Source organism: Bradyrhizobium sp. IC3195, assembly GCF_020193585.1.
Taxonomy (GTDB): Bacteria; Pseudomonadota; Alphaproteobacteria; order Rhizobiales; family Xanthobacteraceae; genus Bradyrhizobium; species Bradyrhizobium yuanmingense.
Genome location: NZ_JADYVG010000019.1, coordinates 1 through 53,835, shown reverse-complemented (window position 1 = coordinate 53,835; position 53,835 = coordinate 1). Strand labels below are relative to the sequence as shown.

The following is a 53,835-nucleotide window of genomic DNA, read 5'->3' as shown; positions in this document are numbered from 1 at the left end:
AACGGATCATGCGCCCAGTTGCTCGCGGCGGACGCCACCAGCTCGCGCGCGATGTGATCGCGCGGCAGGCCGAAGATTGCGGCGAGCGAGCCGAGCCCGGCATCGATCAATGCTTGCGGGTCGAGGCTTTCCAGCTCCGCCGTGCGCGGGCCGCCGAACCAGCCCGTCAGCACGGGATGCTGGTCCGGATAGCGCGTCCACCAGACCGGGATCGCCTCGTCCGAGAGCAGGAATGTCATGTCCGCAAGGTCTTCCTTGCGCTCGCGCCACCATGGCCGCGCGAAGCGCAGCAGGATCTTGATGACGTTGCCAAAGCCGATGTCGTCGACAGCAGCCAGCTTGGCACGCGCGCCTGCCGGTAGCGCGATCTCGCGCAGCAGCGGCAGCGGCACGGTGAGGATCATGCGGTCGCAGGCGTGCACGTCGCCGCCGGCGCAGCGAACGATCACCGCGCCGCCCTCCTCCGCAATCGCCGACACGACGCTGCCGAGGCGGATGGTGACGCCGTGCCTGCGGCAGTCGGCCGTCATCACGTCGATCATCGCGCCGTAGCCGCCTTCGATGCGCGCCTGCGGAGCGTGCCCGCCGTCCATCCATTCCGCGCGCAGCGCCAGCGTGGAGGCGCGTTCGGGATCGGCCGCGTCATAGCCTTCGACCATCCGCTCGATCGAATGGCGCAGCGGCGCGTAATTGTCGCCTGCAAAATGCCGGCGCAGGAAGTCGGCGACCGTGAGGTCGTCCTTCAAGTCCGCCAGCTTGGCCTGAAGCTCCGCTTCATGGGGATCGTCGCGCTCGCGCGTGAGCTTCGTCCCGTCAAAGCGCCACTGCTCGCCTTCCATCTCCTGAAGCGACAGGCCGGCTTCGCGCAGCAATGCGCGTGTGACCGGCGCCTCGCCATGGACGAACTCGGCGCCGCCGTCGGCGGCATAGCCGAACTCCGAGGCCGGCAGCGGATGAATGCGGCCGCCGCAGCGCTGGCGCGCCTCCAGGATCGTCACCTTGCTGCCGGCACGCGCCAGCTCGCGCGCCGCCATCAGGCCGGCCGCGCCGGCGCCGACGATGACGATGTGCTCGGACGGATCGGACATGGCCGCGCCTTACCGGCTCACGGCTTGCGGGTCGTTCTGGATCAGATAGCGCAGCAGCAGGACGCCGCCGCCGAGCTCGCGCGTGCTCTCCAGCGTCATCGCGGCGATCGGCGCGCGCCGGTCGCTGTCCGCCTCGGTGGAATCGAACACGAACGGGGCGCCCTTTGCGCCGTCGATCGCAGGGCTGAGGATCAGGTTGAATTCGTCGATGAGGCCGGCGCGCAGGAACGCGCCGTTGGCAACGCCGCCGCCCTCGACCAGCAGGCGCTTCACGCCGAGCTCGCGGCTGAGAATGTCCAGCGTCAGTGCGAGGTCGATCTCGGATTTGCCGGCAAAGATGTAGGACACGCCCTCGCTGCGGAGGCCAGCGAGATGCGAATCCGGGACGTTCTCGGTCAGCACGACGACGATCGGATCGCCGCCGATCTCCGCGCGCCCCCAGCCGATCTTGCCCTCGGCATCGAGCACGACGCCATAGGTCTTCGCGTCGCGCCGGGCGAACCAGTTTTCGCGCGGAAATTTCGCGTCTGTCGAGGGATAGGGCCTGCCCTTGGCGAACTCCGAACCCGTGACGCGGCCGATCACCCAAGCATCGCCGCGAGCTCATCGTGGATCTTCTCGAACCAGTCCGTGCCCGCGCCCTTCGGACGCCAGCGGCTGGGATGCGTGCGCCCGTCGAGGCTGGAGTGCATCAGGCAGATGACATACGGTTTCATGCAATCCTCAGGGCAGCGCTCAGGCCGCGGGTCCACCGCGCGCGGCACGATCGTTCACGATCGCCGCCAGCGGGTTGAGCCTGGGTGGCGCTATGAGCTGGAGCGTGTTGGTGTCGTGGTGATTGAACGGCGCGCCGCGCACGAACAACTCGGTCTGAAGCAGATAGGTCCAGCTGCCGTCGTCGTTGAAGGTGATGTCGCAGCGATAAGCATCGGTGCGAAAGGCCTGCTCCAGAAAATCGGTCGAGCAGATCCCGTAGGCGGTGTCGCCGCGCTTGGCGGTGACCGAGATCGTCTTGTCGTCGGGCCCGGCCTTGCCCGAGGCCAGCAGCACCTGCCCGCGCGGGATCGCCAGGGTCTGCATGATCAGCCCGGTCGCCGGCTCCCACAGCCAGTAGCCGACCTGGTCGTGGAAGGTAATGTCTTCCTCGGGCGTGTTGATGTGGATGTGGTACCGCAGCCCGTACAGCAGCTGCGGCCCGTTGGCCTGCGGATCGATCGGATCCATGCGGATGTGCTCGATGAAGGTCCGCCGCTCCGGCCCTTCGGCCTTCGGATTGATGTCGATGCCCTTGTCCGCCTGCCAGGTGCCGGCAAGACGCCGAAGCGGGCCGAGATTGGTCAGGCCGTCGGGCGAGACGTCCTCGGGTTCGGTGAAGATATCGGCGGGAATGGGGAGCATGGCGGCCTCGCGGGGGTGCAGAGACCAGCCATAACACGGGCAGGCGGCGGCCTGAATTCAACTGTTAGCGGCACAGCGCCGAAGGCATTCGAGCCATGCGAGGATGCGCATTGCATCCCGCCCGCCTCTGGCGCTGCAGTCGGCCGGTTGAGGAAGTCGTCGAGGCTGGCGCGCCCCGCGACCGCTTCAGGCCGCTTCCGACACCGATCTCGCACGCTGCTCGAGCACGCCGATTGTCGCGACCAGATTGTCGCGTCGGGCGCGAAGGTTGGCCGCGAGAAGCGGATAGGTCGGCTGAGCCGGGTCGAACACCCCGGCGCGCGCCTCTTCCTCGAGAAGGTCGGTATTAATCAGCCGAACGCGCCACCATAAATCGGCGATCAACGCGTCGAGCCGGAGTTCGTCAACAGCACCAGAACGGGACACTTCCTGCATCACTTGCCTCAACCTGAAACGGCCTCTCCACCGAGGCCCGGGCTTGGGTCAGGACTGAGCAAGGGGAGTGCCAGGACGGGCGGGCGCAGGCTTCCGAACCGGCAATTAAGGAACGCTCTTCGGCCCAAGGGGCTGCAGTGGCGGGCATGATGAAAACGCCTGAGGCATTGACCTCACGCCACCCGCCGTTTCCGGCGCGCCGTGGGGGCTTGCCAGGAGAGGCTTGCAAGCGGCACGGGCTTGCTGAAGTGAAATCCCTGGCCGAGCGGGATGCCGAGTGATTGGAGCCGTCTGACCTGTTCGGAGGACTCGACCCCCTCGGCGACGATCGACAGCTTCAGCGTCTTTGCGAGCTGCACGATGGATTTCAGCACGGCGACGGTCTCGCAGCGATCGATCCTGTCGATGAAGGATTTGTCGATCTTGACCTTGTCGAAAGGAAAGGCCGTCAAATAGGACAACGACGAGTATCCGACACCGAAATCGTCGAGGGCAATGGAGACGCCGAGCGCCTTGAGGCGCTGGAGCGTCCTGAGGTTCTCCTCGGTGTCGGCGAGAAATACGCTTTCGGTGATCTCGAGCTCGAGCCGGGTCTGCGGAAGCCCGCTCTGCGTCAACGCAAAGGTCACGGTGTCGACGAGATTGGCGCTGGCAAATTGCAGGGCGGAGAGATTGACAGCGACCTTGATGTCGCCCGGCATGCTCATCGCGTCGCGGCAGGCCCTGGCGAGCACCTGGTGGCCGAGCTCGACGATCAGTCCCCCCGCCTCGGCAACCGCAATGAACTCCGCCGGAGGGACGTAGCCCCTGGTGCCGTGATGCCAGCGCGCCAGGGCCTCGACCGATTTTACCCGACCAGTGCCGAGCTCGATCACAGGCTGATAAAACAGCTCTATCTCCTCGCGCCAGATCGCTTCACGCAGCTCGATCTCGAGCACGTTGCGTTGATCCGCTTCCGCCTTGAGCTCCGGTGAATAGACGTGGAAGCAGTTTCTGCCGGCATTCTTCGACCTGTAGAGCGCAAGATCGGCGTTGCGAAGGATCTCGTCGACCCGCGTGCCGTGCTCGGGCACGAGCGCAAGGCCAATGCTACAGCCGCTCACGACGGGGTGGCCATCGATGTGAAAGGGTTCGGCAATGGCCTCGACCAGCCGCGCGGCCAGGCTTTCAGCGCCGTCGCGCATCGCGGCCCCGCCGGGTGCGACGATGACGGCAAATTCGTCGCCGCCGATTCGCGCCGCCGTATCGGCATCACGGATCTGCGCCTTGATCCGGTCGGCAACCTGCTTCAGCAACGCGTCGCCGCATTGATGGCCGAGCGCATCATTGACCGACTTGAACTTGTCGAGATCGAGCAGGAGTACGGCGAACGCGGGCTCCGGCCGGCGCGGGCGGGCCAGCGCCTCGTCGATGCGCTCCTTGAACAGATTGCGATTGGCAAGGCCGGTCAGGCTGTCGTAATGCGCGAGCCGCTCGATGCGGTCCGCCGACGCCTTGCGCTCGGTGATGTCCTCATGCGTGGCAACCCAGCCGCCGTCCTCGCGCCGGCCGTAGGAGATGTAGACGACCCGGCCGTCCGGAAACTGCACGGTGTTCGAGATCTGCTCCGACTGGGCGAGCCGGTTCTTCAAATCGACGAGGTACGCCTCGACGTCGAGCACGGCGGTCTGCTTCGCGAACACCTCCCGGAAGTCCATGCCGATCCGGATGTCTTCCGGCACGAGGTCGTAAAGTTCGAGCCATTGCCGGTTGAACGCGATCAGACGGTCGCGGCCATCGAACATGCTCAAGCCCTGGGGGAGGTTCCTGAGCGCATCCTCGAACTTGCTGGCGAAATCGCGCCGCTCGCGGTGGGCGCGATCCAGCGCCTGCTGCCGTCGCCAATGAAATGTCGTCGCGGCGAGGATGATGAACGTGAGCAGCACCGCGCCGCCGAGATAGACCTTCTGCCTGAAGGCGGAGCGGGAATAGATCTCCTGCTCCGAAATTCCGACGGTGAAGATGAGCGGAAACGCGCGCGACCTGCGCGCCGTGATCAGTCGGTCGCTGCGGTCCGGTCGGTTCTCGTTCCAATATTGCGCATAGAAGCCGTCGCCCAGTTCGCCCGCGACGCGGCTCGGCGCGCTTTGTCCCAGCACTGACCCCTGGTCCACGCCCCGGGCGGCGAGCACCACGTGGCTCGCATTCCTGAGCACCAGCGTTCCCCCGACGCCGAGCTTTGCGGTGTCGTAGAACCTGCCGACGACGTCGACGCTGATCGAGCCGACAACCACGCCGACCCGATTGCCGGCGAGATCGAACAGCTTTCTCGCGAGCTGTATCGTCCACTTTTTGGACGCGCGGCCCAGCACCGGCTTCGCCACGTAAAGGCGATCGTCGACCTGCGACATGGTATGAATGAAGTGCTCGCGATCACCGAGATAAAGTGGCGGACCGGAATAGCCCGCCGTCGTCTCGGTCATGTATCCGTCCGATCCGATCAGAGCGAACTGGACCACGTCGCCGGTGGCGAGGCGGGCCTTGTCGGACCAGAACTTCAGGCTGAAGGCCTGCGGATCCTGGGCGTAGAGTGCCTGTACCACCAGCAACGACTGATCCACGCGCTCGAAGATGCGCTCGGTGTTCTCCTCGAACAATTCGGCGACGCTGTTGCCGTGCGACCGCGCTTGCTGGATCGCGTCCATCCGCTCGGAGGCGGTGATTGCGAAATAGCCGATCCAGACCAGGGGGAGAAAGAACAATGCGATCTGCAGCGGAGCATTCCGCAGGATCGCTCTTCCGGCTTTGCGAACTGCCCCTGCGGGAATCACGACGCGCACCCCCGCTTCGGCCGCCAGGGCAGAACTGCGCTCGCCCGCAGTATTGGCATCGCCTTGTCTCCGCCTCGACTGCACAGGGACACCCGCGCGGGTGCCGTTCATAGCGCGAAGGTAGCCGAAACAGCCTTAAGTTTTTGTTTGGAGGAAGCTCAATTCTTCAGCTCAAAGCCTCCGTATCATCACGGAGGTCGGCTGGTATTGGGCAATCAGGCACATCGCCATGTCGCAAGCGGCACATTTTAACCGTCTTTGGACCGTTTTTCACATCGCGCGCGCAAGGACGATCGTGCCGGACAGGATGAGGAGCGCGCCTGCCGCATAACTCAACCGTTGGCCGAACGGCAGCAGCTTCTCGGCGGCGACATAGAGCGCGATGCCGATGATCCAGGCCAGGTTCATCACGCCGCCGACGAACAGCAATACCATCAGAAACCAGCAGCAGCCGACGCAGTAGCTGCCGTGGCGAAGTCCCATCCGGAATGCGCCGCGCGTGCCGGGCCGCCAATATCGACTGAGAAACAACAGCGGACTGTCGCAGTAGCGCAGGCAGGCCTGTTTGAGCGGCGTGAACTGATAGAGCCCTGCTGCAATCAGCACGCCGCCGCCCAGAATCGCGCTGGTGCTTGCCATCGCCATCGACAGCAACCCGAAGCGTTCGAATGCTGCTTGCACCAGGACCGCAGCGAGACTGAACCCGGCCCACGTCACGAGATAACCGGCGAGAAAGATCCAGCTATCGATTGCGGCGCGGGAGGCAGCCTCCTGCCTTCGCTTGACGGTCGCATACAGGAGAACGGTGGGCACCGCGCTCGGCGCCATCATCGCGACCATCATCACCCACCACATCACGAACAGCAGCGCGCCATAGAACGGCGTCCACGGCATCGGCGCCATGTCCGGCATGTCGGCCATCATCTCGGTGTCCATGCCGGCGCCCGCAGCGAGATAGGCCCAGGCGAGCGCGACCACTGCGGCGGTCCCGATCGCGACGATCAGCCGGTCGCGGTGGAGCAAGTGTTCGAGTATCGAGCGCTCCTGCATCGACTTGTCCATAGCGACGAGGAGCTGACACCGAGATCTTGTGTCGGTGTCAGCGCCGCATCATGCCGCAACGCCCTTAGGCGTCTGCACGACATTGGCGAGCGAGCTATGCGTAGCGCGGGTCTCGAACCGGATCGCGCCGGTCGAGCGGATGTCGGCGGATGCGACCTCGGCCGCCCGATGTTCGAACCCTTCGGGCATGACCACCTGGATGCGGTGCGGATCACCGGTCACCGGATTCTTGATCGGCTCGACATCGGTCTCGAGCACGCCCTTGGCGACGAGTCTTGCGACGCGTCCGTCCTTGTCGAAGGAGAACTCGAACGGCACAAACACGGGATCATGGATCTTGGTGACGATCATGCTGACGATCTGGAACAGCGTGCCTTCGGCCGAATGCTTACCGGAGAAGATATCGAACAACGCCTGTCGCTGCTCCGCCGTGGCGCGTTCGTCGATGATGGGCTGGATTGTCCCGTTGCCCTCATGCAGCGGCCCGGGGAAATCGACCGTGATCGCAAAGCAGAGACCATCGAGCCTGGTCCCTTCGAAATGTCCCTTGGCGATCCGCATGGCGACCAATCCCTTGCAATAGCCTTGGGTCGGCCGTGCGTTGAAATCGCAGGGGCAGCCGAACGCACAGGTGCAGTTCTTCATCCATTCGCCTTCGAGACGCCAGTCCGATGCAGTCATGGCACATCTCCTGATGTGAGCGGGGACGCGGCAGCCGTTGACGAATTTGTTCAGCGTTCTTGTCGAAGCAATGCGAAATGGCGCGAGCGGGATCGAGTCCGATCAGAAGGCCGGCATCGCAGAAAAGTATGGTGGCGAGCTGCCGTTTACCGTCGGAGGATCATATCAGCGGCCGCCGGCTACGTATAGCGGACGAGGGTAGTGGCTCGGGGGCAGCTACAGCTCGGGGGATGTCCGACGTCCGGGGCGTGGTGCGCAGGGGCGGGATGCGCTCTCCGACGCTCTTGTAATTGAAATATCGAGAGAATTTCTAGCAAGCAACAAGAACGTATTGGCATGAGTGAGCACGTCCGGCTTTCCCTTCGGATTCCAGAGGATGCCAAATTGGTGAAGCCGCGCCGTGAGGAACGAGAACTGCCGAAACCGATCGAGGCCGCCATGGGCTTCGATCGCCAGTTGCTGAAGATTGGCATCGATCTCTTCCCTCACTCGTCCAGGAACGTTCGGCAATGGGCGACGAACCTCGCTGGATACTGGAACAGCGCGCCGTGGCCGGAGTCCGGATAGAGAACGAGCTGGGCGTTCTTCATAGCCTTGAACATGTTGTAGGCGTTGATGCTCGGAAACATCGTGTCGTCGCTGCCGTGCACGATGAGCGTAGGCTGCGCGATGGCGCGGAGCGTCGCTTCGCCTTCATGCTTCCTGGCGCACCAGCCAATGATTGCCTTCGCCTGCGCGTTGCTGACATCCTCGCCGCTGTCCGGATCACGATCCTCCTTGCGCATGGTTGCGCGGGCGACGAAAGCGCGGCCGGCGCGCTGACTTTCTTCGGAGGGTGTGAAGAACAGGGGCAACCGCACATCCGTCCCGCTTTGAGCGAAGGCTTCGTCGACTACGGCGAGCAGATGTTCCTCGCCCCCGCGCGGTGCAGCGCCGGCGATGATGAGCTTGCGGATCAAGCCGGGGTGCTGCACGGCAAGCACTTGGGTGAGCATGCCGCCGAGGGAGAAGCCGAGGAGGTCAAGCTTTGGCAGATCAAGGCCTCGTATGAATGTCTCGGCATCCGAGGCCATCTGCTCCACCGTGTCGGGCGTCCGGCCGGTGGAGGTGCCTATGCCGAGATTGTTGAACGCAATGACCGGCCGCGTTTCAGCAAGGCTATTCACCACTGCCGGATCCCAGGCATCCATCGTCCCGGTGAAGTGCTGCAGCAGGATGAGCGGCGTCCCGGCCGTCGGGCCGAGCCGCCGGAAGGCGAAGCGCACATCGCCGACGTTCAAAGATTCTGTTCTAGCGGTTTCGAGCGACATGGTTGCTCCTTTGTGAGTTGCATTTGCTTGATGCGGAGTCGATCCTGATGATTGGCAGCGCATCTACATGGTGAGGACGATGCGAAAGCGGGCTTCGCCCGCCATCATCTTGCGATACGCTTCCGGCGCGCGTTCTAGCGGCATCGTCTCGATCATGGCGGCAACGCCAGCGAGCGAGCTGAACCGCAAGGTGGCATCGGCGGTCGCTGGATCGCCGGTCAAGGCGCCTTCGATCGAACGCTCGCCGAACAGGAGGTCGGACGTCGCGATCTCCGCAGGTTCGGGAGATGCGCCGAGCGCGATGATCCGGCCGCGCGGCCGAAGCCCCTTCACCGCGTCTGCCACAGCTCTACCACCTGACGCGGTGATGACGACGAGCTGCGCGCCGCCCAGATCCTGCAGCGCGGAAGCAACCGCGACGCTCGAGCTGTCGACATAATGGTGGGCGCCAAGCTTTCCGGCGAGACCACCTTTGTCCGGTCCGCGCCCAATCGCCACGACCTCGAAGCCCATGCGCCGGGCGAACTGCACGGCGAGGTGCCCGAGGCCGCCAATGCCGATCACGGCGACCAGATCGCCGGCGCGAGCGGGAGAGTTGCGGAGCGCGCTGAAGGTCGTCAGTCCGGCGCAGAGCAGCGGAGCGGCGTCTTCCGAGGCGAGCCCATCGGGAATCGACACGAGGCCACTTGAGCGCGCGAGCATGTACTGCGCGTAGCCCCCGTCATGATGAACGCCGGTGAACTCCTGGTTCCGGCAATTGACGAGATCGCCGCCGCGGCACTCTGCACAGTGTCCGCAACTACCTCCGAGGAAGCCGATGCCGACGCGCTGCCCGAGCGTCCAACCCTCGACGTTGCTGCCGACCGCGTCGATCACGCCTACAGCCTCGTGGCCCGGCACGCGCGGCCATTGGATCGGAAAAGCCCCTTCGACGGTCGCGGCGTCGGAGTGGCAGACACCGCAGGCCTCGACGCGAAGGCGGACCTGCCCGGGGCCGGGATCGACAAGCGGCTTTTGCGTCAGTTCGAGCTGTCCCGGCGCGACGGCCTGAACAGCGCTGTATGTCGTCGGATCGCTCGACATGAAAGCTCCAAGGTCTGAAAAACCTGTCGGAGCGCTACCAGCGGCCTGCCCAAGCCGACAGGACGTAGATGCCATCATTCCGGCCATGCATGGCGAAACATCGCTGGAACGACCATCTAGGCGATTAGCAACCGTCGCGGAGAAAGCATGAAGATCGGCCTCGTCCTTTGCCCGAGTTTCCAACCCGTCTGCTTCGGAGCCGTCGCAGCGTTCGACGTGGCCAACAAGCAGGCCGGCGAGAAGGTCTATGACGTGCGCGTCCTCTCGGAGGAAGGAGGACTGGTCGCCTCGTCATCCGGCATGCAGGTCATGACGGACCCAATCGACGATGCTCGCTATGACACGCTGATCGTCGCCGCGGGCCTGGAGATACCGACCTCGTCGCCGGGATTGGTCCGGCTGCTTCGCGCTGCTGCTCGCGACGCGCGCCGCGTCGCCGCCATCTGCCTGGGCTCGTTCGTCCTGGGAGATGCGGGCTTGCTGAACGGCCGGCGCGCCACCACGCATTGGCGTTACGCGCAGGCGCTGCAGGACCGTTTCCCCAGCTGCGAGGTCGACATGGACAAGATCTTCATCGCGGACGGACCGATATGGACGTCAGCCGGCATGACCGCGGGAACGGACCTGGTCGTGGGGATGATCGAGCGCGACCACGGCTCCGATATTGCCCGTTCGGTCGCGAAGGGCATGGTCATGTACCATCGCCGCTCAGGCGGACAGTCCCAGCATTCCACTTTGCTGGACCTCGGCGCGAATGAAGATCGGGTCCAGCGCGTGCTGAACTACGCTCGTCAGAACCTTGCCGAAAACCTCACCGTTGACGAGCTTGCCGAGGCCGCGTGCCTCAGCCCCCGGCAGTTCACGCGGCTGTTTCGGGCGGAAACCGGCACCACGCCCGCAAAGGCGGTCGAAGCGTTGCGTGTCGAAGCCGCGAAGTTGATGCTGGAACAAAGTCGGTTGCCGATCGAGGTCATCGCTCGCGAGGTGGGGTTCGCGAACCGAGAGCGGATGCGTCTGGCGTTTGCGCGCGTGCTTGGGGAGGTCCCTAGAGCCATCCGCAATGATGCCGGACCGCTGGCCGCACTATGATCGACGCGCGACCGCGGCAATGCGTGTGAGAAGGCGGCCCATGTCGGATCAATCGTCATAAGGCCACCGGCTTCTCACGCCGTCGAGTTTGGATTCCAAAGGCTCATCGCTAGCTGAGCCGGATGTTGGAAAGATCGATCGAAACGACGAGGGGCTCGGTGCTGAAGCTGCCGTCTGGCTGGCGGGAATAGATCCGGCGTTTCGTCGGGAATTTGATGCCCGAGACTTCCGTGTAGTCTTCGATGATATGCGCGCCGGGCGTGTTGCCGGAGATCTCGACGTTGTAGTCGTGGCGCTTCAGCAGCCCCTCACCGTCGAAATAGAGCGTCTGCACGGTGCTGTGCGTCGCGATCTCTGCCGGAAATCGCACCGCAAGGCGGCGCCAGTCTCCGCTGTCGGTCGGCCAGGGCTCCAGTTCCTCGGTCTCAAGTCTCGGCCAGGCAAGCAGGAACGGCATGTTCAGATAGGTCCACATCGCGCAGCCGGCGAAGTAGGCGAGTTGCAGTTCAGTCCACGGCGTTTGCAACTCATGGCCGGCAAAGCTCGCGCGCGGCTCAAGCAGCTCTTCGAGAACCGTTCCGTTGTCTGCTTCCAGAGCCACCCGGCTCGGCTCAAAGCGCGAGCGGCGATGGTCAGCGCCGAACGGAGCGTGTGACGCCCACTGCCTCTTCAGACCCACGGTGACGTTGGTCCGCTCGAGGGTGACTGCCTGTCCCTTCAAGGACCACAGGACGCCGCCCTGCACAAGATCGGCCGACACCTGCTCGAACTGCCGCCACCGATCGAGGCCTCCATGGGCTTCGATGGCTATATCCTTGAGTTGCTTCATGGTTGGGCTCCTGCGGAAGCCGCGCGGGATCGCGCAGCCTTTAGCGGGAGCCTAGGCGGTCGGCCAAGCCTTGCCGAACGACTTAGATGCCTTGATTCCAGACGCCGCCGCGCGCCGGGTTTTCCAGATGCCTCTTGGCAAGCTCCAGGAAGAGAAAAGAAAAACGCGAGCGCGCTTCGCGCCGGTCATCTGGCAAGCGCTATCGTACGAGATCGTGCTTCAGTGTGGAAAAGCGTAGATTGGTGCCCAGGGGCGGAATCGAACCACCGACACTGCGATTTTCAGTCGCATGCTCTACCAACTGAGCTACCTGGGCGTGCTCCAAGAGAGGGGCCAAAGCCCATCGAGCGGGCGGTTTATAGTGGGCTCGAGGCGGCCTGTCCACCCGGCTTCGCCAAGTGGCTGCGCCGGGCGCGGCCCTTCTGTGCACAAGATCGGGCGGGGTTGCTGCGGCTGCTGCTCGGCGCTTCAGCGAGGCAATTAAAGCTTTGATACAGCTCGATTATTCGACGTCGTCGGTTTCGTCGTCGCGGCCGGGGATGACGTAGGAGCCCTTCAGCCAGCGGTTCAGGTCGACGTCGCGACAGCGCGAGGAGCAGAACGGACGGGTGGCCTGCGTCTGCGGCTTGCCGCAGATCGGGCAGGTTTTGAGCGGGCCGGTGGGCTTGGTGACCTGGTCGTCCATGGATGTCGGCAGCTTACACGAGGTAACGGGGTTCAAGCGCCCGCGAGGAAACGGGTTCCCGGTGCAGCCGCGCATGTGCCGCGGCGCGGACCCGGCGGGGCCATTCTACTGTGCATGGGGTTGTTTTCGAGGTTTTTGTCGGCGCGGCCCTTGGGCTCACTTGGGCTCACACCGCGGTGGTATTGAGCCAGCCGAAGCGGATCGGAAAGCCCTCGCCGCCGAGCAGCGTCGTGGTCTCGTACAGCGGCAGGCCGACGACGTTGGTGTAGGACCCCACCATCTTGACCACGAAGGATCCGGCGATGCCCTGCACGGCGTAGCCGCCGGCTTTGCCGCGCCATTCGCCGGAGCCGATATAGGCCTGGATGTCGTCCTCGGACAGGCGCTTGAAGCGCACGCGCGTCTCGACCAGACGCTGGCGGAAAGCCTCGCGCGGCGTGACCAGGCAGATCGCGGTGTAGACGCGGTGGTTGCGGCCGGAGAGGAGACGCAGGCACTGCGCGGCTTCGTCGACCAGATTGGCCTTGGGCAGGATGCGGCGGCCGACCGCCACCACCGTGTCGGCGGCGAGGATGAAGGCGCCGCGCAGTTCGTCGTCGAGCTGCACCGACTTCAGCGCAGCGTCGGCCTTGGCCCTGGCCAGCCGGTTGGCGCAGGCGCGCGGCAGCTCGCCCCGCTTCGGCGTCTCGTCGACGTCGGCCGGCCGGAGCGCATCCGGCTCGATGCCGGCCTGGTTGAGCAGCGACAGCCGACGCGGCGAGCCGGAGGCAAGTACGAATTTGGGGCGGCCAAGCATCAGGTGATTTGGAAGATGAGGCAGGGGTGAATTGCGCGCGGAACCTATCGGAAGGGGGCTGATTTCACAACCCGGGAACCGGAGTTTGGTGATTCGAGGTATCCGCCACGGCTGTGCCTGCTCTCTGTGACGCGGGTGTTACGGCGGGCTGATGCTACCCGTTCGCCGCGCCGACCTTGGCGAAGCGCCGCCGGATGCGCATCAGGAGCTGATCGCAGACCTCGCGATAGGCAGCTAACTTCTGGTCGCGGCTGCCTTCGATGGTGGTGGGATCCTGCGTCGGCCAGTATTCGACCTCGGCCGCGAGCGTTCGCGTCAGCTCCAGCGCCTTGTGATGCGCTTCGGGCGAGAGCGTGATGATGAGGTCGAAGTTCAGTCCCTCCCAATCCTCCAGCTCCTCGAAGGTCTGCGGCTTGTGGCCGGAGATGTCCTGGCCGAGCTCGCCCATCACGGCGACGGCGAAGGGATCGAGCTCGCCCTTCTTGGTGCCGGCCGACTTCACATAGAGCCCTTGCGGAAACATGTGCTGCAACAGGCTCGCGGCCATCGGCGAGCGCACGCTGTTCATCGCACAGGCGAACAGCACCGACTGAGGATCGCGTGCGCGTGGCGGATCCGCCATCGCGCTCAGCCTCTTTTGATAGAGGGCATGGCCTTGTCGGAAAACCGCTGCACACTTTTCCGGGCCATGCCCTAACCCTTCCAGTGCAGGACTGTAATGAGCGTGAACAGCCGGCGCGAGGTCTCGAAGTCGACCCGCACCTTGCCTTTCAGCCGCTCCTGCAGCGTGCGCGATCCTTCGTCATGGATGCCGCGGCGGCCCATGTCGATGGCCTCGATCTTGTCGGGGGTCGCGGTGCGGATCGCCTGGTAATAGCTGTCGCAGATCATGAAATAGTCCTTCACGATCCGCCGGAACGGCGTCAGCGACAACAGATGCGCGACCACGGGCGTGCCGTCCTCGCGGCGAATGTCGAACATCAGCCGGTTGCCGGTGATGCCGATATGCAGCGTGAACGGGCCCTTGCCCTCCGCGCCCTCGGGCGCAAACAGGTTCTGCTCGATCAGATCGTAGATCGCGATCGCCCGCTCGTGCTCGATGTCGGGCCCGGAACGGCCAATCGATTCCTCGTCGAGCGTGACACCGACGATGCGATTGGTCGAGTCGTCCTGTGCGGGCGGCTTTGTCATGACAGATTGAGGCGCAATCCAATCGAGCGGGAATGGGCGTCCAGCCCCTCCGCCTTGCCGAGCGTCATCGCGGCAGGTCCCAGCGCACGCAATTGGTCGGGCCCGCATTTCAGGATCGAGGTGCGCTTCATGAAGTCGTGCACCGAGAGCCCGGAGGAAAACCGCGCCGAGCGCGCCGTCGGCAGCACGTGGTTGGAGCCGCCGACATAATCGCCGATCGCTTCGGGCGTGTGCGGTCCGAGGAACACCGCGCCGGCATTGCGGATCTTCGCCGCGAGCGCGTCGGGATCGACGGTCATGATCTCGAGATGCTCGGCCGCGATGGCGTCGGCAAGCGGGACGGCGTCGCCCAGGTTCTTCACCATGATAACGGCGCCGAAATCGGCCCAGGACGCGCTGGCGATCGCGGCGCGTGGCAGCGTCTTCAGCTGCGCCTCGACCGCCTTTTCGACGTCGGCGGCAAGGCGCGCCGAGTCCGTGATCAGGATCGACTGCGCGCTGGAATCGTGCTCGGCCTGCGCCAAGAGGTCAGCGGCGATCCAATCGGCGTTGCCGGTGTCGTCGGCGATGACGAGCACCTCCGAGGGGCCGGCGATCATGTCGATACCGACCTTGCCGAACACCAGCCGCTTGGCGGCAGCGACATAGGCGTTGCCGGGGCCGACGATCTTGGCGACCGGCGCGATGGTCGCGGTGCCATGCGCGAGCGCGGCCACCGCCTGCGCACCGCCGACACGGTAGATCTCGGTGACGCCGCCGAGATGGGCGGCCGCCAGGACCAGCGGATTGAGCTTGCCGTCCGGCGAGGGCACCACCATCACGAGGCGCGACACGCCGGCGACTTTCGCCGGCACGGCATTCATCAGCACCGAGGACGGATAGGCCGCCGTGCCGCCGGGGACGTAGAGGCCGGCGGATTCGATCGCGGTGTAGCGCCAACCAAGCTCGACGCCGAGCGGGTCGGTGAAGCGCTCGTCTTTCGGCAGTTGGCGGCGGTGATAGGTCTCGATGCGGTCGCGCGCGAGCTTGAGTGCATCCAGCGTCGCAGGCTCGCAGGCCTTCACGGCGGCCTCGATCTCGGCGGCGGAGACGCGCAAGGAGGATGCGTCCAGCCTCAAGCGGTCGAACTTGGCCGTCGCCTCGAGCAGGGCGGCGTCGCCACGCTTGGCCACGTCGTCGACGATCGCGCGGGCGGCGGCCTCGACGTCGGCCGACGCCTCGCGCTTGGCGGCGAGGAAGGCGGCGAATCGCTGATCGAAATCGGCGCTGCTGCGGTCGAGGCGAACGGGCATGTTTCGCTTGGCTTCCGGCTGGTCTTGAGGGGCGGATCGGCGCACCAGGTCCCCTGCTCAATGGCGCGGCGGGGAAGCTGCGTCAACCCTCGGCAGATGCCATCCCAGTCAGGGCCCATTCGGCTGGTATACGGCCTCTTCAGCCCTCCCCCTGGACTCCCGTGCCCAGCGTGTCGGCCCCGAGATCGGTCAGCTCGCATTCCAGACACTCGACGTCCAGGCGGATGGCGCCGCCCTGGGCGAACAAAAGCAGGGCGCTGCCGCCGGGCTCCTCGGCGCGGCCGTCCCGGGGGTGAAATTCAATGCCGACGAGATCCAGGATCTTGTCCGGCGCGGCGAGGTCAATGTTGCGCGACTTGCAGGCGAGCACACGGTCGAAACGGAGCGCTGCGACCAGCCGGCGCGGCTCGGTCTCGCCCTCCAAGGTCTGCTCCCAGTCCAGCCGGCTCATTCCGACCACAAGCCGTTTCTCGCCCTGCCGCCAAATGATATCGGAAGCCTGGACGCGGGCGTCCTGGACATGGGTCGAGATCACGGCGAGGTCGTCGGCGTCGAGAGCGATCAGTTTGAGCTGGGGCGACATCGCCGCGCCTCTCCTGGAGTGGACGGGGCTCAACGCGCACGAGCCCCGAAATTTCCACACACAAGTTAAGCCCTCGTCCGGCTCGCCGCTACGCGGCGAGCCACCCATTCCCACAACAAGGGAGGGTGAGAGTCGTGAAACCTCACTCCCTGAAGAACGCCAGGAGATCCGCGTTGATCGTCTCGGCATGCGTGGTCGGCATGCCGTGGGGGAATCCCTTGTAGGTCTTCAGGACGCCTTTCTTGAGCAGCTTGGCCGAGAGCGGCGCCGAGTCCGCGTATGGCACGATCTGGTCGTCGTCGCCATGCATCACCAGCACCGGGACGTTGATCTTCTTCAGATCCTCAGTGAAATCGGTTTGCGAGAACGCGACGATGCCGTCGTAATGCGCTTTCGCGCCACCCATCATGCCCTGGCGCCACCAGTTCTCGATCACCGCTTCCAGCGGTTTTGCGCCGGGGCGGTTGTAGCCGTAGAACGGGCCGGCGGCGATGTCGCGGTAGAAGGCCGAGCGGCCGGCGGCAAGCTGGGCCTGGAAATCGTCGAACACGCTCTTCGGCAGGCCGCCGGGATTGGCTGCGGTCTGCACCATCAGCGGCGGCACCGCCGAGAGGATCGCGGCCTTCGCGACGCGACTCTCGCCGTGACGGGCGATGTAGTGCACGACCTCGCCGCCGCCGGTGGAATGGCCGACATGGAGGGCGTTCTTGAGGTCGAGATGCGCGGTGAGCGCGGCGAGATCGTCGGCATAATGATCCATGTCGTGGCCGTCGGCGACCTGCGCCGAGCGGCCGTGGCCGCGGCGGTCATGGGCGATGACGCGATAGCCGCGCGTGACGAAGTACATCATCTGCGCGTCCCAATCGTCCGAGGACAGCGGCCAGCCATGGCTGAACACGATCGGCTGGCCCGAGCCCCAGTCCTTGTAGAAGATCTCGACGCCGTCTTTGGTGGTGATGGTGGGCATGGTGGGGCTCCTTTCAATGAGAGACGTCATTCCGGGACGCGCGTCAGCGCGAACCCGGAATCTGGAGATTGATAAATCGGGATTCTCTGGTGCGCGATTGCGCACCAGAGTTTATCGCTGTGCGATGGCCGGAATGACGAGAGGGGCCAATCAGGCAAACGCCAGGGGCTTGTAGCGGCGCCAGGCGCCGATGGTCAGCACGACGAAGAACACCAGCACGATGCCCTGCACCACGGCGAAGACCGGCCCCGATGGCGGCGCCGGGGGCACGGCGGGCGCGAGCGCGGCAAGTGCGGGCACCTTGAGGAACGACTGGATCACCAGCACGAAGACGTTGAAATAGAGCGAGATCATCGCGGTGACGATGTAGACCGGGCGCCAGACGCCGCCGAGCTTCATGCCGTAGAGCGCGAAACAGGCAATCGCGAGCAGCACCAGCGAGATGATGCCGATGATGTGCGAGGGCAGCAGCTCCTTGAATGGAAACAGGAAACCAGTCGCGCTGGTGAGAATGGTGAACAGCAGGAAGATCGCAGTCAGGCCCGGCATCGACTTCGAGCCAAGCAGGCCGAACATCACGACAAGCCCGGCGACGATGGCAATCAGGCTGATGATGACATGGATCAGCGTAAGGGCGGGCAGGCTTAGGCCAAGCACCATGACATCTCTCCTACTCTCGGCGTTGAGGTGACGAGAATAGTATTACGGTCCTCATCGGATTACCACCTGCGTTGTCGTCACATGCATGAGCGCAGCCATGCGTCATCGTGCGAAATCGAAAAACGCATGGCTGAACTTTTTGCAGCGCTGTCACAAACGACGGCAGGCTTTCGACGAAAGTTGAATCGAACTCATACGTTCTTGGTATCGAAGATCAGGATGTCGGCACCGCCGCTGGCGAATTTCGGCACGTCGGCGCCGGTCGCCTTGCCTTCCGGGCTGGCAAAGGCGGCCTGAACGTCGGCCACGCTGTCGAAGGTGAGGATGGCGACGAGATGGATTCCGGAAGGGCCTGCGGGAGATGCGACCGGCCCTTTGCTGACGGCGTAGTTCTTCAGGCCGGGAAGTTTCTTGGCGAGTGGAATGTGCGTCTCGGCATAGTACTTGTCGAAGGCGGCAGCATCCTTGGGTGTCTTGTAGAGCACGACGACTTCAGCCATTTGGTCCTCCCGTTGAATCGTTGTTTTTTCCGCGCGCGATTTGCCTCGCGACGAGGGGATAGTCACGCATTGCGCAGCAAGATGACAAGCCGGATTTGGCTTGCCATTGCCTTGCCTTGTCCTTGACTAAAGCGCCGGTTTTGCGGCGTCGCCGAGATAGCCATGCAGGGAGGCAACGACCTGCGCGCCCTCGCCGATGGCGCCGCCGACGCGCTTGACCGAGCCGGAGCGGACGTCGCCGACGGCGTAGACGCCGGGCACGGAGGTCTCCAGCGGCGCCACCAGCTTGCCCTGGTTCTGCTCCGACTGCGCGCCCGTGACCACGAAGCCGCCGCGATCGAGCGTCACGCCGCAACCGTCGAGCCAGGACGTGGCGGGATCGGCGCCGACGAACAGGAAGAGATTGCGGATGTCGGCGGAATCCTCGTCATCCGAGAGCCGGCTCTTCCAGCGGATGCGCCGCAGCAGCGAGGCCTCGTCGCCCTCGAGCGCGGTGATCTCGGTGTTGAACATCAGTTCGATGTTCGGGGTCGCTTCGATGCGCTCGATGAGATAGCGCGACATGCTGGCGCCAAGGCCGCCGCCGCGGATGATCATCAACACGCGTTTGGCATGGCCCGACAGGAACACGGCCGCCTGGCCAGCCGAATTACCGGCGCCGACCAGAGCCACCTCCTCGCCGGCGCAGAGTCGCGCCTCCACGGGCGATGCCCAGTACCAGACGCCGCGGCCCTCGAACTTGTCGAGGTTGGCGATATGGGGACGGCGGTAGCGCGCGCCGCTGGCGACCACCACCGAACGGGAGCGCAAGGTCTCGCCGCAATCCAGCGCCAGCGCGAAGGTGCCGTTGGCGCGCGAGCAATCCAGCGAGCTCACCGACATCGGAATCATGATGTCGGCGCCGAACTTCTGCGCCTGCGTGAAGGCGCGGCCCGCCAGCGCCTGGCCGGAGATGCCGGTCGGGAAGCCCAGATAGTTCTCGATGCGCGCGCTGGCGCCGGCTTGGCCGCCGAAGGCGCGGGTGTCGACGACCGCGACCGAGAGACCTTCGGACGCAGCGTAGACCGCAGTCGCGAGCCCCGCCGGCCCGCAGCCGACGATGGCGACATCGTAGATGCGGTTGTCCTTGGCCCCGCCGATCATGCCGATGGCGCGGCCGAGCTCGGTCTCGCTGGGATTGCGCAGCACCGTGCCGCCGGCCGTGACGACGAGCGGCCAATCCTCCGGCTTCGGCGAATAGCGCGCGATCAGTTCGGCGGCGTCATGCTCGCTCTCGGGATCGAGCAGATGATGCGGCTGGCCATTGCGGGTGAGAAAGCCCTGCAGGCGCACCACGCCCGCGGAGTTCGAGGGCCCGATCAGCACGGGGCCGCCGATGCCGCCCTGGATCAGATTGACCCGGCGCAGGATTAGCGCGCGCATGATGCGCTCGCCAAGCTCGGCTTCGGCCACCAGCAGCGCGCGCAGCCGGTCCGGCGGGACGAGCAGCACCTCGACATTGCCTTCGGCGCGGCCGTCGACCAGCGCCGGCCTGCCCGAGAGCTGGCCAAGCTCGGCCAGAAATTGACCCGGCCCCTGATCGATCACCGGAGTGACGTGACCGAGACCGTCGCGCTGGGTGATGGCGACGTGGCCCGCCAGCACCACGAACATGCCGGGCCCGGGCTTGCCGGTCTCGAACAGCAACTCGCCGTCCGCATAGGTGCGGATTTCGCCGAAGTGCCTGATCCGTTCGATCTCGGCGGGCGTCAGCGCCGGAAAGGTCTGCTCGGGGCGGGTGAACCGCAACAGCTGCGCATCACGGTCGGTTCTTTGTGTTTCGTCCTGCCCCATGGCCACTGCATGCACTCCAAAATTTCCAGCCGCCGGCGTTCAACGAGAGGTCTTACCGGCGGCCCCCTCATTTAGGGAACCATCGTCGTTCTGCGAGGGGTCGGTGCTTGCGGCGCGTTCGCGCGCCTGCAACTTCCGCCGCTTCAGGTTTTCGCGCAGCGCCGATTTCAGCCGGTCGTCCCGGGACGCCCTCGCCTGCCTCGCGCTCTTGTCAGTCTCGTCGCCCATCGCGGCTCCATCACAGCAACCGGCCACAGGATGCCATCGAAGTGTGGCAGCTCAAGAGGGTGAGGCGATAGGACCCTTGCGAAACGCGAGATGGATCGAATCCGGCTCCCCGGCCAACTGACCAGTTGGGCAGGGATATCAGACCGTGAATCGGCGTGAACTCGGTCGTTTCGCGCGAAAACGGGCATTTTGACGCCGATATCGGGCCGATTTTCTCGTTTTGGCGGGGCTAGCAAGCTTGCGCAGGAGGGGGGCTTGTGGCAGATATCGGCCCGCTTGGTAGGCCCCTCGGGCGGCCGATTCTTGTCCCAGCACATGCTGCCGTAGCTCAGTGGTAGAGCACTCCATTGGTAATGGAGAGGTCGACAGTTCAATCCTGTCTGGCAGCACCAGCTTTCCTCACCGACGCGAGCCGTGTTGAACCAAGCCTTGTTGAACCAAGCCTTGTGCCTGGCCAGCGCGCCCGCAACACCCATGGATGCGATCGTGATCACACGCTCCCTGCCCTATGAAGGACTGCTCCACGAGATCGTCGAGCACAATGGCGTGCTCTATCTCGGCGGCATCGTCCCTGAAGATGCCCGGCTCGACATGGCGGGCCAGGCCGACGATGTGCTGCGCCAGTTGAGGACCCTGCTCGAGGGAGCCGGCTCCGATCTCTCCTGCGTTCTGCAGGTGACGATCTTCGTGGCCGACCTCACGGAGAAGGCCGCGTTCAACCAGGTGTGGAAGCGCTATTTCACTGCGGAGCATCTGCCGGCGCGGGCCGCGATCGGCGTTGCGGATCTCGGCCCGGGCGTCAAGCTGGAGCTGACGGCGATCGCCGCGCGCCGCTGATCCTCACGGGCGAGAAGAGCAAGCTCGGTCGTTTCGTCAGTCTTCCACACATGGCTTGGCATTCTCGCGGCCCGAAACGCCCGAGTTTTGCTCGTTTCCTTGTCCCTCTTCTATGAAGAGGGCGCAGGGAAGGCCGGGTGCCGGCTGGCACCCACGGTCCGCTGTGCGAGAGCACACGCAGAAAACTGCACAGCGGCATACAGGTGAAGCCCAACACACGGCCTTCCCTGCGCAGTGGTTTGACGGCTTATGCCTGCTCTCCCCGGAGCCGAGTTCCTTCTGGCCTCCGTCACCTCGCGAATTGACGATGCCTCAAGGCCCGGTTGAGCCCAGATGCATCTCCGCAAGGTTTGACCGTAGCAACGACGGTCAGGACCACACGGTTTTGCCGTACGCAGCTTCCGGCTCCGCCAAGAGGCTTCGCCGGATGTTGGCGCCGTCCGTTCCGCACGCTGTGAGACCTCACGAGGTTCATCTCGCCCTGGTCCCGGCCCGCGTGCCCGACGCAGCCGCGTCCACCGCACCCTGGCCCTCGTTCGTGACGACGTACGATCGCCCCTCTCTCTGGGCCGGGATGAGCGATGGATACTGCAATTCCGAATTTCGGTAAAGTGGAATATATTTGCGGGAGGGATTGACGGGGGCTGCGCGGGAGAGGTGGTGTTTTGCCCGACGGGCCAGAAGCGTTGCGATCGGTGTCCTTCCGGTTGCGCCTCTTCGAAAGGTTGCGGCCACACGGCACGTTGACCCCTCATTTCATGGTGCTAGTCTTTTCGCTCGCGACCTGTCCGGGAGGACACGATGGGATGGTTCGACCGCCTGTTTGGAAGGATGTCGGAGCCGACGATTCCTCTTCTTGCGAGATTTCGGCGGAAATCAAAAGCACCGACCGATCCTGATCTTTTGAAAATCGCCAAGGACCGGAAGGGACATGTTTCCCGCAGAGCCGTCAGGGACGAGTATAATCGGCTGGTCCTGGAGAAGTACGCGCACGACAAGTCGTGATGCGCGTCGAGGATCTCAGTAGCCCGTAGGATGGGTAGAGCGAAGCGAAACCCATCTGCTCCTTGTCGAGCCACGAAACATGATGGGTTTCGCAAGGGCTCTACCCATCCTACGCACTGCGCACCATCAATGGTCGCCATTCATTTGCAGTGCTGCGAAGCGGTCGTCCGAACGGCGCAACCGCCGGCATAGCTCGCGATTGATGTTCTGCAGGACGATCACGTAGGCGTGGATGTCGGCCTTGTAGCAGGCATAGAGCTTTTGGGCCGTCAGCTCGTACAGCACGGTCGGCGCCTCCGCGATAACAGTGGCGGAGCGGTTCTGCATTTCGATCAGCGTCATCTCGCCGAAGAAATCGCCAGGCTCCAAACGCGATATCGGGATGACCCTGCCCGCATGCGTGCGTTTGCTCACCGCCAGCCGGCCGGACTTGACGATGAACATCGAACGTCCCGGCTCGCCCTCGGCCACAACGGTCGCGTCGGCCTCGAAGCGGCGCTCGACTAGCATCGAGATCAAGAGGTCGAGGCCTGCCTCCGAAAGCCCGCCGAAGAACGGCGTCGCCAGCAGGAACGCTTTCAGATCGGGGGACGTGACGAGCATTGCGCGAGGTTACGCCCGGTCGAAGGCTGCGGCAAGCTAAGCGGTGCAGCCAGGTTCCGTCATTGCGAGCGTAGCGAAGCAATCCAGGAATGTGTCCGCGGAAACAGTCTGGATTGCTTCGTCGCAAGGGCTCCTCGCAATGACGCGGCGAGAGATTTCACCTCTCGACTCTGGACCACTGCCGCGCGCAGCGAAACCCATCAGACTCGTGCGGTGGCGAAGATGATAGGTTTCGCAAGTGCTCTATCCATCCTACGGGCCGCACAGTGCGAGCTATTTGGGCCGGCGCCCCGTGATCGCGTGCGCGCGCGCAGTGCAGGTGATGCGACCGTCCGCATGCGCCGGCAGGCCCGCACGCACCCGCGCTATGAGCGTCTCGACGTCTGCGGGCCTCATGGCGGCAACGGAAGGCCGGAGCGCGGGGGACTTCAGACTGATTGCCCAGAAGTCATCGAAACCTGAAAACGTCCGTTGCACCGTAATCTCTCGCGTTTGCACGTCCTCGAGACCTGCTCCTCGCCACAGGTCTCGCAACGCTTCCATGCGAGAGGCGTCCATCCGCGGCGGGCGCGTTGCCGGAATGCCCATCGCCTTCATCTCGTCGTAGATCGGGTCGAGCGGAAAGCCGCCGCCCAACATGTCCCACATATACGTCATGACCGCACCGCCGGGGACAACGACCCGCACCATTTCGCTGACGCCCCTGGCGGGATCCGGAACGAATACGAGAACCAACGCCATCACGGCCGCGTCGAAGGTGGCGTCGGCGAAAGGAAGTGCCATCGCATCGCCCTGGTGAAATTTTGCCACGCGCGCCGCAGGTCGTGTGCGCGCAAAAGCAAGCTGCTCGGCCGAGGGGTCAATGCCCTGGACCTCGGCGGGGTTGCAGCGCTCGACCAGGAGTTCAGTGAAGGCGCCGTTGCCGCAACCGATGTCGATCCACCGCAAGCCTGCAGGAGGTGCCAGCCAATCAAGGAATATCTCGCCTGCGAACCGGCTCCAGATTCCCATCATCTGCTCGTAGGCGGCACCGTCGTCGAAGCGAATGGTCTGCTCTGCCATGTCGAGATCCTCCCGGCCCGATGACGATGCTTGGCGCGCGCCATTCTGCGCACAAGAGATGGGACTGGGGAAGTGCCGGAGTGACCTGATCCGCCGGATTATTGCCGCGCGACATTCTCCCCGCGCGGCGTCCTTCGCTTCCGCCACACCTGCAGGTCAATCATGACTTTCACGGCCGCCGCGAGGACGAGCGCACAGAGTGCCACCTTGGAGATCGTCTCCATCGTCCCCTCGATCAGCAGGCAATGGACCACGCTGCCTGCGACGATGACGATGGCGAGGGGAATATGGATGATGCGCCAGGTTCGCGGCCGCAATCCCAACCGCCTTCGCAGCAGAGCCAGGAACGCAACCGCGAAGATGGCCCACATCGCGATCACGCCGAAGGGAGAGAACGGCGTCGGCGATGAGAAGGTCAGTGCGTCCACCATGTCGGGCGGGCTGGTGATCCAGAGGCCGGCGACGTGGATCAGAATCGCGACAGCAAGCGCGCCGCCGATCCAGTGATGGGCGCGCCTGCCGCGATAGGCCGACAATCGCGGCAGGTAGCCGCCGATCAGCAAGGGCTGCACGAGCACGAGACCGAGGGCGATGATCCCGGCGAAGCCGGCGATAATGTAGACAGGATCGCGCCATGCCAGCTGCTCGCTGGCTGCAGCAAGCGCAACCGGCACGCCGATCGCCAAGCCAAGGGCGACCCAGATCAGGGGCGCCCGGGCCGATCTCCATCGCGTCATCTGCAAGTCGGGTTCAAGCCGGCTGCAGCACGAAGTGCGCCTCGAGGCTGGTCTCCTTGGCGCTCCGCATCACCGGCCGCAGGAAGACGGTCTTGAACTCGCCGCTATCATAGGCGAGGTGGCCGTGCGGCTGGCCGAAGATCGGAATGATCTGCGGCATCTCCAGCCGGAACCTGCCGTCCTTGTCGGTGAGCGTTGCGCCGTGGCTCTGCGGCTCGTGCTCCCGCCCTTCGACGGTGTGCGCCCAGATCTGGATTCGTTGCCCGGCCAGCGGAGCCCCGTCGCCGGCGCGGCGCACGGTGCCGCTCATCCAGAAACCGCCCTTGCCGATCCGCTCCACGATCGCCGCGCCCTTGCGGTAATTGTTCGCGCCGCCCGACATCGACTCGGTCGGTGCGAGGCCCGCCGCACGGGCGGGCAGCAGGAGGCCGGAATCGCCGGTTGCCAGAAGGCCCGTTGCGAGGACGGAGCCGCCGGCAGCGAGGAGGTTGCGGCGGGTGAAGACGACCGTGGTCATGTCAGTTCCTCCTGGCAGCAGCGCAGCTGCTTCCCGCAAGCTACAATACCAGGTGTAAAACGCCCAGTTGGCGCGAGGGGCGCCAGGGCCTGCAATAACAGTGTTGTGAACGGCCGTCTTCGCGGCGTGCATCTCTCAGATGAGCTGACAAGAGGGGCCCGCAAGTGCTCTACCTATTCTGCGCGCTGCCATTACATGTGTGTCCTGCAAGCGCGCACCGTCACGCGGCCCCTCCACACTGGCAGCCCTCCCATGATCCCCTTTTCCGTGCTCGACCTCGCACCCATTCGGCAGGGCGGCGACGCGGCGCAGGCCTTTCGCAATTCGCTCGATCTGGCCCGGCATGCCGAGACGTGGGGCTTCAAGCGGTTCTGGCTGGCCGAGCATCACAACATGACGGGCATCGCCAGCGCGGCGACGTCGGTAGTGATCGGCCACATCGCGGGCGGAACGAAAACGATCCGCGTCGGCTCCGGCGGGATCATGCTGCCGAACCACTCGCCGCTCGTCATCGCCGAGCAGTTCGGCACGCTGGAATCGCTCTATCCCGGGCGGATCGATCTCGGGCTCGGCCGGGCGCCGGGCACCGACCAGTTCACCGCGCGGGCGCTGCGGCGCGACCTTGCCACCACGTCCGAGAACTTTCCGCATGACGTGCTGGAGCTGCAGGCGCTGCTCGGCGACGTGCAGCCGAACCAGGCGATCCGCGCCGTGCCCGGCATGGGGACCAAGGTGCCGCTGTGGATCTTGGGATCGAGCACCTTTGGCGCGCAGCTGGCGGCAATGCTCGGCCTGCCCTTCGCGTTCGCCTCGCATTTCGCGCCGCAGATGATGATGCCGGCGCTGCGCGAATATCGTGCGCGCTTCGAGCCCTCGGCGCAGCTCGACAAGCCCTATGCGATGATCGGCGTCAACGTGTTCGCGGCCGACAGCGATGAAGAGGCACAGCGGATGTTCTCCTCGCTGCAGCAGCAATTCATCAACCTGCGCCGCGGCACGCCGGGGCCGCTGCCGCCGCCGGTGGAGGACATGGACGCGTTGTGGTCGCCGGCCGAGAAGGCCGGCGTTGCGCAAGCGCTGTCGTGCTCAGCGGTCGGGTCGCCCGATGTGGTCGAAGCGAAGCTGAAGGCGCTGATCACTGAAACCGGCGCGGACGAATTGATGACGACGGGGCAGATCTACGACCACACGGCACGGCTGCGCTCGTTCGAGATCGCCGCGGAGGTGCGGGATAGGCTCGCGAAGCAGCCGGTGGGGTGAGGGCCCGATTGTCGCGGCGATGAAGGTGCGCTCCCTCCCCGCTTGCGGGGGAGGGTTGGGGAGAGGTGTCTCCGCAATGGGACAATCCCCTAGAGGAAAGAGCCCTCACCCCGACCCTCTCCCGCACGCGGGAGAGGGAGAGCACCGCGCGCGTGGCGAGCTGCTCAGCCCAATCCTCTCATGCCCTAATCCGCAAAGCCGAACAGCTTGGCCGGATTGTGCACCAGGATCTTCTCCAGCTCCGCCTGGTCGGGCGCGTAACGGTACATCAGCTCGAGCAGATCGGCATCGTTCGGCGGCTGCTTCACCGAGACCGGATGCGGCCAGTCGCTGGCCCAGACGCAGCGATCGGGAGCGGCCTCGATATAGGCGCGCGCGATCGGGATCACGTCGTCGTAAGGCGCGCCGGTCTTCGAGGTCTTCTCGCCGAGCGAGAGCATCACCCAGAAATTGCCCTTGGCGAGCAGCTCCAGCATCTTGCGCAGATTCGGATCGTTCCTGCCGGCGTCGGGGTCGGGGCGCGCCATGTGGTCGATCAGCACGGGCACGTCGAGATCTTCGTATTTGGCGACGCTCGACATGATGCCGTCCTTCTCGGGCTGGATCTTGGCGTACCAGCCGAGCTCGCGGATGCGGGCGATGGCGCGGGCGAAATCGGCATCCGACAGCACGGCGCCGAGCTCCTGGCGGAAGCTGAAGCGCGCGCCGCGCACGCCGGCATCATGCAGCTTGGCCAGATAGGCGTCGTTCGCTTCCGCGAACACCAGCGCATTAGCGCAGCCGCGGTAGTTCGGGCCCATCGCGGCGAGGCCGTCGAGCACGACGGCGTGGTCGGCGCCGTAGGTCGTGGTCTGCACGATGATGCCGCGCTCGATGCCGAGCGTCTTGTGCATGCGCAGCGCCGCTTCCCAGGTCGCGGTCGGCATCCGATAGGCGGCGCCGGGACGCTCAGGATATTTCTCGATCGGCCCCAGCACGTGGAACTGGCTGTCGATGGTCTTCGGCGGCGGCGTCTTGCTTGGACGGCGCGGGTTGGGGTCGAACGGCAGATACATCGGCATGCAAGCGCTCCCTCAGTCGATCACGGCGGTGAAGTCGCACTGCACCAGCGCGCCGCCGTCCATGTTGTCCATCGGCAGCGCGTGGCGCGCGGGCCGCGAATGCTCGTCCGGAAACATTTTTAGCCATTCGACATTGACCGGGCCGCGCTGCGTGCGGTCCTTCAGCCACACCGTCATCTTGATGATGTCGGAGGTCGAGCCGCCGGCGGCCTCCACCGTCGCCTTCATATGCGCGAACATGTTGGCGCATTGGGCGTCGAGACTCTCGGGCATCGCATTGGTCGCGGGATCGCGGCCGAGGATGACGCCGGACATCACGAGATTGCCGATGCGGCAGGCGTTCGGAATCGGGTTGACGTGCTTGAAGCCGCCGATGTGGATGCTCTTGCGCCGCGTTTGACCACTCATGGTGCGCTCCCTTTTATTGTTGCTTCAGACGAACTGGCATGACACCGAGCCGAAGGCGCCGTAATCGGCATGGAAGGTGTCGCCGCGGCGGATGTCGACGGGCCGCGTGAACGATCCCGCCAGCACGACCTCGCCGGCCTTGAGATGCTCGTCATGCGGCGCGAGGCGGTTGGCGAGCCAGGCGATGCCGTTGGCGGGGTGATTGAGCACGCCGGCGGCAAGGCCGGTCTCCTCGACCTCGCCGTTGCGGAACAGCAATGCGCCGATCCAGCGCAGATCCGCATCCATCGGGCGGATCGGCCGGCCGCCGAGCACCAGCGCGGCATTGGCCGCGTTGTCCGAGATCGTGTCCATCACCTTGCGCGTCTTGCCGGTCTCCGGATCGACGCGGTGCATGCGCGTCTCCAGAATCTCCAGCGCCGGCGTGACGTAGTCGGTGGCGTTGAGCACGTCGAAAATGGTGCAATCGGGCCCGCGCAGCGGCGCCTTCAGCACGAAGGCGAGCTCGACCTCGATCCTCGGCGCGTGGAAGCGGTCGAACGGAACAGGCGTGGCATCAGCGTAGAACATATCGGCGAACAGCACGCCATAGTCGGGCTCGTTGATTCCGACCGCGTTCTGCATCGCCTTCGAGGTCAGGCCGATCTTGTGGCCCTTGATGATGCGGCCGCGGCCGAGCTGAAGCTTGGTCCAGGCGCGCTGGACGGCGTAGGCATCCTCGATGCTGAAATCGGGATATTCTTTCGTGAACATCGGGATCAGCGATTTCGTGCGCTCGGCTTCGTCGAGCCGGGCGGCGAGGCGCTCGATCGTGGCATTGTCCAGCATCGTTTACTGCTCCGCCATGACGGTGTTGCGCAGCACGCCGATGCGGCTGGATTCGACCTCGACGACGTCGCCGCTCCTGAGCCAGCGCGGCGGATCGAAGCGCGCGCCCGCGCCCGTCGGCGTGCCCGTGACGATCATGTCGCCGGGCTTGAGGGTGGCGAAGGTCGAAAGATAGGAGATCAGGAAGTCGAACGGGAACATCAGCCGCTCGGTGGTGTCCTGCTGTCGCACCTCGCCGTTGACGCGCGTGATGATGTCATGGGGACCACGCGGATCGAGCTCATCCGACGTCACAATCCATGGGCCGATGCTGCCGGAACGATCAAAATTCTTGCCCTGCGTGACGTTGAACTTGCCGTGGCGCAGCCAGTCGCGGATCGTGCCCTCGTTGCACAGTGTCATGCCGAAGATGTGCGACCACGCTTTTTCGCGCGGAATGTGGCGGCCGCCCTGCCCGACCACGATGACGAGCTCGCCTTCATAGTCGAGCTGGTCCGAAACCTTCGGCTTCTCGATCGGCTGGCCGGAGCCCGTCATCGACGACATGCTGCGCACGAACAGGCTGGGATATTTGGGCAGGTCGGAATTGTCTTTATACTCCGCATTGCGCTCGGCGTAATTGACGCCGATGCACCAGAGCTTCTCCGGCGCCAGCACCGGCGGCAACAGGACGAGCTTGTCCAGCGCATGATCCGGCTTTTGCCCCGCGACGGCCTCCTGCGCTTCGGCGAGTGCGTTGGCCGCGATCAGCGCCTTGACGTCCGAATAGTCGCGGCCGATGCGCCTGGTCAGATCGACCACGCCGCCGTCCACGGCCGCGCCGTAGCGCGCCTCGCCGTCCAGCAGATAGCTCAGCAGTCGCATTGTATGTCCTCCGATGATCTTGGGGCGGCGGCCGGCGATGAGGCCCGCACGCTCAGTCTTTCGACTTGGGAGTCTGGAACACGCTGCCCAGCGTCACGATCTCGCCGAGGCGGGCGTAGCGCGGCCCGCCGATGCGCGCGATCGGGTCGAGCGCCCTGGTCTCGACCTTACCGTCGTTGACGAGACCGTCGCGCAAATGGAACAGCACGACCTCGCCGACGATGAGCCGGCTCTTGGCGTCACCGAATTCGAGGCACTGCCGGAATCGGCACTCCATCGCGACCGGCGCGGCGGCAAGCCGCGGCACCTTGATGCGCTCGCTCGCGAGCGTCTCCAGGCCGAGATGCTCGACCTCGCTGATTTCAGGCGGATGCTCGACGGAGCTGTCGTGCACCGCATTCATCAGCGGCGTATCCGCGATGTGGATCACATATTCCTCGGTATTGAGGATGTTGTGCGCGGTGTCCTTGTAGTCGGCGCCCTTGCGGCCGACGCTGATGGCGAGCATCGGCGGCTTCTGCGAGACGAAGGTGAAGGCGCTGAACGGAGCGAGATTGAGCACGCCCGTAGCTGACAAGCTCGTCACCCAGGCGATCGGGCGCGGCACCACGATGCCGGTCATCAGGCGGTAGATGCGCTCGGCGCCGAGCTCGGTCGGATCGATCCGCATCGATCAGTCCGCCCTGATATTGGCCTTGCGCACCACCGGAATCCACTTGGCGTCCTCGCGCTCGAGATAGGCCCTGAATTCGGCCGGCGTCATCGGCGTGGCTTCGCCGCCGAGCTTTTCGAACTTGTCGACCACGGCGGGGTCCTTGAGGATCGCGACCAGCGTCTCGTGCAGCTTCTCGACGATGGGCGCAGGCGTGCCAGCGGGCGCGAACAGGCCGGTGAAGGTCTGGCCGTCGAAGTCCTTGTAGCCGAGCTCGGCGAAGGTCGGCACGTCGGGCAGCGACTTCAATCGATGCGGTGAGGTGACGGCGAGCGCGCGGAACAGGCCGGCCTTGATGTGCTGGAGGCTGACGGTGAGCTGGTCGAAGGCGAACTGCACCTGACCGCCCAGGAGATCGTTGATGGCCGGCGCATTGCCGCGATAATGCGCCGTGACCCATTGCAGCTCGAGGCTGGACTGCATCAGCTCGCTGAGCAGGTGGTTCGTGGTACCGGGGCCGGGCGAGGCCATGGTCAGCTTGCCGGGCTCGCGCTTGGCGAGGTCGAGAAACTCCTTGAGCGTGGTCGCCTGCACCGAGGGATGAACCTCGAGCACCAGCGGCGTCATCGAAATCGTCGAGATCGGGAGGAAGTCCTTCTTCCAATTATAGGCGTCGCGCTTGTTGATCTCGGTCGCGAACAGCACCGGGCCGTTGGCGCCGACGAACAGGGTGTAGCCGTCGGGCGCCGACTTCGCGAAGGCTTCGCCCGCGATCATGCCGCCGGCACCGGCCTTGTTCTCGATGACGAAGGGTTGGCCGAGCTTTTCCTGGAGCTTGTCGGCGACGATGCGCGCGGCGCTGTCGACGTTGCCGCCGGCGGGATAGGGCACGATCAGCTTGACGTTGCGCGCCGGCCATTGCTGGCCGGAGGCGGGTCCCGCCAACATTGCGGCTGCTGCAGCGATGGCAATCCAGATTAATCTCATGTTAACCTCCCGGCGGCGCTTCCAATTCCATATCGGGCGCAGACTTTCGTGCATGGCATCCCGATCGAAGCGCAATCTCCAGATGCGCGCTTGCCCTGTCGAGCGAATTGTGGCGTTCTTGTCCATATTATGGACAAACGACGCGCAACGAAATCCACCCGCAGCGCCGTGGAGCCGCGACATGGCGCGCAGGCGATCCGGCGCGCGCTCGCGGTGCTGCGCATCCTGGCCGCAGGGCGCGAGGACGGTGTGCCATTGGCCGAGGTGGTCCGCACGACCGGGCTCACCCGCCCCACCGTGCATCGCATCGTCCACGTGCTGATCGAGGAAGGCATCGTCGAGCGGCACGGCCGGAGCGGCCGCTACGCGATCGGCAACCAGGTACCGGAACTGGCGCTGGCGCGTCCGCGGCCATCGCGGCTCTTGGTCGCCGCAAATCCGTCGCTGCAGCGCGCGTCCGCCGCGATCGGCGACACGCTGTTCCTGACGGTGCGCACCGGCAACGACACGCTCTGCGTCGATCGCCGGATCGGCGTCTACCCGATCCAGGTGCTGTCGATCGAGGTCGGCGCGCGCCGGCCGCTCGGCGTCTCCAGCGCCGGCGTTGCCATTCTCGCCGCAATGCCGGCGCAGGAGGCGCGAAAGATCGTCGCGGCGAACGAGAAGCGGTTCGAGGCCTACCGGACCGACGTCGCGACCGTGCTCGGCGAGGTCACCGCCGCCAGGCGGCTGGGATATGGCATGAGAGAGATCGGACTGGTGCAGGGGACGAAATCGATCTCGACCTGGATCAAGACGCCGGACGGGCAACCGGCTGCAGCGATGACGGTCTCCGCCGTTCGCACGAGGCTCGGGCCAAGGCGCGAGCAGGAGGTCGCGGAGATCCTGCTGCGGGAGGCGCGGATGATCGAGCAGGCGATCGGGGGGTGAAGCGCGGACGGCGCCTCTTCGCCTCTCCCCGCTTGCGGGGAGAGGCCGGAATTTGCGCAGCAAATTCCGGGTGAGGGGGAGCCTCCGCGAGTCCAGCTGCCACCATCTTCGTGGAGAGAGCCCCTCACCCCAACCCTCTCCCCGTAAGAACGGGGCGAGGGAGCGCACCGCCGGCGCGGCTGGAGCTCGCTTCAAACCCAGCGCTGTCAATGGGCTGACGTGCCGCTCCATTTTATGGCACAACGCGCCATCGCCGACCGACCAACGAGGCCACGCATGCCCGCGCCGAAACCGCCTGCCTTCGAGACCCTGAGCCTGCATGCGGGCCAGCATCCGGATCCCACGACCGGCGCCCGGGCGGTGCCGATCTACCAGACCACGTCCTACGTGTTCCAGGATTCCGACCACGCCGCCGCGCTGTTCAACCTCGAGCGCGCCGGCCACATCTATACGCGCATCTCCAATCCGACCACCGGCGTGCTGGAGGAGCGGCTTGCGGCGCTGGAAGGCGGCGTCGGCGCGATCTGCACGGCGAGCGGCCAGGCGGCGCTGCACCTCGCCATCGCCACGCTGCTCAATGCCGGCGACCACATCGTGGCGTCGAGCTCGCTCTATGGCGGCACCATCAATTTGTTGGCGCACACGCTGCCCCGCTTCGGCATCACCACGACGTTTGTGAAACCACGCGATCTCGACGCATTCCGCGCGGCGATCAAACCGAACACGAAGCTCGTGATCGGCGAGACCATCGGCAACCCCGGCCTCGAGGTGCTCGACATCCCGAAGGTTGCGGCGATCGCGCATGAGGCCAAGATTCCGCTTCTGATCGACAACACCTTCGCCACGCCCTATCTCAGCCGTCCGATCGAGCTCGGCGCCGACATCGTGATGCATTCGGCGACCAAATGGATCGGCGGCCACGGCATCGCGATCGGCGGCGCCATCGTCGACGGCGGCCGCTTCGACTGGCGCTCCTCCGGCAAGTTCGGCGTGCTGACCGAGCCCTATGGCGGCTATCACGGCATCGTCTTCGACGAGCAGTTCGGCACCGCCGCTTTCATCATGCGCGCCCGCACGGAAGGCCTGCGCGATTTCGGCGCCTGCCTGTCGCCGACCAACGCGTTTCAGCTGCTCCAGGGCGTCGAGACGCTCGGCGTGCGCATGGACCGGCATATGCAGAACACGCATCTGGTGCTGGAGGCGCTGAAGTCCAACAAGGCCGTGGACTGGGTGCTGCACCCGTCGCTCGAGGATCATACGGACTACCAGCTTGCCAAGACGCTGCTGCCGCGCGGTGCCGGCTCGATCGTCTCCTTCGGCATCAAGGGCGGCCGGCCTGCCGGACGCAAGTTCATCGAGAGCTTACGCATGATCAGCCATCTCGCCAATGTCGGCGACGCCAAGACGCTGGTGATCCATCCGGCCTCGACCACGCATCAGCAGATGGATGCCGAGCAGCTCAAGGCGGCCGGCATCGGCGAAGAGCTGGTGCGGCTCTCGGTCGGCATCGAGACCGCAAGCGACATCATCGACGACCTCAACCAAGCGCTGCGCATCTCGCAAAAGGCCTGACACCATGAAGCTCTCCGTCGACGGCACCGATGTGTTTGTCGCAACCGGTGGCCGCGACTTCGACAAGTCCCTGCCCGCGGTCGTCTTCATCCACGGCGCCGGCTTCGACCATTCGACCTGGGCATTGCATACGCGCTGGTTCGCCCATCACGGCTTTGCCGTGCTGGCGCCCGACCTGCCCGGCCACGGCCGCTCTACTGGGCCTTCGCTCGGCAGCATCGCCGAGATGGCCGACTGGACGGCGGCGCTGCTCGATGCGGCGGGCGCCGCAAAGGCGCATCTGATCGGTCACTCCATGGGCTCGCTGATCTCGCTGGAGACCGCCGCGCGACATCCCGACAAGGTGTCAGCGCTGAGCCTGATCGGCACCGCCGCGACCATGACGGTGGGTCCGGATCTGTTGAAAGCCGCCGAAGCCAACTCGCAGGATGCCAACGACATGGTCTCGATCTGGGGCCTCGGCTTCAACGCGGAGCTCGGCGGCAGCCTGGCGCCGGGCCTGTGGATGCATGGCGGCGCGCAGGCGGTGCTCAGGGCATGCGAGCCGGGCGTGCTGTTCAGGGATCTGTCGGCCTGCAACTCCTATACGAATGCGCTTGCCGCTGCGGCGACCGTGAAGGTGCCGACGACGCTCATCCTCGGCGAGCGGGACATGATGACGCCGGCGAAGGCCGGCAAGGCGCTCGCCGCGGCGATCCCGCATGCAAAGACCGTCGTGGTGCCCGGCGCCGGCCACATGATCATGGCCGAGCGGCCGGACGAGCTGCTGGCGGCGCTGAGGAACTAAAGTTGTCTACGCATGATCTTTCCGGAAAACCGCTTCGCACTTTTCCGGATCATGCTTTAGGCGGATCAATCTTCCGTCTTGCGCGTTGCGGTCAGACATCCCTCTCACTCAAGAAGGGAACTGGACCATGCCGAGACAGGAAGTCATTCGCAAAGCCAGGCAAGACAAGCGCGCCGGCAAGTCGGCCAGCACGCAGGCCGGCGAATTCGTCAAGGACGAGATCGACAGGATCCGGAAAGGCAAGCACGGCGCACGCTCGACCAAGCAGGCCATCGCGATCGGCCTCTCCGAAGCGCGTCGCGCCGGTGTCGATCTGCCGCCACCGCGCAAGGGAAGCACTAAGAAGTCGACGCGCCGTAGTGCCAAGTACGCTTACGAGGTCGGCCAGGGCAAACGCACGCCGAAGCGGAGGCCAAAAGTATCGCGCGCCGCCACGAACGCTCTGAAGAAGGAACCGCGCTCGACCGCATCGCGCGGTGCGCTGTCGAAACAGGCCAAGCGCGCCGCAAGCCGCCGAACCGCAGCGTCCCGCTCGGCCGCCGCGCGCAAGGCAAGCCACACCAAGGGTGCCAAGGTCCGCTCCGCTGCCGCCAAGAAGGCGGCGCGCACCCGCGCGCGCCGCCGGAGCTGATCAGTCGCGCCGTTTCAGGAGCCCGGATTCCATTTCCAGACGATGTCGGAGACGTTGACGGGCTTCGGGATCAGACCGAGCTTTGCAAAGCGATCGGCAACCGCCTGCTGGCTTGCGATGATCTCGGCATCCAGCGGCACCACGCGAAAGTTGGAGCGGTCCACGAAACGCCTGACGGCCTCGATGTCGACGCCGGTCGCGTCTGCCTGGGCTTTGGCGACGTCCTCGTGGTGTTCGTTGGCCCAGACGCCTTCGGAGGCGAAGGTGGTGTTGAGCTTCGCCACCAGCGACGGATATTTGTCGACGAAATCCGTGTTGGCGATGTAGAAGGCATTCGGCTTGTGCACGTCCTTGTCGAAAGCGATGACGCGCGCCTTTTCCTTCAGCTCGGCGAGCGCGAGATAGGGATCCCAGATCGACCAGGCATCGACCGAGCCCTTGATGAAGGCGGCGGTCGCATCGGCAGGCGCGAGCGGCGCCGGCGTGATGTCGGACCAGGACAGGCCGGCCTTCTCGAGCGCCGCGACCAATAGATTATGCGCGCTCGATCCCTTGCCGAAAGCGACGCGCTTGCCCTTGAGATCGCCCAGCGTCTTGATCGCCGAATCCTTCGGCACGATGATCGCCTGGGTGTTGCCGTCCGATTTCACCGCGGCAACGTAACGGATCTTGGCGCCGCCGGCCTGCGCGAAGATCGGCGGGGAGTCGCCGACATAGCCGAAATCGACGCTACCGACATTGATGGCCTCCAGCAGGGGCGGACCGAACTGGAAGTCGATCCACTTGATCTCGATGCCGAGCGGCTTGAAGGCGTTCTCGAGCGTCTGACGCTGGCGCACCGCGGGGAAGAAGCCGCCCTTCTGCGTGCCGATGCGGATTTCCGCGGGCTTGTGCTCGGCGTGCGCAGGTGCGGCCAGCGCCGTCGCAAGCAACAGCGTTGTTGCCAGGATATGTCGTCGGGTGATCATGATGCGGTCCTCTCGGTGGATCAGTTGGCGAAGAAATGCGAACTTGCGCGGCGGCTCCGCTCGGAGAACACGGCACGGGCGGCGCGCTCGGCCTCACGGGCCGAACGGAACTGGCGGCCTTCGAGGCTGTTGAACAGGCGCTCGGAGGAGAAGAAGCGGAAGCCACGCTCATCGCGCGTGATGATGCCGGCGGCGCGGTCCTGGATCTCGATGATGTAGGCGTTCGACTGAGGCTGGGACATGACTGCTCGTTCGCCGGAAATTCGGCGTTCCTGTCTTGGGATTTTCTCTTGGGATTTCGATGTGAGGTGCTGTTAGGAGACGGTCAGCAACAACAACAGGCGCCCGTTGCCGCCGAGAAACAGCGCCGCGTCATGCACGCGTGCATGTCGTTCTGATTGCGCTGGTGGTCGGTTTTCATGGTGCGGCTTCAGGCTCGATGAGCAGTTTGGATGCCTCGAATATCGAGCGATCGGCACGATTGGTCAATGAAATGGCTATCCAAATTTACGGCGCGTGCGCTCGGGCGCTTCTCCCGCCGCAAGCAGAGACAGGCGGAATCATCTCGCGATGAGTTCAACGCGCGCGGTCGTCCGAACTCGGGGAATGCCGTAGGGTGGGCAAAGCGAAGCGTGCCCACCACTTGCGTGTGATCGGTAAGAATTCGTGGGCACGGCGCAAGTGCACCTTTGCCCACCCTACGAATCCGGACTCGCGGAGAGATATCCTCTCTCACACGGGTATAGGGAAAGAAAGATCACCACATCGTCGCCGCCGCCCGTTCGGGCCAGATGCGGTCATACTCCGCGCCGCCGACTTTGTTGTCGCTCATCTCCGCAAGAATCTGCCCCGGTGTCGGCAGCGTCTTCGGATCGACGCGCTTGTCGGGATTCCAGAGGTCGGAGCGAACGATGGCGCGGGCGCACTGGAAGTAGATTTCGTCAACGTTCATCACCATGACGCTGCGCGGCGCCTTGCCCTCGACCTTGAACGAGGCCAGCAGCTCCGGATCGATCGACAGATGCGCGCGGCCGTTGGCCCGCACCGCATTGCCCGAGCCGGGGATCAGGAACATCAGCGACACGCGCGGGTCGCGCACGATATTGCGCAAGGAATCGACCCGGTTGTTGCCACGGCGATCGGGCAGCATCAGCGTCTTGGGGTCGTGGATGCGGACAAAGCCGGGCAGATCGCCGCGCGGCGAGCAGTCGATGCCTTCGGGCCCGATGGTGGCGAGCGCGGCGAACGGCGCCTTCTCGATGAAGATGCGGTAGAGCGGGGTGACGTGGTCGGCAACTTTGACGGTCGAGGCATCGTTCGTGACGCCGTAGATGGCCTCCAGCTGCTCGACCGTTTCAATCACCGTCATTCCACTCTCTCCGTGTTATTGCCCGCAACTAATCTTGCCAGCCTTGATTCCTGATCACGCGCACGAGCTGGCGGCTGTGATAGTCGGCGCTGCCGGCATTGAGGATGGTGACATCGGCGTGTGCCGAGGCGTCATCGACGCTGCGCGACAGCCGCTCGGCGATGTTGCCGTCGCTTGTCCGGGCGCGCGCGGCAAGCCGCTGCGCCAATACGTCCGGCGGCGCCGTGATCGCGACCACCACGACGTTGGCATAGGCGCGGCGCAAGGCAGCGATCACGGTGCGTGAGACGTTGGCAACGATGGTGCGGCCCGCGCGGACGTCGTCGTTGATCTCGAGCGGCAGTGCATAGGAATGCCCATGCGCCTCCCAGTGCACGGCAAAGTCGCCGTGCTCGCACGCGCGGCGGAATTCGTCGGGACTGACCGCGATATTGTCTTCATCGGCCGAGGACGCACGCGTCACGATGCGGCGCGGGAAGACGATGTCGGGATCGTCGCTGCAAGCCGCCTGGGCCAGCCGCAGCAAGGTATCCTTGCCGGCGCCGCTGGGGCCGACCACGAGCACGAGCCGGCCGGGGCCGATCGCACCCGTCTCGCCTTCGCCCGTGGCCGCCATCTCGCTCATGCGACGCGGTGTCCTTCGCGCCAGACGCTGCGGACCACGGGAACGTGGCCTGCGACATGGACGCGGATCAGATCGGCGCGCTTGCCGGTCGCGACCTCGCCGCGGTCGGTGAGGCCGACCGCTTCGGCGGGCGCTTTCGTCACGGTGCGGACCGCGGCCGGAAGGCTGATCGCGGGCACATGCTCGGGCAATTGCAAGGCGGCCATCAAAAGGCTCGACGGAATGTAATCCGACGACAGGATGTCGAGCAGGCCCTCGCGGGCGAGATCGACCGCGGCGATGTTGCCGGAGTGCGAGCCGCCGCGCACCACGTTCGGCGCGCCCATCAGGATGTCGATGCCGGCCTGGTGCAGGCCGCGCGCGGCCTCCAGCGTGGTCGGGAATTCCGCGACCGAGACGCGGTCGCGCACGGCGTCCGCGACGTTCTCCTCGGTGGTGTCGTCGTGGCTCGCTAGCGGAATGTTGTACTGATGCGCCAGCGCTACGATCTCGCGCATGTTGGCCGCGGCGTAGAGCCTCTGATACTCGAAGCGCTTTGCGAATAATTCGTCGAGCTCGGCATCGGTCTTGCCGCCGCCCTTGCCGCGGTAATAGTCGCGCAGCTTGACCTCGTCGCGAAACTGGCGTTGGCCCGGCGTGTGGTCCATCAGCGACATCAGCTTGACGTCGGGACGGTCGATCAGCTCCTTGGCCTCCTCGACCACGCTCGGCATCGGGATCTCGCAGCGCAGATGCAGGAAGTGATCGGCGCGCAGCAGGTTGGCCTCGCGCGCGGTGGTGATCGCGGCGGCGAGCACGCCGGCGCGGCCATCGACCTCCTCGGCGCCGTCCTCGCGCCAGACCCGGAGCGAATCGAACACGGTGGTGATGCCCGAGGTCGCAAGCTGGCCGTCATAGGAGATGACGGCGGCGACAGGATTCCAGAACACCTTTGGCCGCGGCACGTAATGCGCCTCGAGATGGTCGGTGTGGAGTTCGATCAGGCCGGGCATGATCAGATCGCCGCCGGCATCCTCGGCACCCGCGGGCGCAGTCCCCTCGCCGATCTCCGCAATGCGGCCGTCGGCAAGCGCGAGCCAGCCCTGTTCGATCACCCGGTCAGCCAGCACGATCCTGGCGTTGGCGATCACGGATTCCTTCTTCATTTCCCCATTCCTTCAGGCCGCGGCGGCAAAGCCGGTGACGTCGACGATGCGGTCGGCAATCAAATGACGGATTTCGTCGTCATGGACAATGGCAACCATGGCGACGCCCTGACGTTTCTTTTCAGCGACCAGCTCGACCACCACGGCGCGATTGACCGCATCGAGCGAGGCGGTCGGCTCGTCCAGCAGCAGGATCGGCAGCTCCGAGATGAAGCCACGGGCGATGTTCACGCGCTGCTGCTCGCCGCCGGAGAAGGTCGCGGGGGGAAGCTGCCAGAGCCGTTCGGGGATGTTGAGACGATGCAGCAGCTCGCCGGCGCGCGCCTGTGCGTCTGCCCGGCTCATGCCATTCGCGATCAGCGGCTCCGCGACGACGTCGATGGTGGCGACGCGCGGCACCGCGCGCAGGAACTGGCTGACATAGCCGATGGTGGAGCGGCGGATGTTGAGCACCTGGCGTGGCTCGGCGGTGGCAAGATCGACCACTTTGCCGCGATGGCGGATGCCGATGCAGCCGCTATCGCAGCGATAATTGCCGAAGATCATCTTCAGGATGGACGACTTGCCGGCGCCCGACGGCCCCGACAGCACGACGCACTCGCCTGGATTGACCTGGAAGGTCACGCCACGCACGACAGGCAGCTCGATGCCGCCCTGCAGGTGCATCGTAAAGGTCTTGCCGGCGTCAGTGATGTCGATCATGGCGGTCATTGGAAAGCTCATATCGTAAAGTTCATGGCGGCAGGATCGAGGAGACGAGGAGCTGGGTATAGGGCTCGCGCGGGTCGTCGAGCACCTGGTCCGTGAGACCGGTCTCGATGACGCGGCCGCCTTTCATCACCATCACGCGGTGCGACAAGAGGCGCGCCACCGCGAGATCGTGGGTGACGATGATGACGGCGAGGTTCAGCTCGGCGACGAGGCTGCGCAAGAGATCGAGCAGGCGCGCCTGCACCGATACGTCAAGGCCGCCGGTCGGCTCGTCCATGAACACGAGCCGCGGCTCGGTAACGAGGTTGCGGGCGATCTGGAGGCGCTGGCGCATGCCGCCGGAATAGGTGCGCGGCGCATCGTCGATGCGCGCGACGTCGATCTCGACGCGCGTCAGCCAATCCGACGCGGTCTCACGGATGCGGCCGTAGTGATTCCACCCCACCGCCATCAGCCGCTCGCCGACATTGGCGCCGGCCGAGACTGCCATGCGCAGGCCCTGCGCGGGGTCTTGATGCACAAAGCCCCAATCGGTGCGGAACAGGAAGCGGCGCTCGGCCTCGCCGAGCGTCGTGAGATCGCGGGTGACGCCATCACGCATCCGATAGGACACATGGCCTGCACTCGGCGCGAGCTGGCCCGACAGCATCTGCAGCAGCGTCGATTTGCCGGAACCGGATTCGCCGACGATCGCCAGCACCTCGCCGGGATACAGGGAGAACGAGACGTCGCGGCAGGCATTGATGCGGCCAAACGACTTGCTGAGCGATTTTGCGATCAGCAGCGGCTCGTCGTTTTCGACCAGATTCTGATCAGCCATTCGCGGCCTCCTGCGCCTTCTCCTTGTACGGCGCGGCACTGAGGCTGCCGTGATGGCCGGCGGCCTGGCGGCCCTCGCAATAATCGGTGTCCGAGCACACGAACATGCGCCCGCCCTTGTCGTCGATGACGATCTCGTCGAGATACGAATTCTCCGCCCCGCAGAGCGCGCAGGGCGCGTTGAAGCGGTAGGGCTCGAACGCGTGATCCTCGAAATCGAGCGACACCACCTGCGTGTAGGGCGGGATCGCGTAGATGCGCTTCTCGCGGCCGGCGCCGAACAATTGCAGCGCCGGGGAATTGTCCATCTTGGGATTGTCGAATTTCGGCGTCGGCGACGGGTCCATCACGTAGCGCGCATTGACCTTGACCGGATAGGCATAGGCGGTGGCGATGTGGCCGAAGCGCGCGATGTCCTCGTAGAGCTTCACATGCATCAGGCCGTATTCGGCCAGCGCATGCATGCGCCGCGTCTCGGTCTCGCGCGGCTCGAGGAAGCGCAACGGCTCGGGGATCGGCACCTGATAGACCAGCACCTGGTTCGCGCGCAGCGCCGTCTCGGGGATGCGGTGACGGGTCTGGATCACGGTTGCTTCGTCCGTCGCCGTCGTCGTCGCAACGCCCGCCGTCTTGGCGAAGAATTTGCGAATCGAGATCGCGTTCGTCGTGTCGTCGGAGCCCTGGTCGATCACCTTCAGCACGTCCTGCGGCCCCAGGATCGCGGCCGTGACCTGCACGCCGCCGGTGCCCCAGCCATAGGGCATCGGCATCTCGCGGCTGGCGAACGGCACCTGATAACCGGGGATCGCGATCGCCTTCAGGATCGCGCGGCGGATCATCCGCTTGGTCTGCTCGTCGAGATAGGCGAAATTGTAGGCGGGCGCGTTCATTCCGCGGCCTCCTTCATGGCATCGGGCGTATTGGCATCGGCGAACTCCTGACGCAGCTTTCGGAGCAGGCCGAGCTCGGACTGGAAGTCGACATAGTGCGGCAGCTTCAGGTGCTCGACGAAGCCGGTCGCCTGGACGTTGTCCGAATGCGACATCACGAACTCCTCGTCCTGCGCCGGTGCGAGCGCCTCCTCGCCGAGCTCACGGGCGCGCAATGCGCGGTCGACCAGCGCCATCGACATGGTCTTGCGTTCGCTCTGGCCGAAGGCGAGGCCATAGCCGCGGGTGAAGCACGGCGCCTCGGTCGCCGAGCCCTTGAACTGGTTGACCATCTGGCACTCGGTGAGCTCGATCGCACCGAGCGGCACGGCGAAGCCGACGTCTTCCGCGACGAATTCGACCTCGACCTCGCCGAAGCGGATCTCGCCGACGAAGGGATGGTTGCGGCCGTAGCCGCGCTGGGTGGAATAGCCCATCGCGAGCAGAAAGCCTTCGTCACCGCGCGCGAGGTTTTGCAGGCGCAAATCACGGTCCGCGGGGAAATTCAGCGGCTCGCGGGTGAGATCGCCGACGCTGGCGCCGTCCTCGGCTTCCGGCGATGATTCGATCAGCCCGTCGCGCCCGAGAATGTCTGTCACGCGCGGCGTCGGCGCGGTGGAGGCTTCGGCCGCAGCCGGCCTCTCCGGCACAAAACCTTGGGCGAGCGATGGATCGAGCAGGCGGTGCGTGTAGTCGAAGGTCGGCCCCAGGATCTGGCCGCCGGGAATGTCCTTGAAGGTCGCCGACACCCGCCGCTGCACCCGCATGGTGCCGGTGTCGACCGGCTCGCTGGCACCGAAGCGCGGCAGCGTGGCGCGGAAGGCGCGAACCAGGAAGATCGCCTCGATCAAATCGCCGCGCGCCTGCTTGATCGCAAGCGACGCGAGCTCGCGGTCATAGAGCGAGCCTTCGCTCATGACGCGATCGACGGCCAGGCCGAGCTGCTCCGAGATCTGGTCGAGCGTGATTTCCGCAACGCTCTGGTCGCCGCGCCGCTTATGCGCGAGCAGGCGATGGGCGTTCTCGATGGCGCGTTCGCCGCCTTTGACTGCGACATACATGCTTCTAGCTTCCCTTGCTCACGACGCGCGTGGTGCGGGGGATCGCGACCACGGCGTCATCGGCGACCAGCACCACATCGATGCCGCGCGGAAACAGCGCTTCGTTCATATTCAGGCGCTCGAACAGGTCGAACGGCTTGATCGACGCTTGTAGCGTGGCGACCCCGTCGATGCCGGGGCCGCGCAGCTCGAAGCTGCGCCCGGAGGCGAGGCTGTCGACCTGGACGATCACCGTGGTCGAGCGGTCCGGATACTCGCTGGTGCCGAACGCGAAGGATTCGAACGAGGGCAAGGCGCCGCCGTCACCGATGAGCGCGAACGAAGCGATCGACGAATCCTGCACGACCGGCGCGCCGGTGTGAAACTTCAGCCACTTCGTCACGTCCAAGCTTTCCGCCATCCGTGTATCGAGCCAGAGCGGCGTGTCGTGATCGAACAGCGTCAGCGCGATCGCGGCGGTGCCGCGCATCATCGTATCAGGCGCGCCCGCCATCGGAACGATGCGCTGGACCGAGCCCGGCCGCGCCATGGCGTCCATGACCGAGCGAAAGGTCGATTGCGCCGACAGCACCTTGTCGGCGAAACCGGGCGGCAGCTCCGCAATCGTGGTCATGATCTCACCCCTCACCGCGCACCATGGTGTAGAAATCAACCTTCGTCGCGGCGGCCGCTGCCGCCGCCTGCTTGCGCCTGACCATAAGCTGCTCGCGCAACGGCGCGATAACGTCGCGCTCCACCGCTCCGCCGAAATCGCGGGACTGCACCAGCGCATCGCACAGCGCAATCAGCCGCGCCTTCTCACCGTCGCGGCCGAGCGTGTAGCCGAACCCGACCTCGCCGCTCGCAAGCCGCACCGCGGCGCGCGACACCGTCGCTTCGCCGAGATTGAACGGCGCGCCGTCGCCGCCGACCCGGCCGCGCAGCATGACGAGGCCGTTCTCGGGCGTGCGCAGATCCTGATGGTCCGGGAGGGACAAGTTGCGGAGGCGAGCGGCGATCTCGCCCGCCTCCGCGTGCGCCAGCACCGCCATTGCGGCCTTGCGCTGGGCTTGCTGGTCGTCGTGCTGGGTCACCTGGTCCATCGAACCTTCTACAGAACTTGCCGCACCGAAGTTGTCTATGATAATAGACAACTTCATACGGACGCGCCATGACTGTTTCGTGACAATGCTGTGACTTCTGGAGTAGGTTTCCCGCGACATGAGCATGCAGGACACAGCCTCCTCGGGCGTCGCGCTATGGCGCCTCGTGGCCGATGGCATCGAGCGCGGCATCGCCGACGGCCGCTTTGCGGCCGGCGACAAATTGCCGGGCGAGATGGAGATCGCCGAAACCTATCGCGTCAACCGCCACACCGTGCGGCGCGCGCTGGCAGCGCTTGCCGAGCGCGGCCTGGTGCGTGCCGAGCGCGGCAGCGGCACCTATGTCGAGGCGCAGAAGCTCGCTTATCCCCTGCGCTCGCGCACGCGGTTCTCCGAGATCGTCGGCGCCGATGGCCGCGAGCCGCACGGCCGGCTGATCGAGGCGACCGATGACGTCGCGACACGCGAGCTCGCACGAGAGTTGGGATTAAAGACCGGCGCGCCGCTGGTGCGGATCGAGGCGATTCGCCTCGCCGATCGCACGCCGATCTGTGTTTCCACCACCTGGCTATCGGCGGAGCGGTTTCCGGAGGCGGGCGCCGTGTTCGCGGCAACGCGTTCGATGACGAAGCTGCTTGAGCATTTCGGCGTCCGCGACTATCGCCGTGGCGCAACGAGAATCACCGCAGGGATCGTCGACGCGAGCGACGCCGCACGGCTCGATCTGGCGCTGGGGCGGCCGATCCTGGTGGTCGACGCCACCGACCATGATCTCATGGGCAAGCCGCTGGTGACGAAGCACTCGCGCTTTGCGGCAGAGCGGGTGGAGTTTTTGGTGGAGAACGCTTAGATCAGAGCGTTTTCCAGCGAAGCCTGCCCTCGGACTTGATCCGGGGTGGAAACGATTTGCGTCGAGAAAACGCGTCAAAACAAAAATCAGAGCTCCGTTCCGATCCAATCGGAACGGATAAGACTGCAGTACGACGTTAGGCGACCGTCCGCTTGCCGATGATCGCGAAGCGCAGCTTGCCGGAAATCCAGTCGATCGACGATACAGTTACCAGGATCAGCAGGATCAGAAACGATACCTTCTGCCATTCCAGCACCCGGATCTGTTCGGCAAGCTGAAGGCCAATGCCGCCAGCGCCAACGATTCCGATGATCGTCGCCGATCGCGTATTCGACTCGAAATAGTAGAGCACCTGGCTCAGCAAGACCGGGAACACCTGCGGCAGCAATCCGAAGCGGACGCTGTGGAGATGGTTGCCGCCCGATGACCGAACGCCTTCCGCGGGGTTCTTCTCGGCGACCTCGATCGCTTCCGAGAACAGCTTGCCGAACGTTCCGAAATCGCTGCAGATCACGGCCAGGATGCCGGCAAACGGCCCCAGCCCCACGACGCCGACCCAGATCAGTGCCCAGATCAAGGTATCGACTCCACGGATGGTATCGAGGCCACGACGGGTCAATAGGCGGATGATCCGGTTTGCAACCACGTTGCGCGCCGCCAGCAGGGATACCGGCAGCGCGAGCAGCGCGCCACCCAGCGTGCCGAGAAACGCGATCGACACCGTCTCTCCGAGCGCATACAGATATTTCAGGACCTCCGCCCAAGAACCCGGGCTGGGCGGCAACATGAGCTGGACGAATTCGCCCAGCCTGACCATGCCCTGGGAGAGCCGATTAAAGGGAATATCGAGCTGGACGATCCCGAACAGGAACAGCCCGACCGCCCCGCCGACGAGTATTGCGATCCTTCCCCGCTGCCACCAATCGGTCCGGAAGACGTCGGGATACCGTTCGGCAATGCCGGCCCGGTTTTCAAAACTGAAGGAGCTCATCGGGTGCTTCCCTCCAGCCCGAGCAGGCGGTGTCGCAACCGTTCCGTCAGGAAGTCGATCAACATGACGGTAAGGACGATGAGCAGCAGGATGGCGCTGACGTCGGTGAAGTAGAACTTGCGAACCGCCTCGATCAGATCCTGACCGATCCCGCCGGCGCCGACGAAGCCCATCACGGCGGCGCCCCGCACGTTGATCTCGAACCTGAGCAAGGCATAGCTCACGAAGTTCGAGAGGACCTGAGGTAACGCGCCGAACCGAACGACCTGAACCCAGCTGCCCCCGCTTGCCGCCACCCCTTCGACCGGCTTGCTGTCGATGTTCTCGACAACCTCGGCGAATTGCTTGCCCAACGCTCCGGCGGTATGGATTGCAATCGCCAGAACGCCCGGCAGCGGCCCGAGACCAAAGGCCAGCACGAAGATCAGGGCAAACACGATCTCCGGCACGGTCCTGAAAAACTCCAGAACGCGCCGGGTGACGAAAACAGTCGTTCCTGATTTCACGAGATTGGCCGAGGCGAGGAAGCAAAGCGCGAAACCGCACAGCGCACCCGAGAGGGTGCCCATATAGGCTATCAGCAACGTATCCCCGAGAAGCCGTGCCCAGCGCGGCAATCCCCACAGCCACTCCGCCAAATCGCTCCATGCGGTCGCGAACGAAAATTTGGGTGCGATGCTGAGGAAATAGGCCGGGAAGCGCCAGAAATTCTCGACAAAATTTCCGAGACTGACCTCGCCCATCCAGCCCGCGGCAATGGCAACGGCGATCAGGACGGCGGCACCGAGCCATACGCGGCGGCGCTTGGCGGCAATTGCGGCCGCATAGCGATCGCCAAGCTCACGCAGCCTGGCTTCCGGAAATTCGGGAACTGCTGTTCGCATGGGATGTTCGGAAGAGCCGACGGGCAGATCTTGCGATCTGCCCGACTTGTCCAACCCTTCGTTTCCCTCAGGATTTCTGCTTGCGAATGCTGTCGACAAACTTGGTCAGTTCGATCACGGCGTCATACGCCTTGTGGTCGACCTCGACGTAGGGCAATTGCTTCCCCTCGTAAATCTTGTCGAAAGCCGCCTTGTCCTTCACCGCAATTTCCAGCACGGCTTTCTTGATCGCCGCCTTGAGGTCGTCAGGCAGGCTGCTGAGATAGGCCATCGGCGAGTTCACGATCTGCTCGGACTTCATGATGATCTTGAAATCCGCGGCCTTCGCCATGCCCTTCCGTTCCATCCGGAGCAGGTTCGATTCCTTCTCGTCGTTCCACCAGTTGAACGCCGCGTCGCAGGTGCCCTGGGAAAGCCCGATCACCGCGTTTTCATGGCTCCCCGAATAGACCACCTTGGCGAAGAACTTTTCCGGGTCGATGCCCATCTTGTTCATCGCGAAACGCGGCACGTTGTTGCCGGAAGTCGAATTGGGATCGACGAGGCAGAGGTTCTTGCCTTGCAGGTCCTTAATGTCCTTGTAGCTCGAATCGCTTTTGACATAGAGAACCGAGTAATAGCCTTTGGTGCCGTCGCCGTTCACCTCGATCGCGAACGGTTCGACCTTCGCGCCAATGATGTAGGCACGCGCGTAGGACGCCGGGCCGTACATCGCAATGTGAATGTTTCCTGCACGCTGACCTTCGATCACCGCGGCGTAGTCGTTGGCGATGCGCAGCGTGACCTTGGTTCCAAGCTCGCGGGACAGGTACTCCGTCAGAGGCGTCCAGCGGTTGGTGGTGCCGGAGGCATTCTCGTCGGGGACTTTTGCGAAGATCAACTCAGGATATTTCGCCTTCCAGTCCTGCGCCGCAGCGGCTGAAACTGAAAATGCCAGGGCCGCCGCAGCGGCAACGATCGTACGACGGTCTATCATGACGTCTCCCATTTCAAGGTTATGAAACTGTCGAGTTCCGGCTCTACGCTAGGCTCGATTTAAAGAAGCAGCGATCAGGCCACGGCAACCGTGCGGAGGGCAGGAACTGCTGTGCCGACCGATGCATCCGCGGGCGCAACATCCATGACTTCATTCGCCTCGAGATCGTACAGCTCGCGCGCGATATGATCGGTCAAGGCCGCCGGCGCGCCGTCGAACACCACGCGTCCGGCCGCCATGCCGATCAGGCGGTCGCAATAGCTGCGGGCGAGATCGAGCGAATGCAGGTTGCAGAGCACGGTGATACCGAAATGCTTGTTGATGCGCAGAAGCGCATCCATCACGATCTTGGTGTTGCGGGGATCGAGCGAGGCGATCGGCTCGTCGGCAAGGATAATGTCGGGCTGCTGAACCAGCGCCCGCGCGATCGCCACGCGCTGCTGCTGACCGCCCGAGAGCTGGTCGGCGCGCTGGGCCGCGATGGCAGCCATGTCGAACTGCTCGAGCGCCGACATCGCGATGGCCTTGTCTTCTTCGGGCCAAAGCTGCAGCAGCGACCGCCATGTCGGCACCGTCGACAGCCGCCCCATCAGCACATTGGTGAGGACGTCGAGCCGGCCGACGAGGTTGAACTGCTGAAAAATCATCGCCGACCGCGCACGCCACTGCCGCAGCTCCTTGCCGCGCAGCGCGGTGACGTCGACGCCTTCGAACAGGATGCGGCCTTCGGAGGGCTCGATGAGGCGGTTGATGGACCGCAGCAATGTCGACTTGCCGGCGCCGGATCGCCCGATCACCCCGACGAAGCCGCCAGGGGAAACTTGAAACGAAGCATCGTCCACAGCGGCCTTCGCGCCGAAGCGACACGTCAGACCTTCAACCACCAGCATCGAGGGGCTCCAGAGTAGCTGGAGCCAACCGCTAACGCCCGTGGTTAACACTTGTGTGACAAGGCTGCTGCAGTGCGGCCATCCTACGCACGTCATCCCCTGTCATCTCATTGTCACGACACCGTCATCCGGCCGCTCGAAGAAAGACTCCCGCCCTCGCACTTCGGATGCAACATGGCCAAAGCTCTTTCGGTTCAGCCGACCGTCGATCCCTCGGCCAAGCTGCATGAGACCAGGCTTGGCGCCTACACCGAAGTCGGCGCGCGCACGATCCTGCATGAAGTCGCGATGGGCGATTATTCCTATGTCGTGAACGATGCGCAGATCACCTACGCCACCATCGGAAAGTTCTGCTCGATCGCGGCGATGACCCGCATCAATCCCGGCAACCATCCGATGCATCGCGCCACTCAGGCGCATTTCACTTACCGATCCAGCGCCTATTTCGAAGGTGAGAGCGACGATCTCGAGTTCTTCGACTGGCGCCGCCGGCATCACGTTCATATCGGCCATGACGTCTGGATCGGCCATGGCGCGATCGTGCTGCCGGGCCGCAACATCGGCACCGGCGCGGTGATCGCCGCCGGCGCGATCGTCACCAAGGACGTGCCGGCCTACAGCATCGTCGCCGGCAATCCGGCCCGCATCGTGCGGCGGCGATTCTCGGAGGAGATCGCCGGACGGCTCGCAAGGCTTGCTTGGTGGGACTGGGATCACGACAAGTTGCGCGAGGCGCTGCCCAATTTCCGCAAGCTCGGGATTGAAGATTTCCTCTCGGCATACGAAGCAAAAGCGAGCTCACTCGCCAATTCTCCTGCCAGCAAACGAAGCGCGGTCGCGTGACAGACATATTCATCGAAGGCGGCCGGGCCCTGATCGGCGCCGAGCTCGTCGAAACCTCCCTTCTCGTCTCCGGAACAGACATTGCAGAGGTCGACGCCTCTCGCGGCCGGGCGCGGCTGGCGCTGGATGCCCGTGACCTGCTGGTGCTGCCCGGCATCGTTGATCTGCATGGCGATGCCTTCGAGCGCCAGATGATGCCGCGCGCCGGCGTCGACTTTCCGATCGACGTCGCGCTCGCCGACAGCGACCGCCAGGCGATCAGCAACGGCATCACTACCGTGTTTCACGCCACAACCTGCTCGTGGGAGCCGGGCCTGCGCAGCGCCGACAATGCGCGCGGTCTGATGGAGGCGATCGAGCGGCAGCGTCCTCAATTCGCCGCCGACACCCGCTTCCACCTGCGGCACGAGACCTTCAATCTCGATGCCGAAGCGGAGATCGCAGAGTGGCTCAGCGAGGGCCGCGTCGACCTGTTCGCCTTCAACGATCATATGGACGGCGTCGTTGCCGACATCTCCAACCCACGCAAGCGCAACCGCATGGTGGAGCGCACCGGTCTGTCGAGCGAAGAATTCGACCGGCTGGTCGAGCGCGTGGTCTCGCGCGCCGACGAGGTGCCCGCCTCGGTGTCACGCCTGGCCGCCGCGGCCCGCGGGGCCGAGGTGCGGATGCTCTCGCACGACGATTCGAGCCCGGCGATGCGCCGGGACTTTCGCGAGCTCGGCGCCTTGATCGCGGAGTTTCCGATCAACGAGGAGACGGCGCAGGCTGCGGCCAGCCACGGCGATGCCATCGTCTATGGCGCGCCGAACGTCGTGCGCGGCGGCAGCCACACCGGCTGGACCAGGGCCTCCGACATGATCGCAAAGGGGCTCTGCTCGGTGCTGGCGTCGGACTATTACTATCCCGCGCAGCTGCTCGCCGCGTTCCGCCTGGCCGCCGATGGCGTGATGCCTCTGGCTCAGGCCTGGGATCTGGTCTCCGCCGGCCCGGCGCGGGCAACCGGCCTCACCGATCGCGGCCTGCTCGCGGAGGGACGCCGCGCCGACATTCTCCTCGTCGACGACAGCGTGGAGCTGCGGCCGCGGCTGATCGCGGTGATCTCAGGCGGCAGGCTCGTGCATCTCACCGACGCGACGCGGCTGCTCACCGCAATGGCGGCGCCGCGCGAGACTGTCGTCGCGGCGTAAATTGGTTATGCTGAGGCAATGACAGGTTTCCCCCGCTACGCGATCTATTATGCCGCAGGCCGCGACAGCGCCCTCTCCCGCTTCGGCGCCGAGCTGCTCGGCTATGACGCCTACAGCGGCGGCGAGATTTCGTTTCCAGAGCAGGCGCTGCACGCCGCGCCCGACTGGCGCGAGGTCAGCGCCGATCCCCGCAAGTACGGCTTTCACGCCACGCTGAAGGCGCCGATGGCGCTGGCGCCCGGCAAGACCGAAGCCGAGCTGATGGCCGCCTGCGCGGCCTTCGCGGGCAAGACACGGCCAATCCCGGCAATCCGACCGATGGTCGATGCCATCAGCGGCTTCATTGCCGTTATTCCGGCCGAGCCGATGGAAGCGCTCCAGCAACTTGCCGCTGATTGCGTTCGCGAGTTCGACCCGTTTCGCGCCGCGCTGACGGCGGAAGATCGCGCTCGGCGCAAGCCGGAGAAGCTCAGCGAGCGGCAGCGCGATTATCTCGACCGCTGGGGCTATCCTTACGTGATGGAAGAATTCCGCTTCCACATGACGCTGACGGGGCGGCTGGATGCGGAGCGGCGCGGGCCGATCCTTCAGATGCTGCGAACACGGTTTGCGGCGCTGGGGATCGAGACGCTCGCGATCGATCGCATTGCGCTGTTCAGGCAGGATGATGCCAAGGCGCGGTTTCGCATCATCGGCGAGTGGGCTTTGGTGCGGTAGACCTCAGCGCGAGGCCGCAAGATTGAAAGCGAGCGCCACTGCGCCAACCAGAACGAGGCTGGTCGCCCAGACTGCATCCAGGTTGAACCAGCTTCGCGAGACGAACCTCAGTCCCAGATGGCGGTAGACCAGCCACGCCAGACATCCGCCGGCGCCGACCATGGCGGCAACGTGCACCAGCGACACCAGCACCGCCATCCCGAGATTTGCCGTCATCAGCGCGCCCGCCGCCTGATGGCCGGCATCGAGCTCGAAGGCCTGGCAGAGCCCGAGATAGATCGGCACGAGCATCAGGGCAGCGCCGTGAGCGATGGCGACGGCAAATGACCAGAGCACCAATTGCGTCGGCGGAATTCGTGCCAGCGCGCGCGGATGACGCCGGTCGATCAGCCGGTAGACGCCAAAGCCGATGACGAGAAGACTCGCGACGATCTGGATTGGACGCTGCCATTCGGCCAGTACGAGCAGGAAGGCGAACGGCAGCAGCACGAGAAGTGTTGCCAGGAGGTGCCCGGCCGCCAGAGCCCACAGTGCACGGAAGAGCGCGAGGGGGCTCTTGTCCATGAGCCCGGCCGAAACGGCGAGCGGCCATCCCATTCCCGGATTGCCCCCGTGGTAGAGACCGCTCGCAACAAGCGCGAGCCACAGCCAGCCAAGGGCCGGGCTCGCCTGCGTGCCATCTAGACCGACGGGTAGCAAAATGAGTCCGTCGAACAGTCGCCGCCCTCGAGCCTGATCTGGTGCGCGCGATATCCGTCGGGGAAGCCCACGAAATAGTCCTTGTCGAGCTCGAGGCCGCCGTTGCGACCGACATTGGCCATGACTTCCACGCCCGGAACCCCGTCGGGATAGAACTGGTCGTCCCAGGTGGAATAAAGCGAATTGGTCCAGTACACGCGCCGGCCGTCGCGGCTGATCTCGACCATCTGCGGACCCGCCGCAAAGGGCTTGCCGTTCGGATGGGGCGTGCGGCGCGCGATGCCGCCGATGTGGACCGAGCCCGCAAGCTTCGGCTTTCTGGGATCGCTGACGTCGTACTGGCGCATCTCACCCGTGCCCCAGCACGAGACATAGAGAAACCGGTCGTCCATCGACAGGTCGATGTCCGTCACCAGCGGCGGCACGGCGCCAAATCCCTGCAGCAGCGGCGGCAGCTTCTCCTTGGGCGCGGGTTCGGGAGGGATCGTCGCCGTTTTCTCGGCATGGAATTTTCCGCCCTCGCGCCACCAGGTCCAGATCGACGCTTCGAGGTTGGTGGTGTCGACCACGACACCGACGAAGCCGTACTCGCGAACCGGATCGTGCGCGGGGCGCACCTCCAGCGCCATCTGATGATTGGCGCCGAGGTCGATGGTCTGGACGTTGCGACGGGCGCGAAGGTCCCAGAAGTGGAGACGATGGCCATACTTGTTCGCCAGCAGATCTTCCGGGACGATCCCGTTCTCGAACTGCGGCGGTAACGCCCATTCGCTCGTCACCATGTAATCGCGCGGCAGATTCCACCAGAAATCATAATGCAGCGTTTGCGGGCCACGGTCGATCTCCCATCGTCCAAGAACTTCGAACGTCTCGCAATCCATGATGAAGATGCCCGGAGGTCCGTTGGTGCCGTCCTTGCCGCCGCCACCCAGCGTGCTCACGTAAATGCCGTCTGGCCCGCAATGGATCGTGTGCGGTCGCGAGTAGCCGGTCTTCTTGAAGACCTCCTCTGGCTCGATGATCTTGTGGATCTTGGCCTTCGTCGGATCGGGCTTGGTATCGATCACGTAGATCCGCGACGAGCGCAGCCCGGGGATAATGAGGTAGCGCCGCTCGATGAAGGCGTGTCCGGCGAGCGGCGACAGGGCGGAGGAGCAAGCATTCCAGCCGAAATGATGAAACTCATCACCCTTGTTGGGCATCGCTACGGTATGGACGATCTGGCTATAGGTCGGCGATCCCGGCTTGACGTCGATGACCGCGAGAGCATCCGGCTTTGAGAAATCCGGACTGAGCAGCAAGGTGTAAGCAAAGTTCTCCGCAGGCGCTTCCATCGCAAGCTTGGGCGAGGCGTGAAAGGTAGGATCCGGCCTCATCGTCATGGCACTGCCTCCCTGTTCTGTCGGTTTGCACCAACCTGGCTCGGGATAGTGGCAAAAGAAGAGCTGTTGCGCGATGTCCTGAGAATCTCCGCAAGGCGCCGGTTGGCGCGCGTACATTATGCCATCGCGGGGCCATGGGGAACGGCCCGGCACGCGCTAATTCGACGCCTTCAGGCGAAATGGGCATCCCTCGTTCACTTCGAGCGAGGGCGCACAAGTCGCTCCTCGCAGCCTTCGTAGGGTGGGCAAAGGCGCAAAGCGCCGTGCCCACCGCTCTTCCCGAGGGCGCGCAAGTTGGTGGGTACGCTTCGCTTTGCCCACCCTGTACCCTTCTGGCGTTCGGAGGCCAGTCAGTTGGTGTAGGCTGGTCGCCGGGCCGATCCGCCGGGAGCCGCCTTGCCCACCTGTGCCTAGAGCACCGACGTAGGACCCGCGCCCTGGCG

59 protein-coding genes, 2 tRNA genes and 1 pseudogene (1 of these 62 only partly in view) are annotated in these 53,835 nt (G+C 64.9%); 13 read left to right on the top strand and 49 right to left on the bottom strand.

Going from position 1 to position 53,835, the window contains the following annotated elements:
* The 9 genes and pseudogenes from I6F09_RS28190 to I6F09_RS28150 form a co-directional block, all read right to left on the bottom strand.
* On the bottom strand, positions 1-1,088 hold the 5' portion of the coding sequence (locus I6F09_RS28190) for an NAD(P)/FAD-dependent oxidoreductase (RefSeq protein WP_225189554.1). It extends 184 nt beyond the left edge of the window; only the first 1,088 of its 1,272 coding nucleotides appear in the window; the start codon lies at positions 1,086-1,088; its stop codon lies off the left edge, out of view.
* A 9-nt stretch (positions 1,089-1,097) separates the two neighbouring features.
* Positions 1,098-1,804: pseudogene (locus I6F09_RS28185) on the bottom strand (RibD family protein).
* 19 nt (positions 1,805-1,823) lie between these two features.
* Entirely contained in the window at positions 1,824-2,486 is a 663-nt protein-coding gene (locus I6F09_RS28180; RefSeq protein ID WP_225189553.1) for a heme-binding beta-barrel domain-containing protein, read from the bottom strand.
* Between the two features lie 186 nt (positions 2,487-2,672).
* Positions 2,673-2,921, bottom strand: a complete 249-nt coding sequence (locus I6F09_RS28175) for a hypothetical protein (protein ID WP_225186163.1) — start codon at positions 2,919-2,921, stop codon at positions 2,673-2,675.
* Positions 2,922-3,094: 173 nt separating this feature from the next.
* Entirely contained in the window at positions 3,095-5,662 is a 2,568-nt protein-coding gene (locus I6F09_RS28170; protein WP_225189552.1) for an EAL domain-containing protein, read from the bottom strand.
* A 339-nt stretch (positions 5,663-6,001) separates the two neighbouring features.
* Entirely contained in the window at positions 6,002-6,667 is a 666-nt protein-coding gene (locus I6F09_RS28165; protein ID WP_346276082.1) for a DUF2182 domain-containing protein, read from the bottom strand.
* Between the two features lie 174 nt (positions 6,668-6,841).
* Positions 6,842-7,474 (bottom strand): DUF1326 domain-containing protein, encoded by a 633-nt coding sequence (locus I6F09_RS28160; protein WP_057027610.1) that lies wholly within the window; start codon positions 7,472-7,474, stop codon positions 6,842-6,844.
* A gap of 485 nt (positions 7,475-7,959) precedes the next feature.
* Entirely contained in the window at positions 7,960-8,784 is an 825-nt protein-coding gene (locus I6F09_RS28155; protein ID WP_225189551.1) for an alpha/beta hydrolase, read from the bottom strand.
* A 63-nt stretch (positions 8,785-8,847) separates the two neighbouring features.
* Positions 8,848-9,867 carry an alcohol dehydrogenase gene (locus I6F09_RS28150; RefSeq protein WP_036027006.1) on the bottom strand — a complete coding sequence of 340 codons (1,020 nt, stop codon included), beginning with the start codon at positions 9,865-9,867 and terminating at the stop codon, positions 8,848-8,850.
* Between the two features lie 147 nt (positions 9,868-10,014).
* On the opposite strand from I6F09_RS28150, the gene I6F09_RS28145 reads away from it, so the two are divergent.
* Positions 10,015-10,956 carry a GlxA family transcriptional regulator gene (locus tag I6F09_RS28145; RefSeq protein ID WP_225126902.1) on the top strand — a complete coding sequence of 314 codons (942 nt, stop codon included), beginning with the start codon at positions 10,015-10,017 and terminating at the stop codon, positions 10,954-10,956.
* A gap of 109 nt (positions 10,957-11,065) precedes the next feature.
* Here I6F09_RS28145 and I6F09_RS28140 read toward each other — a convergent pair whose 3' ends face one another.
* From I6F09_RS28140 to I6F09_RS28080, 13 genes are all read right to left on the bottom strand, one after another.
* Positions 11,066-11,785, bottom strand: a complete 720-nt coding sequence (locus I6F09_RS28140) for a hypothetical protein (protein WP_036027003.1) — start codon at positions 11,783-11,785, stop codon at positions 11,066-11,068.
* A gap of 240 nt (positions 11,786-12,025) precedes the next feature.
* Positions 12,026-12,101 (bottom strand) — tRNA-Phe (locus I6F09_RS28135).
* Between the two features lie 186 nt (positions 12,102-12,287).
* Positions 12,288-12,470 (bottom strand): DNA gyrase inhibitor YacG, encoded by a 183-nt coding sequence (gene yacG / locus I6F09_RS28130; RefSeq protein WP_225157319.1) that lies wholly within the window; start codon positions 12,468-12,470, stop codon positions 12,288-12,290.
* A gap of 166 nt (positions 12,471-12,636) precedes the next feature.
* Positions 12,637-13,266, bottom strand: a complete 630-nt coding sequence (locus I6F09_RS28125; RefSeq protein WP_057027605.1) for a Maf-like protein — start codon at positions 13,264-13,266, stop codon at positions 12,637-12,639.
* A 154-nt stretch (positions 13,267-13,420) separates the two neighbouring features.
* Positions 13,421-13,888, bottom strand: coding sequence for an arsenate reductase ArsC (locus tag I6F09_RS28120; RefSeq protein WP_225126905.1), 468 nt, complete (start codon positions 13,886-13,888; stop codon positions 13,421-13,423).
* 71 nt (positions 13,889-13,959) lie between these two features.
* Positions 13,960-14,457 carry a UPF0262 family protein gene (locus I6F09_RS28115; RefSeq protein WP_157283264.1) on the bottom strand — a complete coding sequence of 166 codons (498 nt, stop codon included), beginning with the start codon at positions 14,455-14,457 and terminating at the stop codon, positions 13,960-13,962.
* Entirely contained in the window at positions 14,454-15,749 is a 1,296-nt protein-coding gene (hisD, locus tag I6F09_RS28110) for a histidinol dehydrogenase (protein ID WP_225113372.1), read from the bottom strand. The genes I6F09_RS28115 and hisD overlap by 4 nt, the downstream gene beginning before the upstream one ends.
* A 139-nt stretch (positions 15,750-15,888) precedes the next feature.
* Positions 15,889-16,332 (bottom strand): DUF2948 family protein, encoded by a 444-nt coding sequence (locus I6F09_RS28105; RefSeq protein WP_036014359.1) that lies wholly within the window; start codon positions 16,330-16,332, stop codon positions 15,889-15,891.
* Positions 16,333-16,474: 142 nt separating this feature from the next.
* Complete coding sequence (locus tag I6F09_RS28100; RefSeq protein WP_036026985.1) at positions 16,475-17,299, bottom strand: alpha/beta hydrolase; 825 nt, start codon at positions 17,297-17,299, stop codon at positions 16,475-16,477.
* Positions 17,300-17,449: 150 nt separating this feature from the next.
* A complete protein-coding gene (locus I6F09_RS28095) occupies positions 17,450-17,959 on the bottom strand; it encodes a hypothetical protein (protein WP_036014365.1) in 510 nt (169 codons plus the stop codon).
* A 191-nt stretch (positions 17,960-18,150) separates the two neighbouring features.
* Positions 18,151-18,459, bottom strand: a complete 309-nt coding sequence (locus I6F09_RS28090; RefSeq protein WP_036014366.1) for an EthD family reductase — start codon at positions 18,457-18,459, stop codon at positions 18,151-18,153.
* Positions 18,460-18,585: 126 nt separating this feature from the next.
* Complete coding sequence (locus I6F09_RS28085; protein WP_225124446.1) at positions 18,586-20,292, bottom strand: FAD-dependent oxidoreductase; 1,707 nt, start codon at positions 20,290-20,292, stop codon at positions 18,586-18,588.
* Between the two features lie 39 nt (positions 20,293-20,331).
* Positions 20,332-20,520, bottom strand: a complete 189-nt coding sequence (locus tag I6F09_RS28080) for a hypothetical protein (protein WP_036039820.1) — start codon at positions 20,518-20,520, stop codon at positions 20,332-20,334.
* A gap of 317 nt (positions 20,521-20,837) precedes the next feature.
* Here I6F09_RS28080 and I6F09_RS28075 point away from each other — a divergent pair.
* The 3 genes from I6F09_RS28075 (at position 20,838) to I6F09_RS28065 (ending at position 22,362) form a co-directional block, all read left to right on the top strand.
* Positions 20,838-20,912 (top strand) — tRNA-Thr (locus I6F09_RS28075).
* A 94-nt stretch (positions 20,913-21,006) separates the two neighbouring features.
* Positions 21,007-21,357: a RidA family protein gene (locus I6F09_RS28070; protein ID WP_156446945.1), complete on the top strand. Its 351-nt coding sequence runs from the start codon at positions 21,007-21,009 to the stop codon at positions 21,355-21,357.
* 801 nt (positions 21,358-22,158) lie between these two features.
* Positions 22,159-22,362 carry a hypothetical protein gene (locus tag I6F09_RS28065; protein ID WP_036026980.1) on the top strand — a complete coding sequence of 68 codons (204 nt, stop codon included), beginning with the start codon at positions 22,159-22,161 and terminating at the stop codon, positions 22,360-22,362.
* A gap of 126 nt (positions 22,363-22,488) precedes the next feature.
* Here the strand turns inward: I6F09_RS28065 and I6F09_RS28060 are convergent, their stop codons facing one another.
* The 4 genes from I6F09_RS28060 to I6F09_RS28045 form a co-directional block, all read right to left on the bottom strand.
* Complete coding sequence (locus tag I6F09_RS28060) at positions 22,489-22,965, bottom strand: cyclic nucleotide-binding domain-containing protein (protein WP_036014373.1); 477 nt, start codon at positions 22,963-22,965, stop codon at positions 22,489-22,491.
* Between the two features lie 273 nt (positions 22,966-23,238).
* Positions 23,239-24,027: a class I SAM-dependent methyltransferase gene (locus I6F09_RS28055; protein ID WP_225189550.1), complete on the bottom strand. Its 789-nt coding sequence runs from the start codon at positions 24,025-24,027 to the stop codon at positions 23,239-23,241.
* 98 nt (positions 24,028-24,125) lie between these two features.
* Complete coding sequence (locus tag I6F09_RS28050) at positions 24,126-24,764, bottom strand: ferric reductase-like transmembrane domain-containing protein (protein ID WP_225157315.1); 639 nt, start codon at positions 24,762-24,764, stop codon at positions 24,126-24,128.
* Between the two features lie 13 nt (positions 24,765-24,777).
* Entirely contained in the window at positions 24,778-25,281 is a 504-nt protein-coding gene (locus I6F09_RS28045; protein ID WP_225113377.1) for a Twin-arginine translocation pathway signal, read from the bottom strand.
* Between the two features lie 252 nt (positions 25,282-25,533).
* On the opposite strand from I6F09_RS28045, the gene I6F09_RS28040 reads away from it, so the two are divergent.
* On the top strand, positions 25,534-26,541 hold the full coding sequence (locus I6F09_RS28040) for an LLM class flavin-dependent oxidoreductase (RefSeq protein ID WP_036014381.1): 1,008 nt from the start codon (positions 25,534-25,536) through the stop codon (positions 26,539-26,541).
* Positions 26,542-26,726: 185 nt separating this feature from the next.
* Here I6F09_RS28040 and I6F09_RS28035 read toward each other — a convergent pair whose 3' ends face one another.
* The 6 genes from I6F09_RS28035 to I6F09_RS28010 are packed head-to-tail and all read right to left on the bottom strand — an operon-like array spanning position 26,727 to position 31,341.
* On the bottom strand, positions 26,727-27,602 hold the full coding sequence (locus tag I6F09_RS28035) for an amidohydrolase family protein (protein WP_225189549.1): 876 nt from the start codon (positions 27,600-27,602) through the stop codon (positions 26,727-26,729).
* Between the two features lie 12 nt (positions 27,603-27,614).
* Positions 27,615-28,010, bottom strand: a complete 396-nt coding sequence (locus I6F09_RS28030; RefSeq protein WP_036026970.1) for a RidA family protein — start codon at positions 28,008-28,010, stop codon at positions 27,615-27,617.
* Positions 28,011-28,034: 24 nt separating this feature from the next.
* Positions 28,035-28,838 carry a 2-oxo-hept-4-ene-1,7-dioate hydratase gene (gene hpaH / locus I6F09_RS28025; protein WP_225189548.1) on the bottom strand — a complete coding sequence of 268 codons (804 nt, stop codon included), beginning with the start codon at positions 28,836-28,838 and terminating at the stop codon, positions 28,035-28,037.
* Between the two features lie 3 nt (positions 28,839-28,841).
* Complete coding sequence (locus I6F09_RS28020) at positions 28,842-29,702, bottom strand: fumarylacetoacetate hydrolase family protein (protein WP_225189547.1); 861 nt, start codon at positions 29,700-29,702, stop codon at positions 28,842-28,844.
* 52 nt (positions 29,703-29,754) lie between these two features.
* The gene (locus I6F09_RS28015) at positions 29,755-30,372 is read right to left on the bottom strand and encodes a flavin reductase family protein (protein WP_225189546.1); all 618 of its coding nucleotides are present in this window, start codon (positions 30,370-30,372) and stop codon (positions 29,755-29,757) included.
* 3 nt (positions 30,373-30,375) lie between these two features.
* On the bottom strand, positions 30,376-31,341 hold the full coding sequence (locus tag I6F09_RS28010; RefSeq protein ID WP_225189545.1) for a tripartite tricarboxylate transporter substrate binding protein: 966 nt from the start codon (positions 31,339-31,341) through the stop codon (positions 30,376-30,378).
* A 129-nt stretch (positions 31,342-31,470) separates the two neighbouring features.
* Here I6F09_RS28010 and I6F09_RS28005 point away from each other — a divergent pair, with 129 nt between their 5' ends.
* The 4 genes from I6F09_RS28005 to I6F09_RS27990 all read left to right on the top strand — a co-directional run bounded on the left by I6F09_RS28005 (position 31,471) and on the right by I6F09_RS27990 (position 35,261).
* A complete protein-coding gene (locus tag I6F09_RS28005; protein ID WP_036026964.1) occupies positions 31,471-32,271 on the top strand; it encodes an IclR family transcriptional regulator in 801 nt (266 codons plus the stop codon).
* A gap of 276 nt (positions 32,272-32,547) precedes the next feature.
* The gene (locus I6F09_RS28000) at positions 32,548-33,843 is read left to right on the top strand and encodes an O-acetylhomoserine aminocarboxypropyltransferase (RefSeq protein ID WP_036014390.1); all 1,296 of its coding nucleotides are present in this window, start codon (positions 32,548-32,550) and stop codon (positions 33,841-33,843) included.
* 4 nt (positions 33,844-33,847) lie between these two features.
* Positions 33,848-34,630, top strand: a complete 783-nt coding sequence (locus tag I6F09_RS27995; protein ID WP_225189544.1) for an alpha/beta hydrolase — start codon at positions 33,848-33,850, stop codon at positions 34,628-34,630.
* 127 nt (positions 34,631-34,757) lie between these two features.
* Positions 34,758-35,261: a DUF6496 domain-containing protein gene (locus tag I6F09_RS27990; protein ID WP_225172143.1), complete on the top strand. Its 504-nt coding sequence runs from the start codon at positions 34,758-34,760 to the stop codon at positions 35,259-35,261.
* A gap of 14 nt (positions 35,262-35,275) precedes the next feature.
* Here the strand turns inward: I6F09_RS27990 and I6F09_RS27985 are convergent, their stop codons facing one another.
* From I6F09_RS27985 to phnG, 11 genes are all read right to left on the bottom strand, one after another.
* Positions 35,276-36,229 (bottom strand): aliphatic sulfonate ABC transporter substrate-binding protein, encoded by a 954-nt coding sequence (locus tag I6F09_RS27985; protein ID WP_225172142.1) that lies wholly within the window; start codon positions 36,227-36,229, stop codon positions 35,276-35,278.
* Between the two features lie 20 nt (positions 36,230-36,249).
* The gene (locus I6F09_RS27980; RefSeq protein WP_225189543.1) at positions 36,250-36,471 is read right to left on the bottom strand and encodes a hypothetical protein; all 222 of its coding nucleotides are present in this window, start codon (positions 36,469-36,471) and stop codon (positions 36,250-36,252) included.
* A 515-nt stretch (positions 36,472-36,986) separates the two neighbouring features.
* Positions 36,987-37,598, bottom strand: a complete 612-nt coding sequence (locus tag I6F09_RS27975; RefSeq protein ID WP_036014393.1) for a pyridoxamine 5'-phosphate oxidase family protein — start codon at positions 37,596-37,598, stop codon at positions 36,987-36,989.
* Between the two features lie 28 nt (positions 37,599-37,626).
* Positions 37,627-38,223 carry a phosphonate metabolism protein/1,5-bisphosphokinase (PRPP-forming) PhnN gene (phnN, locus tag I6F09_RS27970; protein WP_225189542.1) on the bottom strand — a complete coding sequence of 199 codons (597 nt, stop codon included), beginning with the start codon at positions 38,221-38,223 and terminating at the stop codon, positions 37,627-37,629.
* Complete coding sequence (locus tag I6F09_RS27965) at positions 38,220-39,368, bottom strand: alpha-D-ribose 1-methylphosphonate 5-triphosphate diphosphatase (RefSeq protein WP_036014396.1); 1,149 nt, start codon at positions 39,366-39,368, stop codon at positions 38,220-38,222. The genes phnN and I6F09_RS27965 overlap by 4 nt, the downstream gene beginning before the upstream one ends.
* A gap of 12 nt (positions 39,369-39,380) precedes the next feature.
* Entirely contained in the window at positions 39,381-40,079 is a 699-nt protein-coding gene (gene phnL, locus I6F09_RS27960; protein ID WP_225189541.1) for a phosphonate C-P lyase system protein PhnL, read from the bottom strand.
* Between the two features lie 22 nt (positions 40,080-40,101).
* A complete protein-coding gene (phnK, locus tag I6F09_RS27955; protein ID WP_225189540.1) occupies positions 40,102-40,899 on the bottom strand; it encodes a phosphonate C-P lyase system protein PhnK in 798 nt (265 codons plus the stop codon).
* On the bottom strand, positions 40,892-41,788 hold the full coding sequence (locus tag I6F09_RS27950; protein WP_225189539.1) for an alpha-D-ribose 1-methylphosphonate 5-phosphate C-P-lyase PhnJ: 897 nt from the start codon (positions 41,786-41,788) through the stop codon (positions 40,892-40,894). The genes phnK and I6F09_RS27950 overlap by 8 nt, the downstream gene beginning before the upstream one ends.
* Positions 41,785-42,888, bottom strand: coding sequence for a carbon-phosphorus lyase complex subunit PhnI (locus I6F09_RS27945; RefSeq protein ID WP_225172137.1), 1,104 nt, complete (start codon positions 42,886-42,888; stop codon positions 41,785-41,787). Before I6F09_RS27945 ends, I6F09_RS27950 begins: the two co-directional genes overlap by 4 nt.
* Before the next feature lie 4 nt (positions 42,889-42,892).
* Positions 42,893-43,501, bottom strand: a complete 609-nt coding sequence (gene phnH, locus I6F09_RS27940) for a phosphonate C-P lyase system protein PhnH (RefSeq protein ID WP_225189538.1) — start codon at positions 43,499-43,501, stop codon at positions 42,893-42,895.
* A 4-nt stretch (positions 43,502-43,505) separates the two neighbouring features.
* On the bottom strand, positions 43,506-43,970 hold the full coding sequence (gene phnG / locus I6F09_RS27935; protein WP_225189537.1) for a phosphonate C-P lyase system protein PhnG: 465 nt from the start codon (positions 43,968-43,970) through the stop codon (positions 43,506-43,508).
* 118 nt (positions 43,971-44,088) lie between these two features.
* Here phnG and phnF point away from each other — a divergent pair, with 118 nt between their 5' ends.
* Positions 44,089-44,820, top strand: coding sequence for a phosphonate metabolism transcriptional regulator PhnF (phnF, locus tag I6F09_RS27930; RefSeq protein ID WP_225189536.1), 732 nt, complete (start codon positions 44,089-44,091; stop codon positions 44,818-44,820).
* A 136-nt stretch (positions 44,821-44,956) separates the two neighbouring features.
* Here the strand turns inward: phnF and phnE (I6F09_RS27925) are convergent, their stop codons facing one another.
* The 4 genes from phnE (I6F09_RS27925) to phnC all read right to left on the bottom strand — a co-directional run bounded on the left by phnE (I6F09_RS27925) (position 44,957) and on the right by phnC (position 48,561).
* Positions 44,957-45,811, bottom strand: a complete 855-nt coding sequence (gene phnE, locus I6F09_RS27925) for a phosphonate ABC transporter, permease protein PhnE (RefSeq protein ID WP_225126931.1) — start codon at positions 45,809-45,811, stop codon at positions 44,957-44,959.
* Entirely contained in the window at positions 45,808-46,695 is an 888-nt protein-coding gene (gene phnE, locus I6F09_RS27920) for a phosphonate ABC transporter, permease protein PhnE (RefSeq protein WP_225127160.1), read from the bottom strand. The genes phnE (I6F09_RS27925) and phnE (I6F09_RS27920) overlap by 4 nt, the downstream gene beginning before the upstream one ends.
* A gap of 67 nt (positions 46,696-46,762) precedes the next feature.
* A complete protein-coding gene (phnD, locus tag I6F09_RS27915) occupies positions 46,763-47,671 on the bottom strand; it encodes a phosphonate ABC transporter substrate-binding protein (protein ID WP_109145405.1) in 909 nt (302 codons plus the stop codon).
* A gap of 74 nt (positions 47,672-47,745) precedes the next feature.
* On the bottom strand, positions 47,746-48,561 hold the full coding sequence (gene phnC / locus I6F09_RS27910; protein WP_225144940.1) for a phosphonate ABC transporter ATP-binding protein: 816 nt from the start codon (positions 48,559-48,561) through the stop codon (positions 47,746-47,748).
* A 174-nt stretch (positions 48,562-48,735) separates the two neighbouring features.
* Between phnC and I6F09_RS27905 the strand changes: the two genes are divergently transcribed.
* From I6F09_RS27905 to I6F09_RS27895, 3 genes are read left to right on the top strand one after another with little or no spacing between them, the layout of a single operon-like run.
* Positions 48,736-49,404, top strand: coding sequence for a chloramphenicol acetyltransferase (locus tag I6F09_RS27905; protein ID WP_036026920.1), 669 nt, complete (start codon positions 48,736-48,738; stop codon positions 49,402-49,404).
* Entirely contained in the window at positions 49,401-50,594 is a 1,194-nt protein-coding gene (locus tag I6F09_RS27900) for an alpha-D-ribose 1-methylphosphonate 5-triphosphate diphosphatase (protein ID WP_225172133.1), read from the top strand. Before I6F09_RS27905 ends, I6F09_RS27900 begins: the two co-directional genes overlap by 4 nt.
* An 18-nt stretch (positions 50,595-50,612) precedes the next feature.
* Entirely contained in the window at positions 50,613-51,311 is a 699-nt protein-coding gene (locus I6F09_RS27895; protein ID WP_225189535.1) for a DUF1045 domain-containing protein, read from the top strand.
* 3 nt (positions 51,312-51,314) lie between these two features.
* Here I6F09_RS27895 and I6F09_RS27890 read toward each other — a convergent pair whose 3' ends face one another.
* A complete protein-coding gene (locus I6F09_RS27890; protein WP_085969233.1) occupies positions 51,315-51,908 on the bottom strand; it encodes a hypothetical protein in 594 nt (197 codons plus the stop codon).
* An 83-nt stretch (positions 51,909-51,991) separates the two neighbouring features.
* Positions 51,992-53,392, bottom strand: a complete 1,401-nt coding sequence (locus I6F09_RS27885; RefSeq protein WP_225189534.1) for a selenium-binding family protein — start codon at positions 53,390-53,392, stop codon at positions 51,992-51,994.
* Positions 53,393-53,835: the final 443 nt, after the last annotated feature.

Excerpts from the sequence above, each read along its gene's own strand:
- I6F09_RS28180 (WP_225189553.1), bottom strand. The coding sequence starts at position 2,486 with ATGCTCCCCATTCCCGCCGATATCTTCACCGAACCCGAGGACGTCTCG.
- I6F09_RS28175 (WP_225186163.1), bottom strand. The coding sequence starts at position 2,921 with ATGCAGGAAGTGTCCCGTTCTGGTGCTGTTGACGAACTCCGGCTCGAC.
- I6F09_RS28165 (WP_346276082.1), bottom strand. The coding sequence starts at position 6,667 with ATGGACACCGAGATGATGGCCGACATGCCGGACATGGCGCCGATGCCG.
- I6F09_RS28160 (WP_057027610.1), bottom strand. The coding sequence starts at position 7,474 with ATGACTGCATCGGACTGGCGTCTCGAAGGCGAATGGATGAAGAACTGC.
- I6F09_RS28155 (WP_225189551.1), bottom strand. The coding sequence starts at position 8,784 with ATGTCGCTCGAAACCGCTAGAACAGAATCTTTGAACGTCGGCGATGTG.
- I6F09_RS28150 (WP_036027006.1), bottom strand. The coding sequence starts at position 9,867 with ATGTCGAGCGATCCGACGACATACAGCGCTGTTCAGGCCGTCGCGCCG.
- I6F09_RS28145 (WP_225126902.1), top strand. The coding sequence starts at position 10,015 with ATGAAGATCGGCCTCGTCCTTTGCCCGAGTTTCCAACCCGTCTGCTTC.
- I6F09_RS28140 (WP_036027003.1), bottom strand. The coding sequence starts at position 11,785 with ATGAAGCAACTCAAGGATATAGCCATCGAAGCCCATGGAGGCCTCGAT.
- yacG (WP_225157319.1), bottom strand. The coding sequence starts at position 12,470 with ATGGACGACCAGGTCACCAAGCCCACCGGCCCGCTCAAAACCTGCCCG.
- I6F09_RS28125 (WP_057027605.1), bottom strand. The coding sequence starts at position 13,266 with ATGCTTGGCCGCCCCAAATTCGTACTTGCCTCCGGCTCGCCGCGTCGG.
- I6F09_RS28120 (WP_225126905.1), bottom strand. The coding sequence starts at position 13,888 with ATGGCGGATCCGCCACGCGCACGCGATCCTCAGTCGGTGCTGTTCGCC.
- I6F09_RS28115 (WP_157283264.1), bottom strand. The coding sequence starts at position 14,457 with ATGACAAAGCCGCCCGCACAGGACGACTCGACCAATCGCATCGTCGGT.
- hisD (WP_225113372.1), bottom strand. The coding sequence starts at position 15,749 with ATGCCCGTTCGCCTCGACCGCAGCAGCGCCGATTTCGATCAGCGATTC.
- I6F09_RS28105 (WP_036014359.1), bottom strand. The coding sequence starts at position 16,332 with ATGTCGCCCCAGCTCAAACTGATCGCTCTCGACGCCGACGACCTCGCC.
- I6F09_RS28100 (WP_036026985.1), bottom strand. The coding sequence starts at position 17,299 with ATGCCCACCATCACCACCAAAGACGGCGTCGAGATCTTCTACAAGGAC.
- I6F09_RS28095 (WP_036014365.1), bottom strand. The coding sequence starts at position 17,959 with ATGGTGCTTGGCCTAAGCCTGCCCGCCCTTACGCTGATCCATGTCATC.
- I6F09_RS28090 (WP_036014366.1), bottom strand. The coding sequence starts at position 18,459 with ATGGCTGAAGTCGTCGTGCTCTACAAGACACCCAAGGATGCTGCCGCC.
- I6F09_RS28085 (WP_225124446.1), bottom strand. The coding sequence starts at position 20,292 with ATGGGGCAGGACGAAACACAAAGAACCGACCGTGATGCGCAGCTGTTG.
- I6F09_RS28080 (WP_036039820.1), bottom strand. The coding sequence starts at position 20,520 with ATGGGCGACGAGACTGACAAGAGCGCGAGGCAGGCGAGGGCGTCCCGG.
- I6F09_RS28065 (WP_036026980.1), top strand. The coding sequence starts at position 22,159 with ATGGGATGGTTCGACCGCCTGTTTGGAAGGATGTCGGAGCCGACGATT.
- I6F09_RS28060 (WP_036014373.1), bottom strand. The coding sequence starts at position 22,965 with ATGCTCGTCACGTCCCCCGATCTGAAAGCGTTCCTGCTGGCGACGCCG.
- I6F09_RS28055 (WP_225189550.1), bottom strand. The coding sequence starts at position 24,027 with ATGGCAGAGCAGACCATTCGCTTCGACGACGGTGCCGCCTACGAGCAG.
- I6F09_RS28050 (WP_225157315.1), bottom strand. The coding sequence starts at position 24,764 with ATGACGCGATGGAGATCGGCCCGGGCGCCCCTGATCTGGGTCGCCCTT.
- I6F09_RS28045 (WP_225113377.1), bottom strand. The coding sequence starts at position 25,281 with ATGACCACGGTCGTCTTCACCCGCCGCAACCTCCTCGCTGCCGGCGGC.
- I6F09_RS28040 (WP_036014381.1), top strand. The coding sequence starts at position 25,534 with ATGATCCCCTTTTCCGTGCTCGACCTCGCACCCATTCGGCAGGGCGGC.
- I6F09_RS28035 (WP_225189549.1), bottom strand. The coding sequence starts at position 27,602 with ATGCCGATGTATCTGCCGTTCGACCCCAACCCGCGCCGTCCAAGCAAG.
- I6F09_RS28030 (WP_036026970.1), bottom strand. The coding sequence starts at position 28,010 with ATGAGTGGTCAAACGCGGCGCAAGAGCATCCACATCGGCGGCTTCAAG.
- hpaH (WP_225189548.1), bottom strand. The coding sequence starts at position 28,838 with ATGCTGGACAATGCCACGATCGAGCGCCTCGCCGCCCGGCTCGACGAA.
- I6F09_RS28020 (WP_225189547.1), bottom strand. The coding sequence starts at position 29,702 with ATGCGACTGCTGAGCTATCTGCTGGACGGCGAGGCGCGCTACGGCGCG.
- I6F09_RS28015 (WP_225189546.1), bottom strand. The coding sequence starts at position 30,372 with ATGCGGATCGATCCGACCGAGCTCGGCGCCGAGCGCATCTACCGCCTG.
- I6F09_RS28010 (WP_225189545.1), bottom strand. The coding sequence starts at position 31,341 with ATGAGATTAATCTGGATTGCCATCGCTGCAGCAGCCGCAATGTTGGCG.
- I6F09_RS28005 (WP_036026964.1), top strand. The coding sequence starts at position 31,471 with ATGGACAAACGACGCGCAACGAAATCCACCCGCAGCGCCGTGGAGCCG.
- I6F09_RS28000 (WP_036014390.1), top strand. The coding sequence starts at position 32,548 with ATGCCCGCGCCGAAACCGCCTGCCTTCGAGACCCTGAGCCTGCATGCG.
- I6F09_RS27995 (WP_225189544.1), top strand. The coding sequence starts at position 33,848 with ATGAAGCTCTCCGTCGACGGCACCGATGTGTTTGTCGCAACCGGTGGC.
- I6F09_RS27990 (WP_225172143.1), top strand. The coding sequence starts at position 34,758 with ATGCCGAGACAGGAAGTCATTCGCAAAGCCAGGCAAGACAAGCGCGCC.
- I6F09_RS27985 (WP_225172142.1), bottom strand. The coding sequence starts at position 36,229 with ATGATCACCCGACGACATATCCTGGCAACAACGCTGTTGCTTGCGACG.
- I6F09_RS27980 (WP_225189543.1), bottom strand. The coding sequence starts at position 36,471 with ATGTCCCAGCCTCAGTCGAACGCCTACATCATCGAGATCCAGGACCGC.
- I6F09_RS27975 (WP_036014393.1), bottom strand. The coding sequence starts at position 37,598 with ATGACGGTGATTGAAACGGTCGAGCAGCTGGAGGCCATCTACGGCGTC.
- phnN (WP_225189542.1), bottom strand. The coding sequence starts at position 38,223 with ATGAGCGAGATGGCGGCCACGGGCGAAGGCGAGACGGGTGCGATCGGC.
- I6F09_RS27965 (WP_036014396.1), bottom strand. The coding sequence starts at position 39,368 with ATGAAGAAGGAATCCGTGATCGCCAACGCCAGGATCGTGCTGGCTGAC.
- phnL (WP_225189541.1), bottom strand. The coding sequence starts at position 40,079 with ATGACCGCCATGATCGACATCACTGACGCCGGCAAGACCTTTACGATG.
- phnK (WP_225189540.1), bottom strand. The coding sequence starts at position 40,899 with ATGGCTGATCAGAATCTGGTCGAAAACGACGAGCCGCTGCTGATCGCA.
- I6F09_RS27950 (WP_225189539.1), bottom strand. The coding sequence starts at position 41,788 with ATGAACGCGCCCGCCTACAATTTCGCCTATCTCGACGAGCAGACCAAG.
- I6F09_RS27945 (WP_225172137.1), bottom strand. The coding sequence starts at position 42,888 with ATGTATGTCGCAGTCAAAGGCGGCGAACGCGCCATCGAGAACGCCCAT.
- phnH (WP_225189538.1), bottom strand. The coding sequence starts at position 43,501 with ATGACCACGATTGCGGAGCTGCCGCCCGGTTTCGCCGACAAGGTGCTG.
- phnG (WP_225189537.1), bottom strand. The coding sequence starts at position 43,970 with ATGGACCAGGTGACCCAGCACGACGACCAGCAAGCCCAGCGCAAGGCC.
- phnF (WP_225189536.1), top strand. The coding sequence starts at position 44,089 with ATGAGCATGCAGGACACAGCCTCCTCGGGCGTCGCGCTATGGCGCCTC.
- phnE (WP_225126931.1), bottom strand. The coding sequence starts at position 45,811 with ATGAGCTCCTTCAGTTTTGAAAACCGGGCCGGCATTGCCGAACGGTAT.
- phnE (WP_225127160.1), bottom strand. The coding sequence starts at position 46,695 with ATGCGAACAGCAGTTCCCGAATTTCCGGAAGCCAGGCTGCGTGAGCTT.
- phnD (WP_109145405.1), bottom strand. The coding sequence starts at position 47,671 with ATGATAGACCGTCGTACGATCGTTGCCGCTGCGGCGGCCCTGGCATTT.
- phnC (WP_225144940.1), bottom strand. The coding sequence starts at position 48,561 with ATGCTGGTGGTTGAAGGTCTGACGTGTCGCTTCGGCGCGAAGGCCGCT.
- I6F09_RS27905 (WP_036026920.1), top strand. The coding sequence starts at position 48,736 with ATGGCCAAAGCTCTTTCGGTTCAGCCGACCGTCGATCCCTCGGCCAAG.
- I6F09_RS27895 (WP_225189535.1), top strand. The coding sequence starts at position 50,613 with ATGACAGGTTTCCCCCGCTACGCGATCTATTATGCCGCAGGCCGCGAC.
- I6F09_RS27890 (WP_085969233.1), bottom strand. The coding sequence starts at position 51,908 with ATGGGATGGCCGCTCGCCGTTTCGGCCGGGCTCATGGACAAGAGCCCC.
- I6F09_RS27885 (WP_225189534.1), bottom strand. The coding sequence starts at position 53,392 with ATGACGATGAGGCCGGATCCTACCTTTCACGCCTCGCCCAAGCTTGCG.